We start from the raw sequence: 56,256 nt of genomic DNA, 5'->3' as shown, positions 1-56,256 counted from the left end.
GCGCGCGCGTCGTCCCATAACAAGCAGCCCAACAGCGCTTCCGGCAATGCTCGGAACCACTGCATCGGCCCAAAGATCGATCTCCGGAAAGCACGATGCAGCTGAGTCAAAGTGGTAGACCGTCCTTTGTCCATCCGATTGAACGCAGGGCGCTCTACGGGAGTAGGAATTCATGGCCGATCTGATCGTCGTCTACTGGCGCGACATCCCCGCCCAGGTCATCGTTAGGAAAGGCCGGCAGAACGCCAAGCGCGAACTGCCGCTGCGCTTTACCGAGGCGATCGACATGTCCGCGATGCGCACCGGCGCCGGCGGCACCGACGACTATCTGGCCGAATGGCGCAAGGCCGACCCGGTGCCGGTCAGCGACGATCTTGAAGCCGAGGCGGAAAAAGCCCTTCAGGACATCGACGCGAAATACGACCGCGAGCGGCTGGTCGCTCTGGTCAAGGCCGGCGGAAAAGAAGATGTCTGAAACGACCCCGGCGATTACCCAGGCCACTCTGGTCAAGAAGGCAGCGCCGAAATCCGACTACAAGCCGGCCGACGTGTCGCCGCAGCGGCGCGTGCAGCGTTCCTTCGCGGTCAGGCTGTGGTCTGTCCGCCACTCGCGACTGCTCGAATGGTTCTACGCCAGGTTCTCCGACACGTTTTTGCTCCTCCATCCGCTGTGGAAGCGCATCGGTTACGGCCGCGTCGAAGGTCCGATCAAATTCGTCGAAAAACGCGTCAAGGGCTTTATGTTCGACTGCCGCATGTGCGGCCAGTGCATCCTTTCCTCTACCGGCATGTCGTGCCCGATGAATTGCCCCAAGCAATTGCGCAATGGCCCTTGCGGCGGTGTGCGCGCCAACGGCAATTGCGAGGTCGAGCCTGATATGCCGTGCGTCTGGGTCAAGGCCTGGGAAGGTTCGCGAAACATGGTTCATGGCGACAAGATCCTCGACGTGCAGAAGCCGGTCGACCAGTCGCTGCGCGAAACCTCGGCCTGGCTGCGGGTGACAGCACAGGCCGCCGCCGCGCGCGAGACCGCGCGCAACGCTCCTAACCCCGGGGCACCGGCATGATCGGCCGCCAGCCCGACGAGAACCCGGCCGGCATCCATCTGCCGCTCGACCCGCTGCCCGGCCACACCTCGCGCGGCCGGCTGGAGCGCGTCCTGAGGCGCGGCGAGTTCGCGGTGACCACCGAGCTCAACCCGCCCGACAGCGCCGACCCGGAAGACGTCTACAACCGCGCCAAAATCTTCGACGGCTGGGTCGACGCCATCAACGCCGTCGATGCCTCGGGCGCCAACTGCCACATGTCCTCGGTCGGCATCTGTGCGCTGCTGACCCGCATGGGCTACGCTCCGATCATGCAGATCGCCTGCCGCGACAGGAACCGCATCGCCATCCAGGGCGACGTGCTGGGCGGGGCGGCGATGGGCGTCGCCAACATGCTGTGCCTGACCGGCGACGGCGTGCAGGCCGGCGACCAGCCAGGCGCCAAGCCGGTATTCGATCTCGACTGCATGTCGCTGCTCGAAACCTGCCGCATCATGCGCGACAACGGCAAGTTCCTGTCCGGCCGCAAGCTGACGACGCCGCCTCAGCTTTTCCTCGGTGCGGCGATCAACCCTTTCGCGCCGCCGATCGATTTCCGCCCCTACCGGCTGGGCAAGAAAATCGCCGCCGGCGCGCAGTTCGTGCAGAGCCAGTACTGCTTCGACGTGCCGATGTTCCGCACCTACATGCAGCAGGTCCGCGATCTCGGTTTCACGGAAAAATGCTTCATCCTGTGCGGCGTCGGACCGCTGGCCTCGGCCAAGACCGCTAAATGGATCCGCTCCAACGTGCCAGGCATTCATATCCCCGATTCGATCGTCAAGCGGCTGGAAGGCGCCCAGGACCAGAAGGAGGAAGGCAAGCAGCTCTGCATCGACATCATCAACGAGGTGAAAGAAATTCCCGGCGTCTCCGGCGTCCACGTGATGGCCTATCGCCAGGAGGAATATGTCGCCGAGATCGTGGATGAATCGGGCGTGCTGAAGGGGCGCCAGCCCTGGAAGCGCGAAATCCGCCGCGACGACCAGCTCGTCGCCGACCGGCTCGACCACATATTGCATGACGAGATCACCGAAACGCAGGTCGACATGGTCAAGACCGCGCATTGACGGCGCGGCCGGTCACCATTCACTTGATCGAAATCAGAAACGATATAAGGAAGTCTTTATATCACGAGGGAGAGATTTCATGACCCGGACGATCGTCGCCTCGGCGACACGAGAAATCATCATCGGCTTCGACCAGCCCTTCTGCGTCATCGGTGAACGCATCAATCCGACCGGGCGCAAGAAGCTCGCGGCCGAGATGATCGCGGGCAATTTCGACACCGTCATAAAAGACGCGCTGGAACAGGCCGCCTGCGGCGCGACCATGCTCGACGTCAATGCCGGCGTCACCGCCGTCGATCCCAACGCCACCGAGCCGGCGCTGCTGGTGCAGACGCTGGAGATCGTGCAGGGCCTGGTCGACCTGCCGCTGTCGATTGACAGTTCGGTGACCGCGGCGATCGAGGCGGCGCTCAGGGTGGCCAAGGGCCGTCCACTGGTCAATTCCGTCACCGGTGAGGAAGAAAAGCTCGAAGCCATCCTGCCGCTGGTCAAGAAATACAATGTTCCGGTTGTCGCCATCTCCAACGACGAGACCGGCATTTCGATGGATCCGGACGTGCGTTTTGCCGTCGCCAAGAAGATCGTCGAGCGCTGCGCCGATTTCGGCATTCCGGCGCATGACGTGGTCGTCGACCCGCTGGTCATGCCGATCGGCGCGCTGGGCGATGCTGGCCGCCAGGTCTTTGCGCTGCTGCGCCGGCTGCGCGAAGAACTCAAGGTCAACACCACCTGCGGCCTGTCAAACATCTCGTTCGGCCTGCCGCACCGCCACGGCATCAATGCCGCCTTCATCCCGATGGTGATCGGCGCCGGCATGACCTCGGCGATCATGAACCCGGTACGGCCGCAAGAGATGGAAGCTGTGCGCGGCGCCAACGTGCTGAACGGCACCGACGAGAACTGCACCAACTGGATCAGGACCTACAAGGACTACAAGCCGGCCGAAGGCGGCCAGGCGGTCGCGGCGCCCACGCAAGTCAATGCGCCGGGCGAAGGCAACGGCAATGGCGGCCGCCGGCGCGGCGGTCGTGAAGCCCGTATGGCTCGAGGATAAGCGCGCAATCGTGAACTCTCCTGCCAACATCACCGATCCGCTCGTGCTGTTCATGCCGTCCGGCAAGCGCGGGCGGTTTCCGGTCGGCACGCCGGTGCTCGATGCCGCGCGCCAGCTCGGCGTCTATGTCGAGAGCGTGTGCGGCGGACGCGCCACTTGCGGGCGCTGCCAGGTCGAGGTGCAGGAAGGCAATTTCGCCAAACACAAGATCGTCTCTTCCAACGACCACATCTCGCCCAAGGGCGCCAAGGAGGAGCGCTACGAACGCGTTCGCGGCCTTCCCGAACGGCGCCGCCTGTCCTGCTCGGCGCAGATCCTCGGCGATCTCGTCGTCGACGTGCCGCAGGATACGGTCATCAACGCACAGACCATTCGCAAGGACGCCGACACCAGGGTCATTGCCCGCGATTCGGCAATCCACATGTGCTATGTCGAGATCGAAGAGCCCGACATGCACAATCCATCAGGCGATCTCGATCGCCTGAAGATCGCGCTGATGAAGGACTGGGGGCTCAAGAGCCTCGATTTCGATTTCCATCTGCTGCCGCAGGTGCAAGGCATCTTGCGCAATGGCAACTGGACCGCGACCGCCGCCATCCACAAGGATGCCGAAAGCGAGACCGCGCGGGTCATCTCGTTGTGGCCCGGCCTCAAGAACGAGGCCTACGGGCTTGCCTGCGATATCGGCTCGACCACCATCGCCATGCATCTGGTGTCGCTGCTGTCGGGCCGCGTCGCCGCCTCGTCGGGCACGTCGAACCCGCAGATCCGCTTCGGCGAGGATCTGATGAGCCGCGTTTCCTATGTGATGATGAACCCGGACGGTCGCGAAGGCATGACGGTCGCGGTGCGCGAGGCGATCTCGGGTCTTGTCGACAAGGTTTGCGCGGAAGGCAGCGTCCAGCGCAACGACATCCTGGATTCCGTCTTCGTCGGCAATCCGATCATGCACCATCTGTTCCTCGGCATCGACCCGACCGAACTCGGCGGCGCACCTTTCGCGCTGGCCGTCTCGGGCGCCGTGCACATCAAGGCGTCGGACATCGGCCTCAAGCTCAACCAGGGTGCCAGGCTCTACATGCTGCCCTGCATCGCCGGCCACGTCGGCGCCGACGCGGCGGCGGTGACGCTGTCGGAAGGCCCACACCGCCAGGACGAGATGATGCTGATCGTCGACGTCGGCACCAACGCCGAGATCGTGCTCGGCAATCGCCAGCGGGTCGTGGCGGCCTCCTCGCCCACCGGTCCGGCCTTTGAGGGCGCGGAAATCTCCGGCGGCCAGCGCGCCGCGCCCGGCGCCATCGAGCGCGTCCGCATCGATCCCGACACGCTGGAGCCGAAATACCGCGTCATCGGCTCGGAACTGTGGTCCGACGAGCCCGGCTTCCTCGACAGCGTGCAGGCGACCGGGGTCACCGGTATCTGCGGCTCCGGCATCATCGAAGTGGTCGCCGAGATGTACTTGGCCGGCATTATCTCCGAGGACGGCGTCGTCGATGGTGGGCTCTCCGCCCGCTCGCCGCGCGTCACAGCCATTGGCCGCACCTTCTCCTACGTGCTGAAGGAAGGCGAGCCGAGGATCACCATCACCCAGACCGACGTGCGCGCCATCCAGCTCGCCAAAGCCGCACTCTATGCCGGCACCAAGCTGTTGATGGAAAAGCAGCACACCGATCATGTCGATCGCATCCACTTCGCCGGCGCCTTCGGCTCGTTTATCGATCCGAAATACGCCATGGTGCTGGGACTGATCCCCGACTGCGATCTCGACAAGGTCTCGGCCGTCGGCAACGCCGCCGGCGCCGGTGCACGCATGGCGCTGCTCAATCGCGGTTATCGCCGCGAGATCGAGGAAACGGTGAGCCGGATTGAGAAGATCGAGACGGCGCTGGAGCCAAAATTCCAGGAGCACTTCGTCTACGCCATGGCGCTGCCGAACAAGGTCGACCCGTTCCCGAAACTATCGGCGGCGGTGAAACTGCCACCGCGCAAGACCGTCACCGAGGACGGCATTGCCGGCGATGCCGCCCCGCGGCGTCGTTCGCGCGAGGGCCACGCCGCCCGGCGCGGCCGGGGGTAGCCCCCACTGCTAAAAAGCTGCACTTCGCCCTCATTCTCGTTTGCATGCAAATGTTTCCGGATCAGCCCAAACTGAAACAAGGCGCTGTTTTTCGTGAAATCCACCAGATACACGCGCGGCGCATTTAACCGGCATCGAACGGCAGGCAGGAAATAACTTTCAGCCGCCGCACCACTCCAAGGGAGATGAAGATGTCGATGTTCGAAAGCCTCGGCCGCTATCGTATGGCCATCAAGCATGCACACAAAAGGAACAAGTCCGTCCGGGCCCTGAACAGCCTGCCGCCCGAAATTCAAAGGGACATCGGCTGGCCCGTGTCGCCGCGCAACGACCCGCAGGTCACCTTCTCGGCCCTGCTTCTGGGTTCGGCGCGTTGATGACCTTCGCCGACAAATGCAAGCTGCTGGCCAAGCGCCGGAGCCGTGATGCGGCTCCGGCAGTAAGCGACCGTCGGCTGCGCGCCGCACTGCTGCTCCGGCGCTGAGCATTGCGGCGTGCCACGACCAGATGCTCGCCTTGATTGCCAGCCAGATCACACCGCCGTGTTGAGACCGCGCAAATCTTGACATTCTGGGCGAAGTCACGATCTTCGATAGCGAGGGTTCTCTTAGTCGGCTCAGCCGAAGTCCGTGTGTCCGCATGCCCAGTATCAAAAGCCACGTCGTGTCCTTCGTGCTCAGGTATAGCCGCAAGCAAGCCTTCTCCAGCCCGGAGAACCTGCAGCGCTGGATTGCCTACGCGCGCAAGACGGAGAACCATCGGCCGCCCGCATCGCTGCATCAGCGTTTCGAGATCGCGACGCACAGCGTCGACGGCTTTCCCGTGTACGAGATCGCACCAAAGACCGGCGAGCGAAAGCGGATCCTCTACCTGCATGGCGGCGCCTATGTCTTTCAAATCACGTCCTATCACTGGGGATTGATCGCCGACATGGCGGCCCGCCTGGGCTTCGGCATCACCGTGCCGATCTATCCCATTGCTCCCGAATACGATTTCCACGCCATGTTCGGCATGGTCGGCAAGGTCTACCGTCAGATGCTCGACGAAACGGAAGCGCAGGACATCGTCTTCATGGGCGATTCCGCCGGCGGCAACATGGCCGTGGTGCTGACCATGATGGCCGCGGAAGCCGCCCTGTCCTTGCCGTGGCGTCATGTGCTGATTTCGCCCGGGCTCGATGTGTCGCTCGCCAACCCCGAAGTGTTAGAGGCGGAACGCTACGATCCGTGGCTGGGAATTCCTGGCGGGCTGGAGGCAGTCCGGCTCTACAGTGCCGGCATAGATCCCAGCGACTGGCGCATCAGTCCGCTTTACGGTGACCTCTCGGTGTTGCCGAAAACGCTGCTTCTGACCGGTTCGCGCGACATGCTGACCCCCGACAATCTGATCTTCGCGCAAAAGGCCCGTGCCGCCGGTGTCGAGATCGAGGTCGTGCACGAGCAAGGCATGTTCCACGTCTGGCCGCTGATCGACATGCCGGAAGCGCGGCGCGCGCGGGATAGCATCGTGACGTTTTTAGCCAGCGACACCGAAAGCTATCATGCCAAAGCCGGCGAATTGGCGCTGCAAAGGACGAATCGCGGCGTCACCGCTCACAACTTGGCTAAGCCGTTGAGGTCCTAAGTCAGAATTTGCCGGTTTCCCTGAACACTTCGAAGGTCGCACGGATGTGGTCGGCGACCGCCTTCACTGGCGCGCTGGCGTCCGGCGCCACAACCATGGCCAGATTGTAGGTGCCGATGTCGGGCATGCCGTCCTTCGGGCAAAGCTCGACCATGTCGCTGCCGAGGAACGATTTCGGCAGCGGCGCCACCGCGAGGTCGGACATGATTGCGGCGCGCTGGCCGGCCGTGTGCGCACTCATATAGGCGACGCGGTAGTTGCGGCCCTCACGCCCAAGCGCCTCGAGCGCACCGGCCCGCCAGGCGCAGCCCTCTTCCCACAATGACACCGGCAGCGGCTCGCGCAGATGCGCGCAGCCGCCCTTGGCGCCGGCCCAGACGATCGGTTCGGTGAGCAGCACTTCGGCGCCGAGCGCGCTGGTCTTGTAGGAATTGGTGAGAAGCGTGATGTCGAGCGCCCGGTCGTCCATGCGCCGGCGCAGATTGATGCTCTGATCGATGGTGACGTCGACCGCGATTGAAGGATGCGACTGCGCAAAACGCTTCAGTACATGCGGCAGCACGCGCTCGCCATAGTCGTCGGGCGAGCCGAGCCGCACCACCCCGACAATGTCGGGGATGATGAACTTCGACACCACCTCGCGGTTGATCGACAACAGCCGGCGGGCATAGCCGAGCAGCATCTCGCCATCCGTGGTCAGCGTCACCGAGCGCGCGTCGCGCGCAAACACGGAGCGGCCGAGAATGTCCTCCAGCTTCTTGATCTGCATGGAAACTGCCGACGGTGTGCGGAAGACGGCATTGGCCGCGGTGGTGAAACTGCCGGTCTCGGCGATCGCCACGAAGGTGCGCAAGACGTCGAGATCGAGCAGCGGCAACGGATGATTGAGTGGGGCGTTCATTGGGATCGACCTTCAATTTTTCTGATGCAAACTATCATTCCATTTCGTTTGATTGAACATCATTTTGGGAGGATAGTCAACTCCATCGAAGGCAGACGCATCGAAGGCGGCGTTGAAACGGCGGTGACACTGATCTGCAATCGACACGAAATGAAGCTGAAACAAACCGGATGTAGCGCTTGGTCCGCCGAACGCCCGGCACCCGACCCAACCTGAAGGAGAATTAAAAATGTCTATCCTGTCATCCATCGGCCGCATCGCGACCGAATTCAGCGCGGCCCGCGCCCGCTACCAGACCGAACGCGCCATCCGCTCTCTGCCGATCGAACTGCAAAAGGATATCGGCTGGCCCGAAGCCGCCGACACCAAGACCGGCACTCGCTATGGCGTTGGATCCTGGGCTGGTGGAGTAAAATAGATCGTGTGTATCAAAAGCTGAAGGCCTGCCGCACAGACCATGTTCGGCAGGCCGTTTATTTTGTTAAATGTTCTTTTAGACTCATATCACCGCTGCATGACGCATATGAATGCGCTGCATAGCAGCGGGATTTCTGCCTAAAGCATTGTACATATTCACAAATCTTGGGCAGTTGCCCAAATTTGTCGCATTCCGTGTCGCTTTTCCTATCAAGTGGTTCGCTTTTGCGATTTAGTTTCCCCGCACGTAAGCCTATATCAGCTCCAGCCAACGAGCTGCCCCACTCCATCAAGCGAAGGCGACCCGTCTGAGCAACCTGAATGGAGATGATGATGAAGCTTTTTGCCCGCCTTTTTGCTCGCCGTGAAATGAACCTGACGACCGCGCTCGAGCGCCAGCGCCTTGCCAACACCATGCCGGGCCAGACCGGCGCCGTGGCCGCCGCGCGCCTCGGCTTCGTCGCCTGATCTGCCAAGTTCGCAAGCGGCGCTCGCTGCTGCTGCTTCGAAGTTGATCACAACGCCGCTTCGGTCTGCCGAGGCGGCGTGCTTGGTCACGCCCCGACCACATGCGGCCTAAGCTCAATCCGGCAGCATGTTGGGTCCATCATCCCATAGCGATTGCCCATTTGCGACCCATGTCGCAAATAAAGTCTTCCGTTGCCGCCTAGCCAATTGACAGGAAAGCTTTTTCCTGATGTCGCTATGCTGATCGCGACATCCTGTTCGCGCCATTGTAGCGTGAGGGTTACCCTGTGAACGTCGTAAATCATCAGATCAGGCGATCGTTTGTATTCTTCCTGGTCCCCGATTTCACCATGATCGCCTTTGCAACGGCGCTCGATCCGTTGCGCTCGGCCAACCGGATGCTCGGCTACGAGGCCTACCGCTGGCGGCTCGCCAGCATCGACGGCAAGCCGGTGCGCGCCTCGAACGGCGTCGAATGCGCCGTCAACACCTCGCTGGAGGACGAACGCAAGAAGATGTCCGGCCCCGAACGGCCGAATATGGCGGTCGTTTGCAGCGGCATCAATGTCGAGCGCTACCAGAACAGATCGGCCTTCGCCTGGCTGCGCGAGGAATACAATCGCGGCGTCGCCCTCGGCGGCCTGTGCACCGGCGCACATATACTGGCCGCCGCCGGCCTGTTGTCCAACAAGCGCTGCGCCATTCATTGGGAGAACCTGCCAGGCTTTTCCGAAGCGTTCCCCAAGGCCAATGTCTTTGCCGACCTCTTCGAGATCGACCAGAACATCTACACCTGCGCCGGCGGCACCGCGGCGCTCGACATGATGCTGAAGCTGATCGGCGACGATTTCGACGACAATCTCGTTAACCGGGTCTGCGAGCAGGTCTTGACTGACCGCGTGCGCAGCCCGACCGATCGCCAGCGCCTGCCGCTGCGCGCACGCCTTGGCGTACAGAACTCCAAGGTGCTGACCATCATCGAATTGATGGAAGCAAACCTGTCCGAGCCGCTGTCGCTGATCGAGATCGCTGACCATGTCGATCTGTCACGCCGGCAGATCGAGCGCCTGTTCCGCACCGAGATGGGACGATCCCCTGCCCGCTACTATCTGGAGATCCGCCTCGACCGAGCCCGGCACTTGCTGATCCAGTCATCGCTGCCGGTGGTCGAAGTGGCGGTCGCTTGCGGCTTCGTCTCCGCCTCTCATTTCTCCAAATGCTATCGCGAGCTCTATGCGCGCTCGCCGCAGCAGGAGCGCGTCGATCGCAAGCAGTTGCTGGCCGCGTAGACAAGGCAACATCTTGCACGCGTACCTCTGGCGGGGAGCACTTGAAGTCAAGCTAGCCCCGGGCTAGCGGCTGTCGAACATCCAGCTTCGGTCGCGCCACATTTTCTCGCCGACCTGGCAGTCGGTGGCCGGCTTGTCTTGCGCCAGCACCACCGGCGGATGCGCCGCTTCTTCCACCGCCCATTGCGGTGAGGCAGGCCCGGCAAGCTCAAGCACCAGCTTGCGGCGGATCGCTTCGGGAAACTGCGTCCACTCATTGACCGGAATCATGAACGCGCCGGGCCCGCCGATGACGCAGTCGGTGTAATAACGGTCGAGATAGTTGACGTCGTAGACGCTGGTGAAGCCGCCCCGGGTCATCAGCGGCAGGCCGTTGATGGTGATGCCTTGCTTGACCAGTTCGTCACGGATGATGTTGACGGGAGCACCTTGATTGTTGGGGCCATCGCCTGAAATGTCGACGACCCGCTTGACGCCCTGAAAGCCGCTTTCGGCGAAGAGATCGCTGCTGAATTGCAAGGCTCCGGAAATCGAGGTGCGCCGGGCGCTGTTGGGCGCATGGGCGGAGAGCTGTTCGACCACCCGCTCGGCGTCGGCACGATTGGCGATCACCGTCCAAGGCACGATGACGTGCTGCCAGGTCGTGCCGGCCCATTCGACATAGGTGACGGCAATCTTGCCATAGGCGCCCTCAGCGATGGCCTGCAGCACAGTGTCGTGCGTCAGCGCCGCGACATAGCCGCGACGCTGGATTTCGAGTTCGGCCGGCGACATCGACAGCGAAACGTCGACCGCCAGCACCAGTTCAATATCGACAGGTTCGGCGGCGCGGGATTCCCGCGCCTGAGCGAGCATCAGCGCCAGCACGGCGGCGCCTGAGAGGAGATGTCCTGCGTGAGGAAAAGCAGACATGCCGCAAGGTAAGCGAAAATCGTCGCGCCACAAAGCGAAAAGCCCAGCGCCGATCTAACTAATGCATGTCACCCAAAGGCATGCCCTCGGCCTTGAACCGAGGGTGAGCAGCGGTTTTGGGTAACGACATGCATAAAAACGAGAACTTAAAGCGCGTCGCATGACTCCGCTCAGACCCGACGCGCCTTAAGTCTTTGCGTTCACGTTTTGCGAGTCCGCCCCCTCACCCTCTATTGAAGGAAGGCTCAGCTGCGTGGCTTGAGGTTCTCCGGGTCGTAGAGCGGCCTGTAGCCGACTGCGGCCACTTCGACCGGGTATGTCTCGCCGAAATACTCAACATCCAGCTTGCGGCCCTCCTGGCAATACGCCCACGGCAGATAGGCGAGTGCGATGTTCTTGCCGATGGTCGGGCCGTAGGCGACCGAGGTCGTGAAGGATCGGCGGCCGAGTTCGTCGACCAGCGTCTCGCCCGTTTGCGGATCCATCACCGGCATCGTGCCGACGGGATAGCGGGCAACGCCCTTGGAATCGACATTATTCGTCATGACAAGCGTGCAAAGCATGGCCGGCTGATGTGCGCGGGCGCGATAGTCCAGATGATTCGCCTTGCCGCTGAAATCAGCCTCCTTGACCTTCGGACGGGCAAGATCGGCCTCCAGCAGATTGTACTCGGTCAGAAGATCCGCGTTCTGCAGGCGCAGGCTCTTCTCCATGCGGCGGCTGTTGGCATAGGTTTCGACGCCAAAAGCCATCACCCCGGTCGAACGCAACGCGTCCCAGACGGCCAGGCCGTCTTCGTATCGCATGTGCAGTTCCCAGCCCTGCTCGCCGACATAGGAGATGCGGAAAGCGGTCACATCCTTGCCGGCGATCCTGACAGGCTTGATCGCCGAAAAGGGGAAATTCTCCGGCGTCAGGCCGTCCGGGTCTTCCACGACCTTGCTCAATCTTGCCCGGGCGTTTGGGCCCCAGATGCCGACGGTCACATACTTTTCGGTCACGTCGGTGATGGTGACGTCGAAACCTTTGTCTTCTGCCGTCCGCCGCATGTAGTGGAAGTCGCGCGGGCCGGCATCTGCGCCGTCGATGACGCGGCAGCGGTCGGCCATGCGGATGACCGTCAGGTCGGCGCGCACCATGCCCTCATCGTCGAGGAAATGGGTGTAGATGCCTTTGCCGATATTGCCGTCGCCGCCGATCTTTGCCGCGCATAGCCATTCCATCAGCGCGACGTGATCCGGGCCTTCCACGTCGTACATCGCGAAATGCGACAGGTTGACGATGCCGCAATCCTCGCTCATGGCGAGATGCTCGGCATTGGAGACGCGCCAGAAATGGCGGTTGTCCCACTCGTTTTCGCGCACCGGCACCCGGTTGCCGTATTTCTCGAGCAGGTGCTCGTTGGCGGCATAGCCATGGGCGCGCTCCCAGCCGCCGAGTTCCATGAAATAGCCACCGAGTTCCTTCTCGCGCTCCCAGAACGGCGAGCGGCGCACATTACGGCCTTTTGAGAAGGGCTCGCGCGAATGGACGGCCGGATTGTAGACCTTCATCGCCGTTTCGGTGCAGCGGTCCCAGATGAACTGCTCTTGCGTCTGGTGCGGATAGAAGCGTGAATAGTCGATGGCGTGGTGGTCGATCGACGTGCGGCCGTCCGTCATCCAGTCGGCGATGAGCTTGCCCATGCCGGGGCCGTCCTTGACCCAGATCGCGACGGCATACCAGAGGCCCCGCACCTTCTGGCTCTCGCCCATGGAGGGGCCGCCGTCTGCCGTCACCTGCAGAAGCCCGTTGAAGGAATGGCTCTCATTGTAGCCCAGTTCGCCCAGGATCGGCGTCAGTTCCATGGCGCGCTCGAGCGGTGCGAGGATCTGTTCCATGTCGAGGTCGCGCTGCGAGGGCGAAAGACGGGCCTGGTCCTTCTCCAGAAGGTCGCGCGGATGGCAAAGGCGCGGATTGGTCTCTTCGTAATAGCCCCACTCGATCTGCCCGCCTTCGGCGGTCCTGGGATCGCCGGTGTCGCGCATGTAAGCCGAGTTGCCCTGGTCACGCAGCAGCGGCCAGCCGATCTCCTTGCCGGTGCCGGCGAACTCGGTATAGGGCCCGAAGAAGGTGAGCGGATGGTCGATCGGCATGACCGGCAAGTCCTCGCCCACCATTTCCGCGATCAACCGGCCCCAGATACCTGCGCAAACAATCACGTAGTCGGCTTCGATGGTGCCGCGATCGGTCACCACGCCCTTGATACGACCGTTCTCGACGATAAGCGACCTGGCCGGCGTGTTGGCGAAGGATATAAGCTTTCCGGAGGCTTCCGCCTGGTCGACCAGCTTGCCGGCGACTGTTTGCGAGCGCGGGATGACGAGACCGGCATCGGGATCCCACAGGCCGCCCTGCACCATCTCTTCTTCGATCAGCGGGAATTTTTCCTTGATCTCAGCCGGTTCGATTAAGCGCGCGCGCGTGCCAAAAGCCTTTGCCGAGGCGATTTTGCGCTTGATCTCCGCCATGCGATCGTCGTCGCCGACGCGAGCAACCTCGAGGCCGCCGATGCGGGCGTAATGGCCCATCTTTTCGTAGAAGTCGATGGAGTAGAGCGTCGTCCAGCAGGACAGGAAATCATGGCTGGTGGTGTAGCAGAAGTCGGAAGCGTGCGCTGTCGAGCCGATATCGGTCGGGATGCCTGACTTGTCGATGCCGACGATGTCGTCCCAGCCGCGCTCGATCATGTGATGGGCGACCGATGCGCCGACAATACCGCCCAGCCCGACGATGACGACCTTCGCTTTTTCCGGAAACCCTGCCATTGCCCGCGACTCCAAAAGTGCTGCTGCAGGCGCCAGGCGCCCGCTTGATCGGCGCACAATATGCAGGCGACGGCCATCGTGCTACCGCCTGTTTGCGACACGCTGCAGGTGCGGCGCGACCCCGGCGCATGCCCCCAAAAATCGGAGTCCGATTTTTCGTTGGGATCATGCGCAGAAACTGGTTTTAGATCGGCCTCCTCACGGGAAAACGCTGCGCGCCAGGCTGGCGACGGAACTTATGGCTTGTCGACGGGAATGACGTGCAACACTGCGGCGCGATGCGCTTCGATGCTCGCCCAAAGCGCCATGAAGGGGCCGGCGAGCAGCAGGAACGGTGGGATCAGATTGGGAAAGTAGATGCGGGTGTCGTGGATCGGGAAGACGGTGAACTTCGCCAGCACGCCAAGCACCAATGCCGCAAACAGGATGCCGGCGCGGCGGTCGAGCTTGAAGCCGGCGCGGCTTAAGGCATACCAACCCGCCAGCGCCAGCACCGAGATGCCGACCCAGCTGTTCAGGCTGACGGCGCGGACCAGCGAGACGGCAAAAGCCCGGAGATAGGAGACGGCCGAGAACGGCGGATCGAAGCCGTTCATATTGTAGTGCTGGTCGATGCTGGAGAACCACAGATGCGACCACCAGCCGGGGTGCTGCGCCCAATGCGAGATGGCGAAATAGGCGACCAGGGAGCCGGCAAAGCCGGCCAGCGCCCCCCACGCCTTCCGCCGGAAGGCGACCAGCAACACCGCAAAGACGGCGAGAAAGACGATGTTGTCGGGCCGCGCCATGACGGCGAGAAAGAGCAGGATTGCGGTGGCCACCTCGCGGCCTCGCACATAGGCAAAGAGCCCGCCGAGGAATAGGGCCGAGCACAGCAGATCCGGCGTCGCGGCCCGCGCCACGTCGCCGAATTCGGCCATCATCAGCACCGCGCCGGCGACCGGCGCCAGCACCAGCGCGCCTTCGGACCGCAGCCAGAGCAGCGCGATCGCACCGAACAGCAGCACTGACAGCACCGAGACCGCGCGCATGGCCTCGACCGGCGACATCACAGAACTCATCGTCGAAAGAATCTCGGCGTAGAGGAACTTGATCCGGTACATGCCGAGCAGCGAATGGAAATCGGCGGCATTGCCGGCCATATGACTGCGGAAGCCGCCGCCGTCATCGATCAGTGCCTTGTAGTCGCCCGCCGACACGCCGTCCCTGACCGTGCCATAGGCATAATCGTGCAGCGCCTGCACATCGCGATAGCTGCCCTCCTCGGCGATCGCGAGGTAGGGCAGCATGTCCCAATTGGCGTCGGGGATGAACCATGCCGTCACGGCGATCAGCAGGATGTAGAGGGCGAAGGCCGCCGCCCCGATCGGTGCGGCAAGACGTGCATAGGTGCCCTCGCCCCATGACAGACCGGCCTCGGTGAACCGGTCGAGCAGGTTTGGCGGAGCGGGAGATTTGGTCAGCATGGTTTCGCTCGGCGGACTGGGGCTGGCGGACCTGGGGCTAGCGGACCTGGCTTTTGACGAAATCCTTCACGATCGACACAATGCCGCGCGACAACAGGCTGTCGAGCGCCTCGACGAAGCGGTCGACATGCTCGCGCTGGCAGATCAGCGGCGGTTCGAGACGTATGACGTTGCGGTTGTATTCGGTGAAGGCGACGAGCACGTCGTAGTCGCGCAGCAGCAGCGCACCGACGAAGCCGGACAAGGATCCCTTCAGCTTGTCGTCAAGCACGCTGACCACAGGCCGCAGCACCATCGGCAGGGTCTGCGAAAAGTCGTGGAATTCCAGCCCGACCATCAAGCCTTTGCCGCGCACGTCCTTGATGATCTTCGGGTATTTTTCCTTCAACGCCTGCAGGCGTTGCAGCAGGTAGTCGCCGGTGACCGCGGCGTTGTCGATCAGCCCCTCGTCGTAAAGCACGTTGAGCGCCTCGATCGAGGTGACGCAGGCCTCGCCCATGCCGCCGAAGGTGGCCATGGCGTGGATCATCGCCGTCTTCGGCGTGCCATAGGTCTTCATATAGACCTCGCGCCTGGCGATCATCGCGCCGACCGCCGCCTTGCCGCCGCCAAGCGACTTTGCCAGCGCCGTCACATCCGGAACGACGCCGTAGTGCTCGAAGGCATAGAAGCGGCCGGACCGGCCATAACCGCACTGCACCTCGTCGGCGATCCACAGCACACCGTACTGGTCGCACAGCGCACGCAGCTTCTGCCAGTATTCGGCAGGCGCCTGGATGATGCCGCCGCCGCCCTGGATGGTTTCGAGCACGATGACGCCGACCTCGGGATCGGAGCGGAAGGTGCGCTCGACCGCTTCGATATCGGCGAACGGGATGCGCACGACATTGTCGGCCATCTTGAAGTCGGCGCGATAGAGCGAGCCGTCGGTGATCGCCAGCACGCCCTTGGTCTTGCCGTGGAAGGAATTCTCGGCATAGACGATTTTCGGCCGCTTCGGGCCGGCGGCGCGCTCGGCGAGCTTCACCGCCGCCTCCATGGCTTCCGAGCCGGAAGAGCCCAGAAACACCATGTCGAGGTCGCCGGGCGAGCATTTGGCGAGATTGTGCGCCAGCGCCGCCGCATATTGCGACATGAAGGCGATGGCGATCTCCTGCCGCTTCTCCTCCTGGAACTTTTTGCGCGCCTCGAGAAGGCGCGGATGATTGTGGCCGAAGGCCAGCGAGCCGAAGCCGCCGAACAAATCCAGGATCTTGCGGCCGTTCTGATCGATGTAGAACATGCCTTCGGCGCGCTCGACCTTGATCTTGTGGAAGCCGAGCAGCTTCATGAAATGCAGCTGGCCGGGATTGAGATGCACCTTGAACAGGTCGGTCATGCGCGCGACGTCCATCGCCTTGGCCTGCTCGACGCTGATCAGATCGGGCTTGGCTGTGGTGGCGGGCGAAAGCGCCGGCGCGCTGACCGTGTCGCGCGCAGTCGTGTGGTCTGGCTTGGTCATGACGGTCAAGAATCTCCTGCTGGCCGTTCACTCGGCGGGCACATGTCTGGCGGCGACGGCATGGCCGTCTTTCTTGGCGCTATACTCGCTGTAGGCGGCAATCAGCATGTCCTCGTCGCGATGTTGCGGCACCCAGCCGAGCTGGCGTTCGGCCTTGGACACGTCGAGCACGCAATCCTCGTCGGCGATCAGATATTGCTCCGGATCCATGATCGGGATGTTCAAGAGGTCGAGCAGGTCGAGCGTGCGCTTGACCGCCCAGCCCGGTGTCGGGATCAGGATCGATTTCGAGCCGGCATGCCTGATCAGGTCGCCGAGCAGTTTCCGGACCGGCGGCGGGTTGAGCGAGCCGAGATTATAGGCCTCATCAGGCACGCCGGCCTTCCAGGCGGCGCGCGCCGCCTCGGCGCAGTCGAACACCGAGATGAACTGATACGGGTTCTTGCCCGAGCCGATCATCGGCACCGGAAGGTTCCAGTCGATCAGCTTGAATAGCTTTTCGAGGATGCCGAGGCGGCCGGGGCCGATGATCAGGCGCGGTCGAAACAGCGAGATCGACATGCCGCGCTTGCGCCATTCGGTGGCCAGTTCCTCGGTCTTCTGCTTCGACCAGCCATATTCGCCGAGCGGCGCGACCGGGTGCTCCTCGGTCATTGGTTGTGTGACCGTGTGGCCGTAGATCATGTCAGTCGTATAATGGACGAGCCTGGGCGCGCCGGCTCTGTCCATCGCCTGCATGATATGCTCGGTGCCGTGGAAATTCACCGGGAAGAAGAATTCGTGGCGCTTGGCGCGCACCTGGATCGGCGACAGCATTTTCGCCGACAGATTATAGACAATGTCGTCGGCCTTCAGCCCAACCGAAGCGACCGATGCCGGATCGGTGACATCGCACCTGACATATCGGACCGAGCGGTAATGCGGCAGGTCGCTTCTGACGATGTCGGCGACGACCACCTCCTCGCCATCGGCCAGAAGTTTCGGGGCAAGGTGGCGGCCGACGAAACCGTCGCCGCCGAAGATCACATGTCTCATCGAACGATCCTACTGTGCATCTTGTCGGGCGAAAAGGAGGCCGTTTCCTCATCATGCCCGCGACCGCTCAAATCCCGGCCACCCAAATCCCGGCCACCCAGATCCCGGCCACTTTGGGCGATCAGCACCGTGCCGACGCAGATGAAAGCGATGCCGGCGATACGCCAGCCATTGAGGTCTTCGCGGAAGATGAAATAGGCGAAGATCGCAACGGCGACATAGGCGAGACTGAGGAACGGATAGGCGAAGCTGAGCTCTACCTTGGACAGCACATAGATGTGCGCCGCCATCGAGATGACGAAGGTGCACAGGCCGAGGAAAACCCATGGGCTGAAGACGATCTGCAACAGCTTCAGCAACGGATTGCTGCCCTCGAAGGAAATCGGACCGAGTGACATCATGCCCTGCTTCAGCATGAGTTGCGCGGCAGCGTTGGTCATGACCGTGAACAGAATGGAGACGATGTATTTCATGTTTTTTCCATCAACCTTTTCCGTTCTACTGAAAACTTCCAAACATTTCGTGAAGCACAAAAAAATTCGAGGAAAGCTTGAATTATCGATCTGTTTACCACGAACTATTCGAATTTTATCTATTCCGCGGCTTCGGCGGTTCCGTCTCGCGCCTCGATCTTTTTCGCCGTTCGCGCCCAGAAACTCGACATGAAGGCGGGATCGCGGATCGCTTCGAGGCGTTGCCATTCCGGATAGGAGGCGGCGAATACGTCGGCGCCCATGCGGGCGTCCTTGTAAGGATTGACCGCGCCACCGGCCTCGACTGTGATTTGGTCGAGCTCCTTCAGCAGCGCCAGCGTCGTCCGGCCACGGTTGGGGAAATCCAGCGTCAACGTGAAACCCGGCCGCGGGAACGACAGCAGTGCCGGCGAGCGGATCGAACCGAAGCGCTTCAGGACTGTGAGGAACGAGCCCTGCCCGGCCCGTTTTGCCGCCGCAAGCAACGCCGGCACCACTCGGCGCGCGACGTCTTCCGGCATCACGCTCTGGTGCTGGAAAAGCCCATTCGGTCCATAGAGCCGGTTCCAGTTGCCGACGCCGTCGAGAGGAAAGAAGAAACCCTGGTAGCCGACCTGCTGCGGCGCCGTGGATCGGCCTTTCTTCCACCGGTAGGCGGCATTGAAGGCAGTCAGGAACGGCCGGTTGAGCACGTTGAACGGCGGCTGGAACGGCACCGAAAGATTTCCACCAGCACGCAAGGCGACATGGGAGCCATGCTCGGCGTGATTGCCGGTGAACAGCAGCCCGCGCCCGCGACTGTGGCCGCCGGCAAGCTGGTCGATCCAGGCGACGACGTATTCGTTGGCCTGATCGGCCGCTTCTGCAAGTTCGAAGAACTCGCCGAGATCACGGAACGGCGTCGTCTTCTCGACGATGTCGAGCGATGGCACCCGCATCAGCCGGATCGATGCGGACAGTATCAGGCCAGTCAGCCCCACGCCGCCGATCGTCGCCGCAAACAGCCGTTCATTCTCGGTGGCCGAGCAGTAATGGGCCTGTCCGTCCGATCTGAGCAGCATGAAGGATTCGACATGGCAGCCGAAGGTGCCGCGCCGGTGATGGTTCTTGCCGTGAACGTCGTTGGCGATGGCGCCGCCGAGCGTGACGAACTGCGTGCCCGGAACGACGGCCGGGAAGAAGCCGTATGGCGCTGCATGGGCGATGACGTCGGACAGAAGCACGCCGGAATCGGCCTCGATCACGCCGGTCTCGGCATTGAAGGCGCGGATCCTGTTCAGCGGCCGCATATCGACGATCATACCGGCCCCATTCTGGCAGGAATCGCCATAGGAGCGGCCATTGCCGTAGGCGAGCAAAGCGTTTCTTGTCGCCTTGCCGCTCTTCAGCAGCGCAACAGCGTCATCCGCCGGGATCACATTGTGTGCCGGTGGCGTGGCAAGACCGAAGCTCTGGAGCCGCTCCTTCCCCACGCCTACCAGCCTCCGGCGACCAGAAACACGGCGCCGATGAGCACGACGATCTGGCTGCGCCAGTCGCGGATGATAAAGACGACCGGATCGTCATGCATCTCGTCGCGGCGGGCGAGAATCCAGACGCGCATGGTCAGGTACAGCACGATCGGCGCCAGCGGCCAGACCAGCCAGGGATGCGAATAAAGTTCGCGCACCGCAACGCTGTCCATATAGAGCGCCAGCACCAGCGCCGAGGAAAAGGCCGAAGCCATGCCCGCCTGGGCGACGATCTCCTGGTCTTCGGTGCGGTAGCCGCGGCCGGCGATGCGCTCGCCGGCCGGAATGGCGGTCGTGCGCAGCTCGACAAACCGCTTTACCAGCGCCAGCGACAGGAAAAAGAAGATCGAGAAGGCCAGCAGCCAGAACGAGACGTCGACGCCGGTCGCCGCGGCGCCCGCCAGGACGCGGATCGTGTAGAGACCGGCCAATGTCAGCACGTCGATCAGAAGCATGCGCTTGAACGAAAGCGAATAGCCGGTGGTGATGACCATGTAGCCGCCGAGCACGCCGAGGAATTCGATCGGCAGCAGCAGCCCGGCACCAACGCCTATTGCGAGCAGCACCATCATTGAACCGAGGCCGAACGGGATCGACAGCGCGCCGCTGGCGAATGGCCGGTTGCGCTTGGTCAGGTGTTTGCGGTCGAGCGCGAGATCGAAGAAATCATTGAGGATGTAGATGGCGGAAGCGACTGCGCTGAACGAGACGAATGCCAGCAGGCATTCCCAGATCATGTCGGCGTTGAAGTATTCGTGCGACAGCACCATCGGCACCGCGATCAGCGAGTTTTTCAGCCACTGATGAACGCGCAGCATCTTGACGATGGTTCTGAATGTCGGCTTCGGCGCCGGCATCATTTCGGCACTGTGCGCGGCCTGCCAGCGCGCGGCATGGCGGTCGGGCGCGACGACGATTGCCGTGCGCGCGGCGTCGAATACCCTAAGGTCGTGCCGGCTGTTGCCGGCATAGTCGAAGCCGCCATCGCCATAGGCGGCGACAAGCGAGGCGCGCTTTCTGCCTGACGTCATGTTGTGGGGGCCGTCGGTCGCCAGGACGCGATCGAATATCCCGAGATGTGCGGCGATCGCCTCGGCGAATTTGCGCGGCGTCCCGGTCGCCAGCACGATCTTGCGGCCTTCGCCATGTTCGGTGCGAAGGCGCTGAAGCAGCGCCTCGCGGTAGGGCAGTGACGCAGGATCGATGTCGATGCGTTGAGCGATGGCCTGCTTTAACCGCGCCGGCCCGCCGGCGAGCCAGAACGGCGCCAGGAAAATATAGAGCGGATTCTTCTTGAGAAGGATGAACAGGCCTTCCCACAACAGGTCCGTCGCGATCAGCGTGCCGTCGAGATCGACCGCAAGCGGGATTGCGTTCCTGTCCGACCGCGCGTCCATTCTTCGTCGCCCCTGCCTAAAAGCGCATGATCCCGAAACCCGATCTTTCGGAAAGGATCAGGCGCCGATCCAAAACCCGCCCGTGCTTCGGCGTCTTCGGCCCGATATAGCGGGCAACAGCGCAGCGATCGTTAAAGCCCCCAGCCCGGCCTGGTTTGCGGGACGGTATTTTCCCTTTCATCGTTAAGTTTCGATAACCCGAAACGATCAAAGGCCGGGCATTTGCCCGGCCTTCGAAAAACAGGTTTTTTGACGCGGTTACTTGATGCGGGCGACGCCGCCCGAAATTTCGATTGTTTCAGAACCGGTCAGCGCTTCGAGGTCGCCGTTCGGCATGGTAACGAAACAGCCGGTTGGGCAGAATTCCGCGGTTTCGCCGGCGGCCAGCGCCAGTTCCGTCTTGCCACCGCCTTCGGTCACGACGAGTGTGCGGGTCTCGGCGTCCTTGTTGGTCGCGCTGGCGGCAAGGGCTGAACCGCCCACGGCAAGAAAAGCGATGGCGGCGACGAGAGACTTCCACATTTGCAGTATCGGTGTTGCCACCGCCTCTGTTGCATTTCGCAAGGCATTCCCGCCCTTTGCATGTGAGCTTATATGAGATGCAAGCTGAACGGCAACTGAATGCCGCATTCATGCCGCAATTGCTTTCGCTGCGCCGAAAGCCGGATTTGAGGGTATGTTGAGATTCAGGTCAGGCCGAGCCGGAGTCGAAGACGGGCGCGAAGCGACCAGACTGGTGGGTTCCGGGAACCGGAACGGAGCGGATATTTCCGCATGTCCCGGAAAAGTGGCTCCGGTTTTCCGACAAGGACAGGCGGCAAAAGAAAGTGCCGTGAGAACCGGAAGCGCAGGTATCAGCCGTTCGCAGGTCGGCATCACCTGAATATCATACACCTAATCGGGATCCGGCTTGCGGGTCCTGCGCCCGGATCTGGCCAGGCGTTTCGTCTCGGCCACGGCTTCCGCCTTCGCTTGCTCCTGTTCGGCAAAATCGACTTCGATCTTGTCGTCGTCGATCGGCCACGCCTCATCCTTCTTGGTCTCAACGACGGCGCGTGGCGCCGATGGAATTTCGATATGCTGATCGGCGAACTCATCGAGGACGGCAAACCGGATGTCGTTCTGCACGATGTTGCCGTTCATCACGTCGGCCAGGAACACGCGGATTTCGAATTCGAGAGCGGCCGGCCCGAAATTGGTGAACAGCACGAAGGGTTCCGGATTTTTCAGTACCAGCGGATGGCCGCGCGCAATCTCCAACAGCACAGCATGGGCCTGCTTGACGTCGCTGCCATAGGCGACGCCGACCTTGATGTCGATGCGACCGAGCTTGTTGCGGTGCGTCCAGTTGCCGACGGCATTATTGATCAGGTTTGAATTGGGCAGGATCACCGACTGGCGCTGGAACGTCTCGATCTCGGTGGCGCGCACGCTGATCTTCTTGACCGTGCCGCTGATGTCACCGGCGACGATCCAGTCGCCAACCTTGAACGGCCGCTCGGCCAAAAGGATCAGGCCGGAGACGAAGTTGGAGACGACATTCTGCAGGCCAAAGCCGATACCGAGCGACAGGGCGCCGGCGACAAGCGCCAGGTTGGAGAGATCGATGCCCGCCGCCGAGACGCCGACGAGTGCTGCGAGCGCGACGCCGGCATAGCCGACCGCCAGCCGGATCGAGTTGCGCACGCCGGTATCGACCTTGCCGCGAGCCATCACCGAGCCGTCAAGCCAGCCCTGGAACCAGCGCGTCAGGAAATAGCCGATGATGAAGACTATGATGCCGGTGAGGATGCCGGTCACCGAGATCGTCACCGAGCCGATGGTGAGGCCCGTTGCCAGCTTGTAGCCCCAGGCCTGGATGTCGCCGGGCTGGAAGCCCCACATCAACAGGATCAGCGGCAGGAACACCAGCACGATCATCAGGTTGATGGCGACGCTGACGACCAGGCCGAGCTGGTCGAGTGCGGACTCCTCATAACTGGAATTGGTCGATAGCCAGCGCCCGATCGACGTGTTGGCAAAACCGCCTTCCTCGCTGATCGCCCGCGCCGACAGGAAGCCGATATAGGCGGTCACCAGAATGGTGCCGGTGACCACGACTTGCAGCGAGACGAAGATGGCAAGTCCGATATAGCCGAGCAGCGCAGTGGCAATGGTGAAAAGGCCGATCGCGACTGCCGTGTAGCGCAGCCACGCCGGCCAGGGACGCCAGCTTCCGTCGGCAGCCTTGTACGGTTTCAGCAGCCCCATCAGGATCAGGATGATGCCGACGATGATGGTGGCGACAAAACTTCTGGCGATGGTCAGCGACAGCGGTGAGCCCATCTTGTCGTTGACGACCGACAGGAAATTGTTGACGCCGATCACCACCGCCATGGCCGTCGTCAGCCGCACCAGCCAGCGTGCCGGGCCGGTTTCAACCGGGATGAGCCGCCAGTTCGGCAGCCGCGGCTCCAGCGCCGCATTGGCCAGCCGGTTGACGCAAAACACCACCGCGATGACCCCAACCAGCGCATTCAGGAAAACGCCAATGTCACCGCGCAACACGTTGTAGTAGTTGAAAAAGAAAACCGTCGAGACCAGGAAGGCGCCGACCGCCAGCGTCGGCAGCAATGTCGACCAGAACGCCACCGACAGCCGGCTGAGATAGGACGGATCTTCGATGGAAGGGTCTGCTTCGAAGACACGCCCGAACAGACGCCGTCCACCGACAAAAAGCACCGCCGCCAGGCAAAGCGCCATCAAGGTCGCGGCCAGCACGGCCTGAAACTTGAACTTGAAGGCGAAGGCCAGCCACGACGACACCGCCTTGTAAAAGCCGGTAAATTCATCGTTGGCATCGGAAATGACCTCAGGGCTCAGAGCGTCGGACAGCACGTAGCGTTTGGTGAGCAGATTGCGAAACAGCTCGCTGCGCATATTGGCGATCTTGTCGATGAGACCGTTGATGCGGATCGACAGGTTTTGCGCCTCGGCGATGACAGCATTGATCTCGGCCTTTTCGGACGCCAGCGCCTGGCGTTCGCTGGTCACGATGTCGGGTTCGGGCGGCTGGCCCGCGGCCGGAGGCGCCCCGAGCTGATCGAGTCTTGCGTTGATCTCCGAAAGGCGCGGGCGGAAGGCAAGCGCGCTGTTCAGCGCACCTCGCGACATTTCCTCGAGCTGCAGGCGGATATCGACAAGACTGGCGTCGTCGTCACCGTCCTCCTGGATTTTCTTTTCGAGATTGTCGGTCCTCGTCGTCAGGTCCTGCAGGATTTTCTGCTGGTCGGCGACCACTCCGGAGACAACCTGGTCAAGCCCCTGCGCCGCCGCATCAAGCGACAGCGGCGCCGAGGCGACGATCGCCAGGACCAGGACGAAGCGGAGCAGTCGGAAAAGCATGATCGTTTGGCGACTCACAGACGGTAAGGCGTTCTAAAGCTCGCCCTTGATAAAGACGCTCATACCAGGGAGCAAGCCGTCCCGCTCTGCCCGCCGATTTCGGAGTCGGCCAGTCGAAAAGCGATGGCGCAATATTGGCTTTGTGGCAGCGGCCTGCTCTATAATGTGCCGCATCGCCCAGAACGGATGATGAAAAGCCGGAACGGACAACAAAAAGCCAGAACGGATAACAAAAAGAATGGCGGAATATTCGGCCTTTTCACTTCTCAAAAATGCGCTGACCGGCAACAAGGACTGGAAACCAGCCTGGCGCAAGCCGGACCCGAAGGCGTCCTATGACGTGATAATCATCGGCGGCGGCGGCCACGGCCTGTCGACCGCCTATTATCTCGCCAAGGAGCACGGCATCACCAACGTCGCGGTGCTGGAAAAGGGCTGGCTCGGCTCCGGCAATGTCGGCCGTAACACGACAGCCGTCCGCTCCAACTACCTGCTGCCTGCCAACACGCGCTTCTACGAACATTCGATGAAGCTTTGGGAGAACCTGTCGCACGATCTTAACTACAACGTCATGTTCTCGCAGCGCGGCTGCCTCAACCTCGCGCACACGCCGGCCCAGCTCGACGATTTTGCTCGTCGCGGCAACGCCATGCGCCATCTCGGCGTCGACGCCGAACTGATGACCACGGCCGAGATCGCGCGCCTGGTGCCGGCCCTGGACGTCTCCGCCACGGCGCGCTTCCCAATCGTCGGCGGCCTGATGCAACGGCGCGCCGGCACCGCCCGCCACGATGCCGTCGCCTGGGGCTATGCGCGCGGCGCCGACCGCCGTGGCGTCGACATCATCGAGAATTGCGAGGTCACCGGCTTCCTGCGCGACGGTGACCGCATCACCGGCGTCACGACCTCGCGCGGCGAGGTCCGCGCCAGGAAGGTGGCGGTCGCGGTGGCCGGCAGCACTGGGCAAGTCGTGCGGCTCGCCGGCATCGATACGATGCCGATCGAGAGCCACGTGCTGCAGGCCTTCGTGACGGAATCGCTGAAGCCGTTCATCAACACGGTCCTGACTTTCGGCATGGGCCATTTCTATATGTCGCAGTCGGACAAGGGCGGCCTTGTCTATGGCGGCGATCTCGACGGCTACAACAGCTACGCCCAGCGCGGCAGTTTGCCTGTTGTCGATGAGGTGATGAGCGAGATGCTGGCGCTGTTTCCGGGTCTCGCCCGCGTTCGTATGCTGCGCAACTGGGGCGGGGTCTGCGACATGTCGATGGACGGCTCGCCGATCATCGCCACCGGCCCGCTGCCGGGCATGTATCTCAACTGCGGCTGGTGCTACGGCGGCTTCAAGGCGACGCCGGCCTCCGGCTGGTGCTTTGCCTGGACCATCGCCAAGGATGAACCGCACGACATCAACGCGCCCTTCACGCTGGATCGCTTCCATCGCGGCCTGGTGATCGACGACAAGGGCCAGGGCGCGACGCCGCGGCTGCATTAGGTAGGAACTCGATGCTGATTACCTGCCCCTATTGCGGCCCGCGCGACGTCATCGAGTTCACCTATCAGGGTGATGGCAACCGTGAGCGCCCCCAACCTGCCTCGCAGGACCTCGATGCCTGGAACGCCTATGTCTATGACCGATTGAACCCGGCGGGTGACCACAACGAGATCTGGCAGCATTCCGGCGGCTGCCGCGCCCATCTCAGGGTCGTTCGCAACACGCTGACACACGAGATCTCCAGCGTCGCGTTCACGCGCGGCGACCACAAAGTCGCGGCTCGGCACAAGGCGGAGGGCAAGCTATGAGCCCGCGCCGCACCGATGCCGGTGGCCGGATCGACCGACTGCGAACCATCCGGTTCACCTTCGACGGCACGCCTTACACCGGCCATGCCGGCGACACGCTTGCCTCGGCGCTGCTGGCCAATGGCGTCACCCTGTTCGGGCGCTCGTTCAAATATCACCGTCCGCGCGGCGTGCTGACATCAGGCGTCGAGGAACCGAACGCCCTGGTGACGGTGTTGCGCGGCGAGGTTCGCGAGCCGAACATCGCCGCGACCATGGTCGAGATCTATGATGGGCTGACCGCTGTCAGCCAGAACCGCTTTCCATCGCTGGCCTGGGATATCAGCGCCGCCAACCAGCTCGGCGGTAAGCTTCTGTCCGCCGGCTTCTATTACAAGACCTTCATGGGACCCGCGATCGGCCCGCTGAAAAACACGCGTTTCTGGATGTTCTGCGAGCATTTCATCCGTCGCGCCGCCGGTCTCGGCCGCGCCGGGACCGCTGCCGACACGGCACGTTACGAGCGGATGAACGCCTTCTGCGATGTGCTGGTGGTCGGTTCCGGTCCGGCCGGGCTGATGGCCGCCAGGGCAGCCGCCGATCAGGGCGCGCGTGTCATCCTCAGCGAGCTCGAACCGCATTTCGGCGGCTCGGCCAACTGGTCGGGCGAGACGATCGACGGCATGCCCGCGGCCGACTGGGCAGCGCGAGCCGCCGGCCAGCTCGAAGGCTATGACAATGTCCGCCTGCTGCCGCGCACCACGGTCTGGGGCTATTACGACGGCAACACGCTCGCCGCACTCGAACGGGTAACCGACCATAAGGAGAGGCCCGGCAAGGGCGAACCGCGCCATCGCTACTGGATAATCCGCGCCAAATCGGTGGTGCTGGCCACCGGCTCCTTGGAGCGGCCGCTGGTGTTTCCGGGCAACGATCGGCCGGGTGTGATGCTGGCGCATGCCGCCGAGCGCTACGCCAATGAGTATGGCGTTCTGGCGGGCAATAGGATCGCGCTCTTCACCAACAATGACAGCGCCTATCGCTCCGCCCTGGCGCTGAAGAAGGCCGGTGCGGCGATTGTCGCCATCGTCGACGTGCGGCCGGAGCTTTCGAGCGAGATGCGCGAATTCGCCGATGAAGCGGAAGCCAAGATCCTTTCCGGTCACGCCGTGGTCGCCACCGAAGGCGGCAAGGCGCTGTCCGGCGTCAAGGTGCAGCGCTTCGACATGGCCAACGGCGCGCTTGCCGGCGACACGCGCAGCATTCAAGCCGACTGCCTGCTGATGTCGGCAGGCTGGTCGCCGACCATCCATCTGGCCAGCCAGGCCGGCGCCAAGGCGGAATGGAACGAGGCGTTGCAGGCCTTCCTGCCACCGAAGGCGACGCAGCGATGGATTGGCGCCGGCGCCTTCACCGGCAGCTTTTCCACCGCCGAGGCAATCGCCGAAGGCCGCGCCGCCGGCCTTTCCGCGGCGGGTGGAACGGGTACGCCAGCCGCCCTACCGGTCGTTGAAGCCGTCCCAGGCGATCCCGATCCGGCACCGGTGTTCGAGATCAGGGCCGATGGAGAAAGCTTCGTCGATTTCCAGCACGACGTGACCGCGGAGGATGTGCGGCTTGCGCATCGCGAAGGCTTCATCTCGGTCGAGCATCTGAAGCGCTACACAACGCTCGGCATGGCGACCGACCAGGGCAAGAGCTCTAACATAGCCGGCCTAGCCATCATGGCCGAAGCGTTGGGCAAGCCGATCCCCGAAGTCGGTACGACCCGTTTTCGTCCGCCTTTTTCGGCCGTGTCGATCGGCTCGCTGGCCGCCGAGCGTTTCGGCGACCTGAGGCCCGAACGGCTGACGCCGATGCATGACTGGCACGTCGCTAACGGCGCGACCATGTATTCGGCCGGCCTCTGGTATCGCCCGATGATCTACGGGCTTTCAGGCGAGACGATCGAGCAGGCCTATGTGCGCGAAGCCAGGACGACGCGCGAGAGCGCCGGCATCGTCGATGTCTCGACACTGGGCAAGATCGCCGTACAGGGTCCGGACGCGGCGGAATTCCTCGACCGGGTTTACACCAACATGTTCTCGACGCTGGCCGTCGGCAAGGCCCGCTACGGGCTGATGCTGCGCGAGGACGGCCTCGCCTTCGACGACGGCACGACATGGCGGCTCGGCGAACAGGACTTTTTGATGACCACCACCACGGCCAATGCCGGCAAGGTGATGCAGCATCTGGAATATTTCCTCGACGTCATCTGGCCGGAGCTGAAGGTCCACGTCACCTCGGTGACCGACGAATGGGCGGGTGCCGCCATCGGCGGGCCAAAGGCGCGAGCCATTCTTGCCGCTTGCGTCACCGGAACAGCGGTAGACAACGCCACCTTGCCTTTCATGGGCATCGTGCACGGCAAGATATCAGGCGTGCCGGTGATGATCTGCCGGCTTTCCTTCTCAGGCGAAATGGCCTTCGAAGTTTACTCCGGCGCCGGCTACGGCACCCATGTCTGGGAAGCGTTGATCGAAGCCGGCAAGCCGTTCGGACTGGTGACTTACGGGCTTGAGGCGCTGGGCACGATGCGCATCGAGAAAGGCCACGTCACTGGCGCCGAGATCGACGGCCGCACCACGGCGCGCGACCTGCATCTCGACTGGATGCTGTCCAAGAAGAAGCCCTTCATCGGCTCGGCGATGATGGATCGCGAGGGCCTGATTGCGCCCGGCCGTCTGGAACTCGTCGGCCTGATTTCGCTGGACAACCAGCCGCTCAACGGCGGCGGGCACATCGTCGAGGCGCTTGACGAAGCCAACCCGCACGATTCCATCGGCCACATCACCGCTTGCTGTTATTCGCCGGCACTCGGCAAGTACATCGCGCTCGCTTTGGTCAAGGACGGCAAGGTACGGCGCGGCACGCGCGCCCATATCTCCGATCCCCTGCGCAACCGGTTCGGCCCGCTCGAGATCGTCTCCAACCACTTCTTTGATCCGGACGGGAGCCGCATGCATGGTTGAGCGCCAATCACCTCTCGAGCCGGCACCGCTTGAACTGGAGCTGCGCACCGGCTCGCATGGCGATTTCGAACACGGCATCGAGGTCATCCTCTCCGAAACCAGGCCGGGATCGATCCTGCAGCTCGCTGCCTGGCCGGGCCGGGAGAAGGAGTTGATAGCAGGCATCCGCACCGTCACCGGCCTTGCGCTGCCCGACGGCGCCGGCGCCGGCAGCACCGACGGCGCGAGGTCGGCGTTCGGTTTTGCCCCCGGAAAATTCACCGTGGTCGACGAGGCCGAGGGCCTGGCATCGGCCTTTGCCAATGTCGTCACCCCGGCGATCGGCACGGTGACCGACCTGTCGCATGGCCGCACCGCGATCCGCATCGCCGGGCCGAAGGCCGAATGGGTGCTGGCAAAATTCTTCGCCATCGACTTCGCGCTGCCGGCGTTTCCGGTCGGTGCCGGCCGCTCGACCATGCATCACGACGTCTTCGCCCAGATCCAGCGCACCGGCGCCGACCAGTTCGACATCTATGTGTTCCGCTCGTTCGCGCGCTCGTTCTGGAAGGCACTCTGCCACGCCGGTGAGGAAGTCGGCTACGAAGTGCAGTAGACCGAGACGGCACGTCGTCACCTGGCGTCACCTCAACTGGCGAACGTCACCCACTCTTCCAGCGGCGCTCGATCGGTGCGGAACGCGTTTTCGGGCTTGGATGTGTCTTCACGGCCAAGTGCCATGCCGCAGACGACGATCTCCTCGTCGGGAATGCTGAGCACCGGCCTGATCTGCTTGTGATAGGGCGCGAAGGCTGCCTGCGGGCAGGTGTGCAGGCCCCTGCCCCGCGCCGCCACCATGATGTTCTGCAGGAACATGCCGCAATCGATCCAGGAGCCCTTGTTCAGCCGCCGGTCGACGGTGAAGATCATGCCGACCGGCGCGTCGAAGAAGACGAAGTTGCGGTCGTGCTGCGCGCGCATCCTGTCGACCTCGCGCCGGCCGATGCCGAGCACGCTGTAGAGACCGAAGCCGTTGGCCCGCCGCCGGGTCAGATAAGGTTCGAAGAACTGGTCGGGATAATAGCGATATTCGTCCCAATCGGCCTTTTCGGCACGGATGCCGGAGTTGAGGATGGCATCGGTGATCCGCTGCTTGACCTCGCCCTTGGTGACGTAGACCCGCCAGGGCTGCATGTTGGTGCCCGAAGGCGCACGCGCGGCAACGGCGAGAATGGCGCGGATCGTCTCGTCGTCGACCATGTCGGGCAGGAATGCCCGCACCGACCGGCGCGACGTGATCGCCTCGTCGACGATCGCCGCGCCATCCGTAATCTTAGTCCTGTTTTCCAGCATGGGCGTCCCTTTGCGCGTGACCCGAAAACCGGAATCGATTCCGGAAAGGATCATGCGCCATCCAAATTGAGAGAGCACCATTGCGGGTCCAATTGGACGCGTGGCCCTCTGTCGCAAGCACTCGATCGGGCGCCCTCACTCGCCGTCGTGGCCGAGCCTTTGCCTGAACCCCCAAACCGGTGCAAGCAAATCTTGTGGCCCCATGAAAATTGTCTTGATTTTTTCACGAACCTGACCCTTCATGAAATTTACCCCCAATTTTTCACCAAGGGGTTTCACCCCGAGACATTTTCACCACGAGAAAAAAGCTTTGTCTTCAACCGCCGTCAGATCGGAGCAGGAAAACCGCGAACGGCTGCTGGCCGGCGATATCAGGACGCTGCGCAGGGCGCGCGGGCTGACGCTTGCCGAGACCGGCCTGAAGCTCGGTCGCTCGGTCGGCTGGGTCAGTCAGGTCGAGCGCGGCCTGTCGATACCGTCGCTCAGCGATCTCAGAGCCTTCGCGGACTTGTTCGGCGTGCCGGTCAGCCTGTTCTTCAGCCACGACGTGCCCGTCGAAAACGAGCGCGGCGTGGTCGTGCGCGCCGGCAGCCGCCGCACGCTTGGCACAAGCGATTCCGGCCTGGTGGAGGAGCTTCTTTCGCCCGATCTCGGCGGTAGCTTCGAGATGCTGCGTTCGGTCTTCGCGCCGGGTGCTGAACTGAAGGTCGAAGCCCGCCGGCCGACGGAGGAAGCCGGATATGTCGCTTCCGGCAACTTCGACATCGAGATATCAGGCGTCTGGCACCAGCTTGGCGAAGGCGACTCCTTTCGCTTCGACGGCAAGCCGTTCCGCTGGCGCAATCCCGGTGCGGAGCCGGCGGTAGTCATCTGGGTGGTTTCGCCACCTGTCTACTAGAGGTCTGGAGAAGGATATGGCCGGTTTGCCGACCACGGCACGTGTGGTGATCATTGGAGGCGGTGTCGTTGGCGCGTCGGCGCTCTACCATCTCGCCAAAGCGGGCTGGACCGACTGCGTGCTCCTGGAAAAGAACGAGCTCACCTCCGGCTCGACCTGGCATGCGGCCGGCAACGTGCCGACCTTCTCCTCGTCATGGTCGCTGATGAACATGCAGCGCTATTCGACGGAACTCTATCGCGGGCTGGCCGACGCGGTCGGCTATCCCATGAACTACCACGTCACCGGCTCGCTCAGGCTGGCCCATACCGCCGAGCGCATGCAGGAGTTCCGGCGTGCCAAGGGCATGGGGCGCTACCAGGGCATGGACATCGATGTGGTCGGGCTCGACGAGATCAAGCGCCGCTACCCGTTCATCGAAACGCATGATCTGAAGGGCGCGCTCTACGATCCGAGCGACGGCGACATCGACCCGGCGCAGCTGACCCAGGCGCTGGCCAAGGGCGCCCGCGATCTGGATGCGAAGATCATTCGCTTCTGTCCGGCCACCGGCGTGCGCCGCGACAAGGACGAATGGGTGGTCGAGACCGCGCAGGGCGAGATCCGCTGCGAGATCGTCGTCAACGCCGCCGGTTACCGTGCGGCCGAAGTCGGCAGGATGTTCGGCCGCGACGTGCCGATGATGGTGATGAGCCATCAATATATCTTGTTCGAGGAAATCCCAGAACTGGCCGCATGGTCGATGGAGCAAGGCAAGAAACTGCCGCTGCTGCGCGACGTCGACACCTCCTATTATCTGCGGCAGGAAAAGAACGGCATGAACCTCGGCCCCTATGAGCGCAATTGCCGTGCGCATTGGGTCGGCCACAACGACTCGATGCCAGACGATTTTTCGTTCCAGCTGTTCCCCGACGATCTCGACCGGCTCGAGGACTATCTGGCCGATGCCGTCGCCCGCGTGCCGATACTCGGCACCGCCGGCCTGTCCAAGGTCATCAACGGCCCGATCCCCTATGCCCCTGACGGCAACCCGCTGATCGGCCCGATGCCCGGCGTGCCGAACGCCTTCGAGGCCTGCGTCTTCACCTTCGGCATCGCCCAGGGCGGCGGGGCCGGCAAGGTGCTGGCCGAGTGGATGACTGAAGGCCAGACCGAATGGGACATGTGGTCCTGCGATCCGCGCCGCTTCACCAGCTTTGCCTCGGCCCCGGATTACTGCGTCGCCAAGGGCATGGAGATCTACGGCAACGAATATGCCATCCAGTTCCCGCGTCATGCCTGGCCGGCCGGCCGCGACCGCAAACTGTCGCCGATCCATGATCGCATCAAGGCGTTCGGCGCTTGCTTCGACGCCTACAATGGCTGGGAGCGCGCCACCTGGTACGCGCAAGCCGGCGACGACGTCTCGGAAGCCGCGACGCTGACCTTCCGCCGCGACGGGCCCTGGCAGCATCGCGTCCGCGAAGAATGCCTCGCCGTGCGCGATGCCGCCGGCATTTTGGACCTGCCTGGTTTTTCCCGCTTCGATCTCGATGGCCCTGGCGCTGCCGAATGGCTGAGCCAGCAGATCACCGGGCTGGTGCCGAAACCCGGCCGCATCGGCCTCGTCTATTTTGCCGACGACAAGGGCCGCATCGTCACCGAAATGTCTGTCGTGCGCCACGACGAGAATTTGATGACGCTGATCACCGCCGCAGTGGCGCAGTGGCATGATTTCGAGTGGCTGAAATGGTGCATGCCGAAGGACGCCTCGTTCAAGCTGGTCGACAGGACCGAGGAATACGCGACACAAATCCTCGCCGGGCCCAATTCGCGAAAAATCCTCGCCGATGTCTGCGCCGCCGACCTTGCCCTGCCCTGGCTGACGCACCAGGAGACGACAATCGCCGGCCGTTGGGCAAGGCTGCTGCGTGTGTCCTTCGCCGGCGAACTCGGCTGGGAAATCCACACCAGGATCGACGACACCGCCACCGTGTTCGACGCCGTCTGGGCGGCCGGCCAGAAGCATGGCCTGAAGCCGTTCGGCATGTACGCGCTGGATTCATTGCGGCTTGAAAAATCCTATCGCGCCTGGAAAGGCGACCTGTCGACCGACTATTCGATCCTGCAGGGTGGGCTGGAGCGTTTCGTCAAATGGGACAAGCCCGATTTCCGCGGCAAGGCAGCGCTGCAAAACGAGAAGCAGCAGGGGGTGAAGAAGCGCTTTGTCACGCTGGTCGTCGAAAACCCCGGCGACTGCGACGCGCCAACCATGTCGACGCTATGGCATGACGGCCGAATCGTCGGCGAGACGACGTCCGGCGGCTGGGGTCATCGCATCGACAAGTCGATCGCGCTCGGCATGCTGCGCGCCGACCTAACTGAGCCCGGGACCTCGGTCGAGGTCGAGATCTTCGGCGAGCGCTTCAAGGCGGTCGTGCAGAAGGACGAACCGCTGTGGGATCCAAAGAACGAGAGGTTGCGCGCGTGAAGACTGTCATTCTCACCGATGGCGGCATGGGCCAGGAGCTGGTCCGCCGCAGCAGCTCCGAACCGACGCCGCTATGGTCGGCCAGGGTGCTGATCGACGAACCGGATCTGGTGCGCGACCTGCATGCGGAGTTCATCCGGGCCGGCGCTCGCGTCATCACCATCAACACCTATTCCGCAACGCCCGAGCGTCTTGCGCGCGAGGGCGCGGAAGAGCTGTTCAAGCCGCTGCAGAAGCGCGGCATAGAACTGGCAAGGCAAGCTCGCGACCAGGCCGGAGACGCGGCAATCGCCGGCTGCCTGTCGCCGCTGTTCGGCAGCTACGCGCCGGCACTGACGATATCCTTCCCGGATACGCTCGACATCTACCGCACCATCGTTGCCGAGCAGGCTGACGGCGTCGATCTGTTCCTGTGCGAGACCATGGCGTCGGCCGAAGAGGCGCGCGCGGCTGTCACCGCCGCGTCGGAAAGCGGCAAGCCGGTGTGGGTGTCGTGGACGCTCGCCGATCACGGCGAACCACGGCTGCGCAGCGGCGAAGCCATTGCTGCCGCGTCGAGCGCTCTCGACGGGCTGCCGGTCGCAGCTAGACTGATCAATTGCTGCCGGCCCGAAGCGATTGCTGCAGCGCTGCCCGAAATGATCGGCCTCGGCGGGCCGGTTGGCGCCTATGCCAACGGCTTCACCTCGGTCGAGGCGCTCAAGCATGGCGGCACAGTGGAAGTGCTGCACGCCCGCCACGACCTTGATCCGGACGCCTATGCCCACCAGGCGGTCGGCTGGGTCGAGGCCGGCGCTGACATCGTCGGCGGCTGCTGCGAAGTCGGGCCGCCCCATATCGCCGCCCTGCGCGACCGGCTCGAACAAGCCGGCTACGAAATTTCGGGAGTAGCATAATGCCCAGACCGTCATCGCGCATTTCCGGCATCGTGCCTTCCGGCAAGGATGGCTGGGAGGTTCATTTCGCCGCCTGGACACGCAAGGAGGCCGGCGAGGACATCATCATGCTGTCGGTCGGCGATCATGATTTCGATACGCCAACGGAAACCATCGAAGCCTGCGTGACCGCGGTTCGCGCCAGCAATCACCACTACACACCGCTTCCCGGCATTCCGCGCCTGCGCAAGGCCATGGCGGCGGCCTCGACTGCGTGCACCGGCGTTACGACCAACCCGGATCAGGTTATCGCCACACCGGGCGGTCAGGCTGCACTTTACGCGGCGGTGCAAGCCGTTCTCGACCAGGGCGACCACGCCATCGTGGTCGCGCCCTATTACGCGACCTATCCCAACACGTTCAGTGCAGCCGGCGCCGATTTCACCGTGGTCGAAACGCCCGCCGAGGATGGTTTTCAGCCGCGCGCCGCCGACATTCGCGCCGCACTTCGGCCGAACACCCGCGCCATCCTGATCAACACGCCGAACAACCCGACGGGTGCCGTCTATTCGCGCCAGCGGCTGGAGGAGCTGGCGCAGATCTGCCGGGAGCATGACCTCTGGCTGCTGTCGGACGAGGTCTATTGGACGCTGGGCGGCGGCGAGCACGTCTCGCCGCGATCGCTGCCCGGCATGGCGGAACGCACGCTAGTCATCAATTCCATGTCGAAGAGCCACGGCATGACCGGCTGGCGGATGGGCTGGCTGACCGGGCCCGAACAGATGATCTCGCTGCTGACCAGCCTCAATCTGGTGACCACCTACGGCCTGCCGGCCTTCATCAGCCTCGCTTGCGCCGAGGCGCTCGAAAACGGCTACGGCGTCAAGGAGATCGCCGAACGCTATGCCGCAAGGCGCAGCGTCGTCCTCGACGCCATGCGCGGCATGAACAACATCACCGTGCGCGGCTCCGAAGGCGGCATGTATGTCATGCTCGACATATCTGCTCTCGAGCCGGACGACGAGAAATTCGCCTGGGCTTTCCTGGACAAGGAAAAAGTCAGCGTCATGCCAGGCTCGAGCTTCGGCGAAGCCGCCGCCGGCCATATTCGCGTCAGCCTCTGCCAGCCCGAGGTGGTGCTTCTGGAAGCAACCCTTCGCTTGCGCCGCTTTGCGACCAGCTACCGCCGTGAGGCCGCATGACCGCCCCGTCCCCCAAAACCGTTCTGGCTAAAACCGTTCCGGCCAAAACCATTCCTCCCAAAGCAAGGGCCGTCATCATCGGCGGCGGTGTTTCAGGCTGCTCCGTCGCCTATCATCTGGCCAAGCTCGGCTGGACCGACATCGTGCTGCTCGAGCGCAAGCAGCTGACATCGGGCACGACATGGCATGCCGCCGGCCTGATCGGCCAGTTGCGCGGCTCGCAGAACATGACGCGGCTGGCGAAATATTCGGCCGACCTCTACGTCAAGCTGGAGGCCGAGACCGATGTCGGCACCGGCATGCGCCAAGTCGGTTCGATCACTGTGGCGCTGACCGAGGAACGCAAGCACGAGATTTATAGGCAGGCGTCGCTCGCCCGCGCCTTCGATATCGACGTGCGTGAGATTTCGCCAAACGAAGTCAAGGAGATGTACCCGCATCTCAACGTTTCGGATGTGGTCGGCGCCGTGCATCTGCCGCTCGACGGCCAATGCGACCCGGCCAATATCGCCATGGCGCTGGCCAAGGGTGCGCGCCAGCGCGGTGCGACGATCATCGAGAATGTGAAGGTCACCAAGGTTCACACCAGGGATGGCCGCGTCACCGGGGTTTCCTGGATGCAGGGCGACGAGCAAGGCATGATCGAGGCCGACATCGTCGTCAATTGCGCCGGCATGTGGGCACGCGAGCTTGGCGCCCAGAACGGCGTCACCATCCCGCTGCATGCCTGCGAACATTTTTATCTCGTCACCGAGCCGATCCCCGGCCTGACCCGGCTGCCTGTGCTGCGTGTGCCGGACGAATGCGCCTACTACAAGGAAGACGCCGGCAAGATGATGCTCGGTGCCTTCGAGCCGGTGGCCAAGCCGTGGGGCATGGACGGCATAAGCGAAGATTTCTGTTTCGATCAGTTGCCCGAGGATTTTGAGCATTTCGAGCCGATCCTCGAAATGGGCGTCAACCGCATGCCGATGCTGGCCAGCGCCGGCATCCACACATTCTTCAACGGACCCGAGAGTTTTACGCCTGACGATCGCTATTATCTCGGCGAGGCGCCCGAGCTATCCGGCTACTGGATGGCGACCGGCTATAACTCCATCGGCATCGTCTCCTCAGGCGGCGCCGGCATGGCGCTGGCGCAATGGATCAATGATGGCGAACCACCCTTCGACCTGTGGGAGGTCGACATCCGCCGCGCCCAGCCGTTCCAGAAGAACCGCCGCTATCTCAGAGAGCGAGTCTCCGAGACGCTCGGCCTGCTCTATGCCGACCATTTTCCCTACCGGCAGATGGCGACCTCTCGGAACGTCAGGCGCTCCCCGCTCCATGAACATCTGAAGGCACGCGGCGCGGTGTTCGGCGAGGTTGCCGGCTGGGAGCGGGCCAACTGGTTCGCGCGTGAGGACCAGGAGCGCGAGTACCGCTATTCCTGGAAACGGCAGAACTGGTTCGACAACCAGCGCGACGAACATCTGGCGGTCCGCAACGGCGTCGGCCTGTTCGACATGACCTCGTTCGGCAAGATCCGTGTCGAGGGCCGCGATGCCTGCGCTTTCATGCAGAAACTCTGCGCCAACGACATGGACGTGGCGCCGGGCAAGATCGTCTACACCCAGATGCTCAACCAGCGCGGTGGCATCGAGAGCGACCTCACCGTCTCACGGCTGTCTGAAACGGCTTACTTCCTGGTCGTGCCCGGGGCGACGCTGCAGCGTGATCTCGCGTGGCTGCGCAAGCATCTCGCCGATGAATTCGTCGTCATCACCGATGTCACCGCTGCCGAGGCCGTGCTCTGCCTGATGGGCCCGGATTCGAGGAAGCTGATTCAAAAGCTGAGCCCGAACGATTTCTCCAACGAAAGCAATCCGTTCGGGACGTTCCAGGAGATCGAAATCGGCATGGGGCTGGCCCGCGCCCATCGGGTGACCTATGTCGGCGAACTGGGCTGGGAGCTTTATGTCTCGACCGACCAGGCAGCACACGTGTTCGAGGCGATTGCGGAGGCCGGCGCCGATGTCGGCCTAAAACTTTGCGGCCTGCACACGCTGGATTCCTGCCGCATCGAGAAGGCCTTCCGGCATTTCGGCCACGACATCACCGACGAGGACAATGTGCTGGAGGCAGGCCTTGGATTCGCAGTGAAGACTGCCAAGGGCGATTTTCTTGGGCGCGATGCCGTGCTGAGAAAAAAGCAAACAGGATTGAACCGGCGGCTGGTGCAATTCCGCCTGAAAGACACGCAACCGCTGCTCTTCCACAACGAGGCGATCCTGCGCGACGGCAAGATTGTCGGCCCGATCACCTCGGGCAATTACGGCCATCATCTCGGCGGCGCCATTGGGCTCGGATACGTGCCTTGCCAGGGCGAGAGCGAGGCGGATGTGCTGTCGTCTTCCTACGAGATCGAGATCGCCGGCGAGCGCTTCGCCGCGGAAGTGTCGCTGAAGCCGATGTATGATCCGAAGGCGGAACGGGTGCGGATGTAGCTCTTTTCCCTTCGCCCCGTTTACGGGGAGAAGGTGGCCCGAAGGGCCGGATGAGGGGCGGCACAAGTTTTGCAAGCTTGACGCTGCCCCTCATCTGCCTGCCGGCATCTTCTCCCCGTGAACGGGGAGAGGACGCTCATCTATCAAAACCGTGCCAACTTCATTCGCACTTTCTCCAGAAACGCCGCCCTCGTCTTTGGTGTCGACGCATCCATCAGGTAGTGCGCCAGAAAGAACGTCCTGCAGCGGGTGGCGCAGAGCGCCCGCATGCCGCGCAGGATTGTCTTGCGTCCCGGCTGGCCGACGACGACGCTCCACCAGGTCGGTGCGCCGCAGGTCGTGATCACCCCGATCTTCGTCACATGCCTCATCAGCGACTGGATCCGTCCCTTGCCGGCCGGCAGTCGGAAGGCGACGTCGGTCGCCCAGACCCGGTCGAGCCAGCCCTTCAGCATTGCCGGCAACCCGTACCACCATGTCGGATAGATGAAGAGGATTGCCTGGGCCCAGTTGAGATTTTCGATATGCGACTTGAGCGCCAGATCCTGCGGGGCGTGCTCATTATAGGAGCGTCGCTCGTCGCAGCCCATGACCGGATCGAAATTTTCCGCATAGAGGTCGAGCAGCCGCACCTCCCAGCCTCTCGCCTTCAGCACCTCGATGGCACTATCCCGGATCGCGGCGCAAAAGCTTTCCGGAACCGGATGGCAATAAACCACCAGGACCCGCATCAGAAGGCATCCATGCTGGCGGCGACTTTCGCCATGAATCTCTTGCGCGTTTCATCGGTCGACAGGTTCATCGAATAATGCGCGAGATAGGACACGGAGGCACCTGGCTTGACCGTGGCGCGCAACACGCGCTTGACCAGCTTGCGCGGCGGGTCGCCCATCAGCATGGCCTGGAGCCGGCTGCCGCCATAGGTGGTTACCGCCGCCAGCTTGCGGATGTTGTGCAGCGAAGGCTGCACCTTGCCATTGACCAGCTTGAACGACACGCCGGGCAGGAAGACGCGGTCGAAAAAGCCTTTCAGGATGGCCGGATAGCCGTAGTTCCACACCGGAAACGACAGCACCAGCGCCTCTGCCCTCAGCAGGCGCTCGACATAGGGCGCTGCCGGATCACCGGCGCCGCGCTCGTCGTGATAACCGAGCCGCTCGGCCAGCGTCAGCCGCGGATCGAAATTCTCGGCATAGAGATCGCAGTCGTCGACGCCGTGGCCGGCGGCCGTCAGCCGCTCGAGGATCGTCCGGTGCAAACCGGCATTGAAACTGGTTTCGACCGGATGGGCATAGAGCACGAGCACGTTCATCACCCCGCCTTCTGCAACCCCTTGAACAGGAACGACTTGCCCGAGCGATAGTCGTAGTCCGGGTTTTCCCAGGCGATCATCTTGCCGGGATTGAGCAGCCCTTGCGGATCGGTCTCGCGCTTGAAGGCGAGTTGCACCTCGTCCGTCTGCTTCATACCGCCCTCTTCCAGCGTGTAGCGGTGCGGATTGAAGACCCAGCAGCCATTGTCTTCATGGATGCGGATGATCTCGTCGAGGCGCTCGGCCGTAGTGAAGCGGACCAGCGGCAGCCCGGCGACGCCGATCGCCCCGTCGAAGCGGATGAATTCGAGATGAACCGGCACCTCGTCGCCGAAGCGGTCGATCATCGCCTTGACGTAAGCGAGGTGATCCGGCGAGGGATAGCGGGTCTGCAGATAGGTAATATCAGGGTCGACCCTGATGGCACGTAGCGTCGTATGGTTCCAGGTCAGCTCATAGGCCGGCGGCAAACCCCTAAGATCGGCCTCCTTGTCGGCGCGAAAGACGATCTCGCCCTTGCTGCGCGCCGTGAGGGCGACAAAGGCGTCCATCGCATGCGGCGCGATCATGCAAACGACGATGCTTTGCTCGCGCCGGAAGTACTTCTTGTGCCGCTTGAAATAATCGTAAGGGATCGGCGCGGCGATCGGCGTGATCAGCTTCACCAGAATGCCGTCCTGAATGGCGAGATCGTTGCCGAAGCCGGCCGCATCCATGAACTCGTCGAAGCCGACGATGACATCGATCCAGTCGTAGGATGCGGTCAGCGGCATCTCGACCTCGGTGATGATGCCGTTGGTGCCGTAGGCATGCATCACCTTCAGCACCTCCTCGCCGCTAAGATCCATGATGCGAGGCTCTGCCTCCATGGTCACGGTCTTAAGCCGAATGACATTGCCGAGGTCGCGCAGCCCGCCCCAGCGGATCGAGCCGATGCCGCCCGAGCCGCCGGCAACGAAACCGCCGATCGAAGCGGTATTATAGGTCGATGGTGACATCCGAAGCTCCTGGCCGGAATGCGCGCGCGTCGCCCTGTCAATGTCGGCGAGGACGGCACCGGGACCGGTCACGACGCGGCCGGGCGCGATCGTCTTGATTGCGTTCATCTCGGCGAGATTGAGCACGACGCCGCCGGACAAGGGCATCGCCTGCCCGTAATTGCCGGTGCCGCTGCCGCGCGGTGTCACCGGAACGCCATGCCGGTGGCACGCGGCAAGCACGCGGACCACCTCGACTTCCGTCTTCGGCGTCACGATCAGGTCGCCGGTGACATGGTCGAGCTGTTGCTTCAGCACCGGGCTGTACCAGTAGAAATCGCGACTCTTCTGCTGGACGATCGCCGGATGATCGTCGATCTTCAGACCGTCGAGATCGCGTTTGAGCGCAGCCAGATCCATCATCGCACCATCAGATCGTCGAGTTCGGCATAGTCGGGCAATTGGCGCTCGATGGCGCGGCCATGACGCACCACGATGCGATCCGATTCGGGCCGCGACAGCATTTCCGTCCAGCTCCGCCCCCTAAAGACGACGAAGTCGGCACTACCGCCTGCGGCAAGCGTGCCGAAACCGTCGAGCCGCATCACCTTGGCCGGCATCGAAGTCACCGCTTGCGGCCAGTCGCCGACCGGGTGATCGAAATGCAGGATACGCGTCGCCATGCGATAGACCTCCAGCATGTCGAGATCGCCATAGGCGTAGAACGGATCGCGGGTGTTGTCGGAGGCGACGGCGACTGGAATGCCGCGCGCCTTCATCTCGTGCAGCAGCGTCACGCCACGCCAGCGCGGCGTGGTGTTGTCGCCGCGCCGGTCCTGCAGATAGAGATTGCACATCGGCAGCGACACCACGGCGAGCCCCGCCTTCGCCACCTTGTCCAGCGTGTCGAGCACGTCGAGATCGGGCTGGCATGCCAGCGAGCAGCAGTGGCCGACGAGGATGTTTCCCTCAAAACCATTCCACAGGGCCGCCTCGGCGATCTTCTTCAGCGAGATCGCCGAGATGTCGTCGGTCTCGTCGGCATGGAAATCGAGGTCGAGGCCATGCTTGATCGCCTGCGCGAAAACCCGATCGAGAAGCTCTTCCAGGTCCGGCAGCATATAGGTGACGACGCCAAGCACGCCGTTGGCCGCAGCGACGCGTTTGGCCAGGCTTTCGAACCATTTCTTGTCGCGCACGCCTTCGATGCCGAGCAGGCAGGCGGCCTGCAGCTCGATGCGGCCACGCCATTTCTCCCGTACCGCCTCGAACACCGGCCAGGAGATCTCTTCCTGCGGTGCGACGCTGTCGAGATGGGTGCGCAAAGCCCTGGTGCCGTGCGCGTAGGCGCAGCGCAGCGAAAAATCCATGCGGCGAGCGACGTCCTCGGCGCTCCAGCGGGCAGCACGGTCGGCGCCGGTGGCGTTCAGCGCGCTCATGAAGGTGCCGTCGGGATTGGGTTTTCGAGGCCAGATTTGGCCTTTGTCGATATGCGTGTGGCAGTCGACGAAGCACGGCATGACGATGCGGCCGCCGAGGTCGACGGCGCCCGCCGGTGTATTGGACTGGCCGCGCGCGGAAATGCTGGAGATTTTGCCGTCGGCGACAGCGATGTCGGCGAGCGCAAACCCATCGCTGTCATAGGAAGCGGAGAATCCCGGCGTCAGTGATGCGTGAAGCCGGACGTTGGAAAGTACGAATTGGCCGGACTCGGGGATCATTTCTGAGGTCATCGCTGCCCCTCATCCGCCTGCCGGCACCTTCTCCCCGTATAGAGACGGGGAGAAGGGGCCGGCCGCGACCGTGGCATACTTTCAGCAACGCCGGTGATTGGCGAAACCGTCGATGAAGGCGTCCTTCTCCCCGTCTCTATACGGGGAGAAGTGCCCGGCAGGGCGATGAGGGGCAGCGCTAACGCCGGGATGGACGACCGGCAGCTTTTGCCTTGAACACACAGCACCATCACCGCTCCTGCTTCAGCGCACTCTCGTGCCAGCGTCGCAGGATCAGATGCGAGATCAGCGACAGCACCAGGAAGATCACAATGCCGGTGAACGAGATCAGGATCAGCGCCGCGAACAGCCGCGGTGCGTTGAGCCGGTAGCCGGCCTCGATGATGCGCGAGGCCAGCCCCGACGACTGTCCCTGGGCCCCGGCGACGAACTCCGCCACAACCGCGCCGATCAGCGACAGGCCGCCGGCGATCTTCAGCCCGCCGAGGAAATAGGGCATCGCCGCCGGCAGGCGCAGGTAGCGCAATTGCTGCCAGCGGGTCGCGCCGTTAAGTCTGAACATGTCGCGCAGATTGCGGTCGACCGAGTTGAGGCCGAGCGTCGTGTTGGACAGGATCGGGAAGAAGGCGACGATCCAGGCACACAGCAGAAGCTTCGTCGTCTGGTTGTCGACATAGATGTTGATCAGCGGAAAGATCGCGACGATCGGCGTCACCTGCAGGACGATGGCGAAAGGGAAGAACGACATCTCCACCCATTTCGATTGCGCGAACAGCACCGCCAGCCCGACGCCGCCGATGACGGCCAGAAGCAGGCTGAGGAAGGTGATCCTGAGCGTCACCAGCAGCGAGGAGAACAGCAACCCGGCATCGTCGAACAGCGTCTGCAGCACCACAGCGGGGCGCGGCAGGATATATTTCGGGATGTCGTTCCAGATGCAGATGCGGTCCCACAGCCAGATCGCCAGGACCATGATCGCCAGCGGCAGCAGCCATCGGCCGATCCGCTCGAGCCGCTCCTGGCGCACGCGACGCGCCTCCTCTGGATCGAGCGTCAGCGCGTGCTCTTCAATGGCCGTCATAATGCGGTCCGGCGGTTGAGTTGATGGCGCCGATCAGCACATCGGACGCCTGGCGGCAGAGCGCGGCATAGTCGGGCGACGTGCGGAAGGCTTCGTTGCGCGGATAGGAGGCATCGATGGCGAGCTCTTTGAAGACCCGGCCCGGTCGCGCCGCCATGACGACGACGCGGTTGGAGAGAAAAACGCTTTCGAAGACGCTGTGGGTCACGAAGACGACGGTGAAACGCTCGTCCTGCCACAGTTCCAGAAGATCGTTGTTGAGCTTGAAGCGGGTGATCTCGTCCAATGCCGCAAATGGCTCGTCCATCAAAAGCACGCGCGGCTTGGTCACCATGGCGCGGGCGATCGAGACGCGCATCTTCATGCCGCCGGACAATTCGCGCGGCACGGCTTTCTCGAAGCCGGTCAGGTGAACCCGCGCCAGCATCTCCATCACGACAGGCGCAGCCTTGGCCCGCGACACGCCCTTCAGCCGCAGCGGCAGCCAGACATTGTCGAAGACATCGGCCCACGGCAGCAGCGTCGGTTCCTGAAAGACGAAGCCGATGTCAGAGCGATCGGCGGCGCTGCTGCCGCGCCAGTCGAGCAGGCCGGAGGTCGGCGTTGCAAGACCGGCGATGAGGCGCAAGGCCGTCGACTTGCCACAGCCGGACGGGCCAAGAAGGCTGAGGAAGTCGCCTTCCCGGATCGTCAGGTCGACGTCGCTGAGCGCTGTCACGCCGTTGGAAAAGACCTTGCCGACGCCGCGCAGCGCCAGCAGCATCGGACCTTTGCCCGATGCGCTTGCCGGCGCTTGCGCCAATTTCTCCTGCATCATGCCCGGGTACTATTTCTTCAGGTCGATCCCGACGCCCTTGTTGACGAAGGCCAGCGTGTAGGACTTCTTGATGTCGACGTCGGCCGGCACGACCTTGGCCTTCACCATCTTGTCATAGAAGCTCTGGATGCGCGCGTCGGTCATCGCGCCGATGCCGAGTTTTTCCGTGTCGCCGGAATCAACGATGCCGAATTTCTTCATCTGCTCGATCGAAAACGCGATCTGCTCGTCGCTGATGTCGGGGTTATCCTTCTTGATCGCCGCGTTGGCGGCAGCGTTGTCGCCGTAGAGATAGTTGTACCAGCCCTTGGCCGAGCCATCGACGAAGCACTGAACCACCTCCGGCCGCTTGTCGATCGTCGCCTGCATGGTCTCGATCGTCGTCGCATAGGTGTCGAAGCCGTACTCGGCGAGCAGGAACAGATTGGGCTGGAAGCCGCCTTCCTTGGCGACGGCGAAGGGCTCTGAGGTCACGTAACCCTGCTGGATCGACTTCGGATTGGCGATGAAAGGTGCGGGGTTGAACGTATAGGGCACGCGCTTGGCCGGATCGAAGCCGAACTCCGTGATCATCCACTGGAAGTAGCTCAGTGCACCTTCGTCGCCAATAATGTACTGGTCCGCGTTCTTCAGATCCTCCCATCTGTCGAGCCCCTGACCCGGATGGCTCATGATCACCTGCGGCTCTTTCTGGAACGAGGCGGCGACGACGCGCAGCGGAATCTCCTGCTGCACGGCGTCGAAGGCCTGCAGCATGTTGCCGCCCATGTAGAAGTCGATCTTGCCGGCAAGCAGCAGCGGCCGCCCGCTGACCTGCGGGCCACCTTGCATGATCGTCACGTCGAGCCCGCAAGCGGTATAGGTGCCATCAGCGACCGCCTGATAATAGCCGCCGTGCTCGGCCTGGGCGAGCCAGTTGGTGCCGAAGGTGACTTTTTCGGTTGCTGCCGCACTCAGCGTGCTTGCGGCAAGCAGCACCATCGCGCCAGCCGAAATCTTGAGTTTTCCGTCCATCCACACCACCCTCAGTTGGCTCCGGCGCGCCGCGCGCCGGGCTCGACACCATCGATTCAAGCACCATCGATTCAAGAAGCAAGACACATGCCATCACCCGGGACCGCCCGCCTGCGCAACAGAGGCGCGCCAAGGCCGGACGGGTCCTGCTGAACCGACGGCATCGTGCCTATTTTTTGAACGCCTGTCCATAATCGCCCTGATAGTATGCACTGCATCTTGAGGGCTCGCCTAATCCGGCTTTACACCGGCAGTAGACTGGAGATTTTCATGTTCAAATTCCTGACGCCGAAGTCGATCAAGCCGCCCTTTGCCCGCTACAGCCATGGCGTCGAAGTGCCGCCCGGCAAGCGGCTGGTGCTGTGTTCGGGCCAGGTCGCCATCACTCCGGACGATCAGATCCCGGAGGATGCCGGCGCGCAGGCCGAGCTCTGTTTTCAAAACATCGCGGCGATTCTCGGCGACGCCGGGCTTGGACTTTCCGACATCGTCCGCATCAACGCCTATGTCACCGACCGCGCCTTCCTGAAACCCTATATGGACGTTCGCGATCGCCTGTTCACCAGCCCGGCGCCGGCTTCGACGCTGATGATCGTATCCGGTTTCGCGCGGCCGGAATTCAAGGTCGAGATCGAGGTCATCGCGGCAGGGTGATCGACAGGCGATCCTTCCCGCGCTAGGTCTGCATCGAAGAGGCCAGCCTATCGAAAAGGCATGACATGACCGCAGCAAACAAACGCGTGTGGTGGGGCGACTATCGGACCACAGAATACGCCACCATCGACCCGGAGGCGACGATCGCCGTTCTCCCGGTGGCGGCGATCGAACAGCACGGGCCGCATCTGCCGGTTTCGACCGACAGCTCGATCATGAACGGCATGCTTGAAACGGTGATCGAGCGCCTGCCTGGCGATCTCGACATCCGCATCCTGCCGGTCCAGGCGGTGGGCAAGTCAAACGAGCATCTGCATGCACCGGGAACCCTCACTTTGCCGGCGGCGACCTTGATCGACGCCTGGACCGAGCTTGGCCTGTCGATTGCGCGGGCCGGCGTCAGGAAACTGATCGTCGTCAACTCGCATGGCGGTAACGAGGAGATCATGGGCATCATCACCCGAGAATTGCGCGTGCGGGCAAAGATGCTGGCGGTGAAGACGAGCTGGCAGCGCTTCGGCCGGCCGGCCGGCTTGTACACCGAGCTTGAGGATAGCCACGGCATCCATGGCGGCGATGTCGAAACCTCGCTGATGCTGCATTTCCGGCCGGATCTGGTCGACATGGCAAAGGCCGACAATTTCGTGTCCAACGTCGCCCGCGCCGAAAAGGAATTTGCGCTGCTGCGCCACACCGGAACGCACGCCTTCGCCTGGATCGCCACCGATCTCAACCCGAACGGCGTGGTCGGCGACGCCAGCATTGCAACGGCCGAAAAGGGCAGGATTACCGCCAACCATCAAGCCGACGGTTTCATCAGCCTGTTGAAGGATGTGCGCAAAGCGAAGCTGGCCGACTGGTTGGCGTAGGGTCTGTTTCAGGTCAAGTGGGCCTCACACGCCCCGCTTGAGGTTGAACACAGACACCCACTTTGATGGCGCTGGTTTCCGCAACATGCGTAAAGTAAAGTCTCGCGGTTTGTCTCTGGTCTCATATCCATGGGTGCGCGATGGTTGTCGTCAGAAAGGCACTGACGCTTGCTGACTTCCATGAAGCCCGCGCACTCATCGCGGAGATGGGTCAATGGGACGTTGCACAATGCGGCGTGCACGGTCTTCCGTCGGAAGACGTGATTTCCGCCTACTATTCTGACGATGCCGCGAGCTTGTTGGAAAAGTGCACCTTGCCCAGCACAGGCATGTACGTCGCTCGGATTGGCTCTGTCGCCTTGGGCTGCGTCGGCCACGTCAGCCATGGAGATGTGGCCGAGATCGTTAAGCTCTTCGTGCGTCCGGAAGGACGAGGAAAAGGCGTAGGAGCCCGCCTCCTTGCGACGGCGCTCGACGCTATCGAGCAGTCCAAGTTCCGAAAAGTGAACCTGGTGACAATTTCATTCATGACGAGTGCTATTTCATTCATGACGAGTGCTATCACTCTTTACCGCAAGTTCGGCTTTCAAGAGTGCGAACCGTTCGAACCAGCACCGAAGGGCTTGGAGGAGGCTACGCGATACATGGAAAGGGTCACCAAATAGCTTGGACGGCTGCCGTGAAAATAAGCGCGGCCCAGCCCGATCGGGACGGATCAGGCCTCTGACCAGAATCAGCCGTCGATCTTCAACGCAAAAGGCGTGCACTCGAAGGCCTCGGCGCCGCGCCCGATCGCCTCGATTGCGCGGATCATGCGGCCGTTGCGCTCGAGCAGCGCGTCGGCAATTGCAATCAGCCGCGGATTGGGCGTCGCGGTGGGCGACAACGCACGCAGCGTCTCGGCCAATTCAACCTCGCCGCGCTTCGGCGCCAGTGCTGCTGCGATGATATAGGCCGAGGCGGTCGACCGACTGATACCGGCATAGCAATGCACGACCAGCGGCCTTGCACGATCCCATCGGCGCGCGAAATCGAGCAGGTCGCGAACATGCTCCTCACCCGGCATGGTCATGCCCTCCTGCGCCACCGCGATATCGTGCATGACCAGATGCAGATGGTTTTTCCGGGAGATCGAGGCCGGGCGCGTCACGTCGGTACCGGCGGCCAGCAGAGAAAGCAGCCACTCGGCGCCGGTTCTCACGACCGTTTCCTCGACCTTAGACAGCGAACAGACATGGATCATTGGCTGAGCTCCTAATGCATGCCGCGCAAAAGTGCGCAGCGGTTTTGCGACAACGACATGCATAAAAACAAGAACCTAAAGCGCATCGCATGAATCCGTTCAAATGCGACGCGCTTTACGCGTCATCGTCGCGCTGTTGCGCCCAGTCGGCAAGAGCCGATTCGAGCCGCTGCCATTCCTCGTCGCCGCCCGGCAGCCCGGCGCGCAGCACATGCGGCCGGCCGGAAAAATGGCGAAGCAGGATGCCGCGCTCGCCAAGCGCCGAAAACAGTGCGGCGGCGTCCGACTGCCTGATATAGCGGTACAGCGTTGTGCCGTCGGCCACAGCGACGCCGAAGCGACCGAACAGCGTATCGAGCCGTGCCGCATCGCTGGCCAGACGGCGACGCATCTCGGCCTGCCAGCCGCTGTCGGCAAGCGCGCGGATGCCATATTCGAGCGCCGGGCCGGCAACCGCCCACGGCCCGAACTGCGCCTCCAGCCGTTCGACGGTCAGCGCATCGGCCAGCGCAAAGCCGAGCCGTAGGCCGGCAAGGCCAAAAAACTTGCCGAAGGAGCGCAGCACGACGATGCCGCCTTGCTCGACATCGCCGGCCAGGCTTTCGCCAAACGGGCCGACATCCATGAACGCCTCGTCGATGACCAGCAACCCGCCTCTGGCGCGTAATTTTTCGGCAAGCGCAAGCAGCTTCTTGCGTTCGACGATGCGACCGTCCGGATTATTGGGGTTGACGACGATGGCAAGGTCGGCTCCTGCCAGGGCATCGAAATCGTCGACCTCCGTCACCACATGGCCGGCGATTGCCGCTGCCCGCTGATGTTCGGCATAGGTCGGCCCGAGTACTAGCGCCTTGCCGGGGCTGACCAGCGAAGCGACACGCGGCAACAGAATCTGCGTGCCCGGCGCTGCCACCACATTGGCCGCCGATGGCGCGCCATAGGCGCTTGCCGCGCCGCCGGCCAGATCGCGGACGCGCACAGCTTCCGGCAATCTCGACAGGGCGGTGGCGGGCAGCTCGAAAAACGGATAGGAGTGCGGATTGATACCGGTCGAGAGGTCGACGAAGGGCTGAGGCGCATGCGGAAAAAGCGCCCTCGCCCGGCCAAGGCTTCCGCCGTGATCCACCACTGCCGCCGCTCCATCAAGAGACTTCATGTCGATCCTGATCGCTTTCCTGTCACTGCTTGTTGAATTCGGTGTCGGCTATCCCAGCTGGCTGCTTGGCGCCATCGGCCATCCTGTCACCTGGTTCGGCAGGCTGATATCCTTTCTCGACCGCAGGCTCAACCGCGCCACCGATTCCGACGCGATCCGTCGTCGGCGCGGCATCGAAGCGCTGCTGATCATCGTGCTGGTGCCGGCCACCATCGCTTTCGCGGTGGAAACCATGCTTGCGGGCATTCCAGCCGGATTGATCCTCACCGCGCTCCTGGCGACATCGCTGCTGTCGCAGAAGAGCCTGGCCGAGCATGTCGAGGCGGTGGCCGACGGACTCGACAATGGCGGACTCGACATCGGTCGTGTTGCCGTCTCGCAGATCGTCGGCCGCGATCCGGAAAAGCTCGACAGAGCCGGCGTCTGCCGCGCGGCGATCGAGAGCCTTGCCGAGAATTTTTCCGATGGCGTCGTCGCGCCGGTCTTCTGGATCGGCGTCGGCGGGCTGGCCGGCGGCGTTGCCTACAAGGCCGCCAACACCGCCGATTCGATGATCGGCCACCGCACCCCGCGCCACGAGGCTTTCGGCCGGGCGGCGGCGCGCTTCGACGATCTGATCAACCTGCCGGCGTCGCGGCTGACCGCACTGCTTATCGTGCTGGCCGCCTTCCTCGTCAAAGACGCCGATGCCGGCAACGCCTGGCGCACCATGCGGCGCGACGCGAAAAAGCACCGCTCGCCCAATGCCGGCTGGCCGGAGGCAGCGATGGCCGGCGCGCTCGGCCTGGCGCTGGCCGGGCCGCGCTCCTACGACGGCGTCATGGTCGACGACGCGTTCATGGGCGAAGGCGGCCGCCGCGATGTCGAGAGCATGGACATCAGGCGAGCGCTAAGACTCTATCGGGTTGCCGATTTTCTGCTGATAGCACTGTTCGGCTTGCTGTCGGGGATCGTCATCGTAGCGTGACGTCCAGTCCAGACCTGCGCCGGTCGAGATCGGCAAAAATAAAAACCCGCCTCAAGGGCGGGTCGCTGGTGTAACTCAGCACCATGCAGAAATCACCTAGCACAACTGCCGGCACAAAGCAAGAACAAAGTAACTGTGGCAGGCAGAGGGGTGTGCCGGAGCACGGCTTCATTCCAGCTTGGGTTCCTTGCCACGAATGTGGGGAGAGGTGGCTCGGCGAAGCCGAGACGGAGAGGGGAACCGCGCTCTACGAAGGCCCCCTCTCCGGCCGCTTCGCGGCCACCTCTCCCCGCTTCGCGGTGGGCGAGGAACCCAAGTCTTGAGAGTGCCGGGGACAGCAACCCCGCTGGCCTGCCGGCCAGCGGGGCACGCTCCTCGCATATCCAATGGCTCAGAACTCTATGCCCTGCTGCGCCTTCACGCCGGCGGAAAAGTGATGCTTGGTCACGCCCATCTCGGTGACCAGATCGGCGGCATCGACCAGCGCCGGTTTGGCGTTGCGACCGGTGACGACGATATGCAGGTTTTCGCGCCGGCCTTTGAGCGCCGCCACCACCTTGTCCAAATCGAGGTACTCATAGCGCAGCGCGATGTTCAATTCGTCGAGCACCAGAAGGCTGATCGAAGGATCGGCCATCAGTTCGAGCGCCTTGGCCCAGGCAGCCTCGGCGGCGGCGATGTCGCGCTTCAGATCCTGCGTTTCCCAGGTAAACCCCTCGCCCATCGTGTGCCAGACGACCCGATCGCCGAAAGCGGCAAAGGCGTCCTTCTCGCCGGTATGCCATTTGCCCTTGATGAACTGGACTACGCCGACGCGCCTGCCGTAGCCGAGCATCCTCAGCGCCAGTCCGAAAGCGGCAGTGGTCTTGCCCTTGCCGGGGCCGGTGTTGACGATCAGCAGTCCCTTCTCGACCGTCTTGGCCGCGACCTCGGCGTCCTGCACCGCCTTGCGCTTGGCCATCTTGGCGCGGTGGCGTTCTTCGTCCCTGTCGTCGATATCGGTCATATCACTTCACCTTGAGCGGCAGTCCCGCCACCATCAGCAGCACCGCATCGGCCACGGCGGCGACCTGCTGGTTGAGCCGGCCGGCGGCATCGCGAAACCGGCGGGCAAGCGCATTGTCCGGCACGATGCCCTGGCCGACCTCGTTGGAAACCACGAACCACGGCCCGCGCGGCCGCGACAGCACATCCGCCAGCCCTCGGCATTCGGCCTCAATGTCGCGTTCGGCCAGCATCTGGTTGGTCAGCCACAGCGTCAGGCAGTCGATCAGGACGGGCCGGCCGTCAGGCAGCGCCTCGATCGCGCCGACGAGATCGAGCGGCGCGTCGATGGTCGTCCAGCCGTCGCCGCGCCGCGCCCGGTGCGGCGCGATGCGCTCGCGCATCTCGTCGTCATAGGCTTGCGCCGTGGCGATATAGGCCCACGGCGCCGGGCACGCCGTCGCCAATCTTTCGGCATGCGCGCTCTTGCCCGAGCGTGCACCGCCGATGACCAGGGTCAGCTTGCTGCCTGGAGCAGCGCGATCAGGCAAGGCTGTCGCGCAGGCCGGTGACGCCGGTCAAGCGGCCGCGCACCAAGCCGACGACAGCGCCGAGCACCAGCCAGAACACCAGATTGGTCAGCGTCACCGCCACCACGAACTGGTGGTGCAGGCCTTCCGGGATCGGCGATTCGAACCTGTCGGGCTGCGGCGCGCCGACAATATGCGGCGCCACGATCAACGCCACGGCAAGAAGAGCCAGCGGCAGCGATTTGCGAAAGGCGAGCAGGCCGAGACCGGCCGCGGTCGCCACCACCGTCGCCGTCCACCAGATCTGGCGCTGGGTGAGATCGGCCGCCGGCATCGCCGGCAGTTCGGGCGGCAGGCCAAGGTTCGGCGCCAGCGTGAACACGGCGAAGCCGGCAAAGCCCCAGAACACGCCCTGACGCCAATTGCCGATGCCGCCGGCGAACTCCGAAGCGGCGACCAGGATCAGCGCAAAGCCGATGCCGGTGACAACATTGGCAACGACGTTGAAGGCGAAGCGCTCGAAACCGTCGGCCGGCGCCCAGCCTTCGTCTTCCGGGACGGCAGCTTCGGCCGGTTCGGCGCTGCTCATGGCATTGCTGCCTGGCGCGGCCGGCGCCACAGCATGGTGGTCATGCGTGTGACCACCGCCGGCCTGTTCGTAGACCTCCGCCTTGAGAATGAGCGGCACGGTGGCAAAGGCCTGCATGCAGGCGAGAACGACGCCGGCCACAAGCCCTGCGATCGCCGCGATGAACACGACGTTGCGAAACAGTGTCATGGTGTCAGCCCCTCGTCAGTGGCAGGGAAAGCCCATCGAGTGGCGGTAGTCGTGGGCGGCATTGTGGACCGCATCGATATGCGAGAAGCCGACAAAACCCATGACGAAAACGCCAAGAAATGCAGCAAGCGCCAGCTGCATGAAGCGTGACTGCGAGGAGACGGAAGCGCCGAGCGAGACGGAAGCGGTATTCATGTCTTGTCCTTTCGCCCTCCACCCGAGGGCATAGAAGTCAGTTCTCCTGTCGCCGGCAGGTCTCCTGGCTCGCGGATCAGCGCCCTTCCCCACCTTCCCGAAGAGATCTTCAGTGGCATATGGAGAGGACTACCGCACACAGTTGCGGGGGCAGCCACGGCATTGGGCAAACAATTCGCCCTCACCGCATTCCCTCTTGGTTCCAAAACGGAACCGACGACGGCCGCGACTATAGGCAGAATCGTGCCGCCCGGCAAACCAAATTCCGCCAGCTACCAGCGCGAATGCGCCGTTCGGCAAACCGGCCGCCCGGCGCCGCAATTGACAATTTTCGCGGCCGGGTGTCGGCTGGCGTGTCACAGGAGCCGGTCATGCAGCCCAGCCCGAGCGAGCGCGATCGCTATAACGGTTTGACGCGAGTTGAACCGACGCTGCCGTCGTCAGCCTACTGGGACGTCGAGGCCTATCAGCGCGATCTCGACGCCATCTGGTATCGAAGCTGGCTGCTCGTCTGCCGCGAGACCGACCTCGCCCAGCCGCTGGCGTTCAGGACGTTCCGTATCGGCGCCCAGGAGATCGTCGTGGTGCGCGACGAGACCGACGCGCTTCGCGCCTTCCACAACACCTGCCGACACCGCGGCTCGCAGCTCTGCCGGGAGAGCGAAGGACGGCTGAAGGCGCGGCTCATCACCTGCCCCTATCACGCCTGGTCCTATTCGCTGCGCGGCGATCTCGTACGCGTGCCGTCGAAATCGCTGCCTGAAGGCTTCGACAAGGCCGATCATCCACTCTACCGCGTGACGCTGTCGGTGTGGCGTGGTTTTGTCTTCGTCAATCTGGCGGAAGATGCCGCCGGTACGGCCGAAACATCCTTCGATCCCGCATCCGGCAATCTCGCCAACTGGCCGCTGGAAACGCTGGTGACCGGCCATGTGCTGCGCAAGGTGATGAACTGCAACTGGAAGATCTTCTGGGAGAACTTCAACGAGTGCCTGCATTGCCCGGGTGTCCACAAGGACCTGTCGACGCTGGTGCCGATCTATGGCCGCGGCCTGATGGAGCGGCACGACGACCCCGAATGGGCCCGTCACGCCGACAATGATGCGCCGGAGTTTTCCGGCGGCCTGCGGGCCGGAGTCGAGACCTGGTCGCGCGACGGCCGCGTCCATGGCCCGGTCTTTCCCGACCTGACTTCGCCAGAGCGCACCGCCGGCCAGACCTATTCCACCAACCTGCCGTCGATGTTCATCGTCGGCCACGTCGACTATATCAGGACCGTGCGGCTGGTGCCGCTCGGCCCGGAGCAGACCGAACTGACCGCCGAATGGCTTTTTTCGCCCGAGGCGCTCGCCGATCCAACGGCGGACATCGACAACATCGTCGCCTTCGGCCGGCAGGTGCTGGAGGAAGACGCTGATATCTGCGCGGTCAACCAGAAGGGCCTGCGCTCGATGCGCCATAGGGCGGGCGTGCTGATGCCCGAGGAATACGAATTGCACCGCTTCCACAACTGGGTACGTCAGCGCCACGAAACGCTTCAGCCTTAGCCCTGAGCAACGAAGGGGTTTTGGCCCTGTCTTCTTCTGTCCGGGGCAACCATGATAGTCGTCTTGCAGTGTTGAATCAGATTGCGAGACCATGAACATTCATACGCCGGCCGTTCAGGACCGATCCAGGCGCATCATCACCATCGACGTCGCCCGCGGCATCGCCTTGCTTGCCATGGCGAGCTACCATTTCACCTGGGATCTCGAATTCTTCGGCTACACCGATCCCGGCCTGACAGCCGTCGGTTGGTGGAAGTTCTACGCGCGCTGCATCGCTTCGACCTTCCTGTTCCTCGTCGGCGTCAGCCTATTCCTCGCCCATGGCAAACAAATCCGCTGGAACGGCTTCTGGAAACGCTTCGCCATGGTCGCCGGGGCGGCGCTCGCCATATCGGCCGCCACAAGGTTTTTCACGCCCGACAGCTTCATCTTCTTCGGCATCCTGCACCAGATCGCGCTCGCCAGCCTGCTCGGCCTGGCGTTTCTGCGGCTGCCGGCGCTGCTGACGCTGGTTGTCGCAGCTTTCGTCATCGCCGCGCCGCTTTACCTCAGGTCCGAGATCTTCGACCATCCGGCCCTGTGGTGGGTCGGCCTGTCCGCAACCAACCCGCGCTCCAACGATTATGTCCCGCTGTTTCCATGGTTCGGCGCTGTGCTTGTCGGCATCGCGGCGGCAAAACTCGCCTTCGCCTCCGGCGTGCTGACGCGGCTGGCGGGCCTGACGCCCGGCCGCTGGACCAATCCGCTGGTCTTTATCGGCCGGCACAGCCTCGCCTTCTATCTGATCCACCAGCCGGTGCTGATCGGCTCGGTCTGGCTGCTTTCGCAAGTCATGCCGGCACCGGTCGAAACCAGGCAGGTGACGTTCCTGAAAGAGTGCCAGACGTCGTGCGAGCAATCGCGCGACACGGAGTTCTGCACCAGCTATTGTGTGTGCATGCTCGATACGCTCGAGGGCGAGGCCACGCTTGATCGGCTCTACAGCAACGATCAGGCTGCACAATGGAAGGCGCATCTCGGCGAGCTTGCCGGCATCTGCACGGCCAAAACCGACAGCACTTTGATGGAGGGAGGAGCACAATGACCGACCATCAACAGAAATCTGGGCAACTGAACCCGGGGCAGCCAAGACCCGGGCTCATACCATGGCCGCCGCTGATCTATGTCGCGGCCATCGCCGTCAGCATCGCGCTTGGCTTGCTCTATCCGCTGCCATGGATCGGAGGCCTTTTGGGCGACATCCTGTTCGCGGCCGGCTGGGTGGCATTGTTCGGCGTCGTCGCACTCTGGTACACAGCGATCCGCACCATGATCCGGGCAAAGACGACGCTCCACCCAAACGCCGTGCCGGACCACCTGGTGACGACGGGCCCCTTCGCCGTCAGCCGCAATCCGATCTATCTGGCCAACACGCTGCTGATGATCGGCGTCGCCCTTATCTCGGGGATCGTATGGTTCCTGCCGCTGGCGATCATCGCGGCCTTCGCAACACAGAAAATGGCGATCGAGGGCGAGGAAAAAGTCCTGACGGCGAAATTCGGCAAGAAATACCGGGATTACGCAAAAAAGGTGCGGCGCTGGATTTGAGCTTCAGGTGTTGACGCCGAGCTCCACCAACCGCTCGACGCAGGATTCCTCGGCTTGGTCGAGTTCGGCCAGGGTCTCTTCGAGGTCGCGGCGCTTCTGGCGCAGATCCTCGCGCTTTTCCTCGATGCGCTTGATCATCAGGTTGAGTTGACCGATCTCCCCCGGCGGCTCCTTGTACATCTGGATGATTTCGCGGATTTCGTTGATCGAAAAGCCGAGCCTCTTGCCGCGCATGATCTGGCGGATGAGGTGCCGGTCCGACGGGCGAAACAGCCGCGTG

At 63.0% G+C, this 56,256-nt stretch carries 52 protein-coding genes and 1 riboswitch (1 of these 53 only partly in view); of the genes, 26 read left to right on the top strand and 26 right to left on the bottom strand.

Translation table 11 applies throughout. The features are described 5' to 3' along the window. The first annotated feature begins 172 nt into the window (after positions 1-172). The 7 genes from NMG80_RS32685 to NMG80_RS32655 all read left to right on the top strand — a co-directional run bounded on the left by NMG80_RS32685 (position 173) and on the right by NMG80_RS32655 (position 6,912). A complete protein-coding gene (locus NMG80_RS32685; RefSeq protein ID WP_254021933.1) occupies positions 173-475 on the top strand; it encodes a virulence factor in 303 nt (100 codons plus the stop codon). Then, positions 468-1,067: a methylenetetrahydrofolate reductase C-terminal domain-containing protein gene (locus NMG80_RS32680; RefSeq protein ID WP_254021932.1), complete on the top strand. Its 600-nt coding sequence runs from the start codon at positions 468-470 to the stop codon at positions 1,065-1,067. Before NMG80_RS32685 ends, NMG80_RS32680 begins: the two co-directional genes overlap by 8 nt. Further along, a complete protein-coding gene (locus NMG80_RS32675; protein WP_254021931.1) occupies positions 1,064-2,155 on the top strand; it encodes a methylenetetrahydrofolate reductase in 1,092 nt (363 codons plus the stop codon). The genes NMG80_RS32680 and NMG80_RS32675 overlap by 4 nt, the downstream gene beginning before the upstream one ends. A 79-nt stretch (positions 2,156-2,234) precedes the next feature. After that, positions 2,235-3,209: a methyltetrahydrofolate cobalamin methyltransferase gene (locus tag NMG80_RS32670; RefSeq protein WP_254021930.1), complete on the top strand. Its 975-nt coding sequence runs from the start codon at positions 2,235-2,237 to the stop codon at positions 3,207-3,209. Then, positions 3,160-5,289: an ASKHA domain-containing protein gene (locus NMG80_RS32665; protein ID WP_254021929.1), complete on the top strand. Its 2,130-nt coding sequence runs from the start codon at positions 3,160-3,162 to the stop codon at positions 5,287-5,289. The genes NMG80_RS32670 and NMG80_RS32665 overlap by 50 nt, the downstream gene beginning before the upstream one ends. A gap of 191 nt (positions 5,290-5,480) precedes the next feature. Then, positions 5,481-5,666 (top strand): hypothetical protein, encoded by a 186-nt coding sequence (locus tag NMG80_RS32660; RefSeq protein ID WP_254021928.1) that lies wholly within the window; start codon positions 5,481-5,483, stop codon positions 5,664-5,666. Between the two features lie 262 nt (positions 5,667-5,928). Continuing rightward, positions 5,929-6,912, top strand: a complete 984-nt coding sequence (locus tag NMG80_RS32655; protein ID WP_254021927.1) for an alpha/beta hydrolase — start codon at positions 5,929-5,931, stop codon at positions 6,910-6,912. Between the two features lies 1 nt (position 6,913). Here the strand turns inward: NMG80_RS32655 and NMG80_RS32650 are convergent, their stop codons facing one another. Beyond that, positions 6,914-7,813, bottom strand: a complete 900-nt coding sequence (locus tag NMG80_RS32650; RefSeq protein ID WP_254021926.1) for a LysR substrate-binding domain-containing protein — start codon at positions 7,811-7,813, stop codon at positions 6,914-6,916. A gap of 229 nt (positions 7,814-8,042) precedes the next feature. On the opposite strand from NMG80_RS32650, the gene NMG80_RS32645 reads away from it, so the two are divergent. The 3 genes from NMG80_RS32645 (at position 8,043) to NMG80_RS32635 (ending at position 9,987) form a co-directional block, all read left to right on the top strand. Next, the gene (locus NMG80_RS32645; RefSeq protein ID WP_254021925.1) at positions 8,043-8,231 is read left to right on the top strand and encodes a hypothetical protein; all 189 of its coding nucleotides are present in this window, start codon (positions 8,043-8,045) and stop codon (positions 8,229-8,231) included. Between the two features lie 320 nt (positions 8,232-8,551). Further along, on the top strand, positions 8,552-8,698 hold the full coding sequence (locus tag NMG80_RS32640) for a hypothetical protein (RefSeq protein WP_254021988.1): 147 nt from the start codon (positions 8,552-8,554) through the stop codon (positions 8,696-8,698). Positions 8,699-9,048: 350 nt separating this feature from the next. Further along, the gene (locus NMG80_RS32635) at positions 9,049-9,987 is read left to right on the top strand and encodes a GlxA family transcriptional regulator (RefSeq protein ID WP_367185576.1); all 939 of its coding nucleotides are present in this window, start codon (positions 9,049-9,051) and stop codon (positions 9,985-9,987) included. A gap of 63 nt (positions 9,988-10,050) precedes the next feature. On the opposite strand, the gene NMG80_RS32630 is transcribed toward NMG80_RS32635, so the two are convergent. The 10 genes from NMG80_RS32630 to NMG80_RS32585 all read right to left on the bottom strand — a co-directional run bounded on the left by NMG80_RS32630 (position 10,051) and on the right by NMG80_RS32585 (position 24,473). Next, positions 10,051-10,899: a DUF1194 domain-containing protein gene (locus NMG80_RS32630; RefSeq protein WP_254021923.1), complete on the bottom strand. Its 849-nt coding sequence runs from the start codon at positions 10,897-10,899 to the stop codon at positions 10,051-10,053. A 245-nt stretch (positions 10,900-11,144) separates the two neighbouring features. Beyond that, the gene (locus tag NMG80_RS32625) at positions 11,145-13,706 is read right to left on the bottom strand and encodes a GcvT family protein (protein WP_254021922.1); all 2,562 of its coding nucleotides are present in this window, start codon (positions 13,704-13,706) and stop codon (positions 11,145-11,147) included. Between the two features lie 236 nt (positions 13,707-13,942). Further along, entirely contained in the window at positions 13,943-15,172 is a 1,230-nt protein-coding gene (locus NMG80_RS32620; RefSeq protein ID WP_254021921.1) for a hypothetical protein, read from the bottom strand. Between the two features lie 37 nt (positions 15,173-15,209). After that, positions 15,210-16,682, bottom strand: coding sequence for an aspartate aminotransferase family protein (locus tag NMG80_RS32615; protein WP_254021920.1), 1,473 nt, complete (start codon positions 16,680-16,682; stop codon positions 15,210-15,212). 18 nt (positions 16,683-16,700) lie between these two features. Beyond that, on the bottom strand, positions 16,701-17,708 hold the full coding sequence (locus NMG80_RS32610; RefSeq protein WP_254021919.1) for an NAD-dependent epimerase/dehydratase family protein: 1,008 nt from the start codon (positions 17,706-17,708) through the stop codon (positions 16,701-16,703). After that, positions 17,705-18,181: an EamA family transporter gene (locus tag NMG80_RS32605; RefSeq protein WP_254021918.1), complete on the bottom strand. Its 477-nt coding sequence runs from the start codon at positions 18,179-18,181 to the stop codon at positions 17,705-17,707. The genes NMG80_RS32610 and NMG80_RS32605 overlap by 4 nt, the downstream gene beginning before the upstream one ends. Before the next feature lie 119 nt (positions 18,182-18,300). Next, positions 18,301-19,653, bottom strand: a complete 1,353-nt coding sequence (locus tag NMG80_RS32600; RefSeq protein ID WP_254021917.1) for an FAD-binding oxidoreductase — start codon at positions 19,651-19,653, stop codon at positions 18,301-18,303. Positions 19,654-19,655: 2 nt separating this feature from the next. Next, positions 19,656-21,089 carry a UbiA family prenyltransferase gene (locus tag NMG80_RS32595; protein WP_254021916.1) on the bottom strand — a complete coding sequence of 478 codons (1,434 nt, stop codon included), beginning with the start codon at positions 21,087-21,089 and terminating at the stop codon, positions 19,656-19,658. Positions 21,090-21,347: 258 nt separating this feature from the next. Next, on the bottom strand, positions 21,348-21,611 hold the full coding sequence (locus NMG80_RS32590; RefSeq protein WP_091594431.1) for a hypothetical protein: 264 nt from the start codon (positions 21,609-21,611) through the stop codon (positions 21,348-21,350). 372 nt (positions 21,612-21,983) lie between these two features. Then, positions 21,984-24,473, bottom strand: a complete 2,490-nt coding sequence (locus tag NMG80_RS32585) for a mechanosensitive ion channel family protein (protein WP_254021915.1) — start codon at positions 24,471-24,473, stop codon at positions 21,984-21,986. A gap of 238 nt (positions 24,474-24,711) precedes the next feature. Between NMG80_RS32585 and NMG80_RS32580 the strand changes: the two genes are divergently transcribed. From NMG80_RS32580 to NMG80_RS32565, 4 genes are read left to right on the top strand one after another with little or no spacing between them, the layout of a single operon-like run. After that, a complete protein-coding gene (locus NMG80_RS32580) occupies positions 24,712-25,971 on the top strand; it encodes a sarcosine oxidase subunit beta (protein WP_254021914.1) in 1,260 nt (419 codons plus the stop codon). Positions 25,972-25,982: 11 nt separating this feature from the next. Next, on the top strand, positions 25,983-26,279 hold the full coding sequence (locus NMG80_RS32575; protein WP_254021913.1) for a sarcosine oxidase subunit delta: 297 nt from the start codon (positions 25,983-25,985) through the stop codon (positions 26,277-26,279). Beyond that, positions 26,276-29,269, top strand: coding sequence for a sarcosine oxidase subunit alpha (locus NMG80_RS32570; protein WP_254021912.1), 2,994 nt, complete (start codon positions 26,276-26,278; stop codon positions 29,267-29,269). The genes NMG80_RS32575 and NMG80_RS32570 overlap by 4 nt, the downstream gene beginning before the upstream one ends. Further along, entirely contained in the window at positions 29,262-29,864 is a 603-nt protein-coding gene (locus NMG80_RS32565) for a sarcosine oxidase subunit gamma (protein WP_254021911.1), read from the top strand. The genes NMG80_RS32570 and NMG80_RS32565 overlap by 8 nt, the downstream gene beginning before the upstream one ends. A gap of 32 nt (positions 29,865-29,896) precedes the next feature. Here NMG80_RS32565 and NMG80_RS32560 read toward each other — a convergent pair whose 3' ends face one another. Then, positions 29,897-30,601: a nitroreductase gene (locus tag NMG80_RS32560; RefSeq protein WP_254021985.1), complete on the bottom strand. Its 705-nt coding sequence runs from the start codon at positions 30,599-30,601 to the stop codon at positions 29,897-29,899. Positions 30,602-30,911: 310 nt separating this feature from the next. On the opposite strand from NMG80_RS32560, the gene NMG80_RS32555 reads away from it, so the two are divergent. Genes NMG80_RS32555 through NMG80_RS32535 form a run of 5 tightly spaced genes read left to right on the top strand, consistent with a single transcriptional unit; the run spans position 30,912 to position 38,532 of the window. After that, a complete protein-coding gene (locus NMG80_RS32555; RefSeq protein WP_254021910.1) occupies positions 30,912-31,499 on the top strand; it encodes a helix-turn-helix domain-containing protein in 588 nt (195 codons plus the stop codon). Positions 31,500-31,515: 16 nt separating this feature from the next. Next, complete coding sequence (locus NMG80_RS32550; RefSeq protein ID WP_254021909.1) at positions 31,516-33,969, top strand: GcvT family protein; 2,454 nt, start codon at positions 31,516-31,518, stop codon at positions 33,967-33,969. Next, on the top strand, positions 33,966-34,865 hold the full coding sequence (locus NMG80_RS32545) for a homocysteine S-methyltransferase family protein (RefSeq protein ID WP_254021908.1): 900 nt from the start codon (positions 33,966-33,968) through the stop codon (positions 34,863-34,865). Before NMG80_RS32550 ends, NMG80_RS32545 begins: the two co-directional genes overlap by 4 nt. Further along, a complete protein-coding gene (locus tag NMG80_RS32540) occupies positions 34,865-36,046 on the top strand; it encodes a pyridoxal phosphate-dependent aminotransferase (RefSeq protein WP_254021907.1) in 1,182 nt (393 codons plus the stop codon). The genes NMG80_RS32545 and NMG80_RS32540 overlap by 1 nt, the downstream gene beginning before the upstream one ends. After that, positions 36,043-38,532, top strand: a complete 2,490-nt coding sequence (locus tag NMG80_RS32535) for a GcvT family protein (protein WP_254021906.1) — start codon at positions 36,043-36,045, stop codon at positions 38,530-38,532. The genes NMG80_RS32540 and NMG80_RS32535 overlap by 4 nt, the downstream gene beginning before the upstream one ends. Before the next feature lie 143 nt (positions 38,533-38,675). Here NMG80_RS32535 and NMG80_RS32530 read toward each other — a convergent pair whose 3' ends face one another. The 7 genes from NMG80_RS32530 to NMG80_RS32500 all read right to left on the bottom strand — a co-directional run bounded on the left by NMG80_RS32530 (position 38,676) and on the right by NMG80_RS32500 (position 45,466). Continuing rightward, positions 38,676-39,263 carry an NAD(P)H-dependent oxidoreductase gene (locus NMG80_RS32530; RefSeq protein ID WP_254021905.1) on the bottom strand — a complete coding sequence of 196 codons (588 nt, stop codon included), beginning with the start codon at positions 39,261-39,263 and terminating at the stop codon, positions 38,676-38,678. Next, on the bottom strand, positions 39,263-39,844 hold the full coding sequence (locus NMG80_RS32525; protein WP_254021904.1) for an NAD(P)H-dependent oxidoreductase: 582 nt from the start codon (positions 39,842-39,844) through the stop codon (positions 39,263-39,265). Before NMG80_RS32525 ends, NMG80_RS32530 begins: the two co-directional genes overlap by 1 nt. After that, on the bottom strand, positions 39,844-41,244 hold the full coding sequence (locus NMG80_RS32520) for an FAD-binding oxidoreductase (RefSeq protein ID WP_436798735.1): 1,401 nt from the start codon (positions 41,242-41,244) through the stop codon (positions 39,844-39,846). Before NMG80_RS32520 ends, NMG80_RS32525 begins: the two co-directional genes overlap by 1 nt. After that, entirely contained in the window at positions 41,241-42,542 is a 1,302-nt protein-coding gene (locus tag NMG80_RS32515) for a cytosine deaminase (protein ID WP_254021983.1), read from the bottom strand. The genes NMG80_RS32520 and NMG80_RS32515 overlap by 4 nt, the downstream gene beginning before the upstream one ends. 241 nt (positions 42,543-42,783) lie before the next feature. After that, positions 42,784-43,635 carry an ABC transporter permease gene (locus NMG80_RS32510; RefSeq protein ID WP_254021903.1) on the bottom strand — a complete coding sequence of 284 codons (852 nt, stop codon included), beginning with the start codon at positions 43,633-43,635 and terminating at the stop codon, positions 42,784-42,786. After that, a complete protein-coding gene (locus NMG80_RS32505) occupies positions 43,622-44,452 on the bottom strand; it encodes an ABC transporter ATP-binding protein (protein WP_254021902.1) in 831 nt (276 codons plus the stop codon). Before NMG80_RS32505 ends, NMG80_RS32510 begins: the two co-directional genes overlap by 14 nt. Positions 44,453-44,461: 9 nt before the next feature. Beyond that, positions 44,462-45,466, bottom strand: a complete 1,005-nt coding sequence (locus NMG80_RS32500) for an ABC transporter substrate-binding protein (protein WP_254021901.1) — start codon at positions 45,464-45,466, stop codon at positions 44,462-44,464. A 270-nt stretch (positions 45,467-45,736) separates the two neighbouring features. Between NMG80_RS32500 and NMG80_RS32495 the strand changes: the two genes are divergently transcribed. The 3 genes from NMG80_RS32495 to NMG80_RS32485 all read left to right on the top strand — a co-directional run bounded on the left by NMG80_RS32495 (position 45,737) and on the right by NMG80_RS32485 (position 47,654). After that, the gene (locus NMG80_RS32495) at positions 45,737-46,120 is read left to right on the top strand and encodes a RidA family protein (protein ID WP_254021900.1); all 384 of its coding nucleotides are present in this window, start codon (positions 45,737-45,739) and stop codon (positions 46,118-46,120) included. A 65-nt stretch (positions 46,121-46,185) separates the two neighbouring features. Next, positions 46,186-46,989 (top strand): creatininase family protein, encoded by an 804-nt coding sequence (locus NMG80_RS32490; RefSeq protein WP_254021899.1) that lies wholly within the window; start codon positions 46,186-46,188, stop codon positions 46,987-46,989. Between the two features lie 140 nt (positions 46,990-47,129). Continuing rightward, positions 47,130-47,654, top strand: a complete 525-nt coding sequence (locus NMG80_RS32485) for a GNAT family N-acetyltransferase (RefSeq protein ID WP_254021898.1) — start codon at positions 47,130-47,132, stop codon at positions 47,652-47,654. Positions 47,655-47,722: 68 nt separating this feature from the next. On the opposite strand, the gene NMG80_RS32480 is transcribed toward NMG80_RS32485, so the two are convergent. Together NMG80_RS32480 and cobD are read right to left on the bottom strand one after the other, a co-directional pair. Continuing rightward, positions 47,723-48,232 (bottom strand): tyrosine phosphatase family protein, encoded by a 510-nt coding sequence (locus NMG80_RS32480; RefSeq protein ID WP_254021897.1) that lies wholly within the window; start codon positions 48,230-48,232, stop codon positions 47,723-47,725. Between the two features lie 115 nt (positions 48,233-48,347). Then, positions 48,348-49,388 (bottom strand): threonine-phosphate decarboxylase CobD, encoded by a 1,041-nt coding sequence (cobD, locus tag NMG80_RS32475; protein ID WP_254021896.1) that lies wholly within the window; start codon positions 49,386-49,388, stop codon positions 48,348-48,350. Here cobD and cbiB point away from each other — a divergent pair. Next, positions 49,387-50,355 carry an adenosylcobinamide-phosphate synthase CbiB gene (gene cbiB / locus NMG80_RS32470; protein ID WP_254021895.1) on the top strand — a complete coding sequence of 323 codons (969 nt, stop codon included), beginning with the start codon at positions 49,387-49,389 and terminating at the stop codon, positions 50,353-50,355. The two genes, cobD and cbiB, sit on opposite strands and share 2 nt — an antisense overlap. Before the next feature lie 391 nt (positions 50,356-50,746). On the opposite strand, the gene cobO is transcribed toward cbiB, so the two are convergent. From cobO to NMG80_RS32450, 4 genes are read right to left on the bottom strand one after another with little or no spacing between them, the layout of a single operon-like run. Then, positions 50,747-51,361: a cob(I)yrinic acid a,c-diamide adenosyltransferase gene (gene cobO / locus NMG80_RS32465; protein ID WP_254021894.1), complete on the bottom strand. Its 615-nt coding sequence runs from the start codon at positions 51,359-51,361 to the stop codon at positions 50,747-50,749. Between the two features lies 1 nt (position 51,362). Then, positions 51,363-51,860: a bifunctional adenosylcobinamide kinase/adenosylcobinamide-phosphate guanylyltransferase gene (gene cobU, locus NMG80_RS32460; protein ID WP_436798737.1), complete on the bottom strand. Its 498-nt coding sequence runs from the start codon at positions 51,858-51,860 to the stop codon at positions 51,363-51,365. A 22-nt stretch (positions 51,861-51,882) separates the two neighbouring features. Then, the gene (locus NMG80_RS32455; RefSeq protein WP_254021892.1) at positions 51,883-52,647 is read right to left on the bottom strand and encodes a CbtA family protein; all 765 of its coding nucleotides are present in this window, start codon (positions 52,645-52,647) and stop codon (positions 51,883-51,885) included. Between the two features lie 15 nt (positions 52,648-52,662). Next, positions 52,663-52,842: a CbtB domain-containing protein gene (locus NMG80_RS32450; protein WP_254021891.1), complete on the bottom strand. Its 180-nt coding sequence runs from the start codon at positions 52,840-52,842 to the stop codon at positions 52,663-52,665. 37 nt (positions 52,843-52,879) lie between these two features. Then, positions 52,880-53,075: riboswitch (cobalamin riboswitch) on the bottom strand. Positions 53,076-53,213: 138 nt separating this feature from the next. Between NMG80_RS32450 and NMG80_RS32445 the strand changes: the two genes are divergently transcribed. The 3 genes from NMG80_RS32445 (at position 53,214) to NMG80_RS32435 (ending at position 55,976) form a co-directional block, all read left to right on the top strand. Next, positions 53,214-54,389, top strand: coding sequence for an aromatic ring-hydroxylating oxygenase subunit alpha (locus tag NMG80_RS32445; RefSeq protein WP_254021890.1), 1,176 nt, complete (start codon positions 53,214-53,216; stop codon positions 54,387-54,389). 91 nt (positions 54,390-54,480) lie between these two features. Next, on the top strand, positions 54,481-55,473 hold the full coding sequence (locus tag NMG80_RS32440) for an acetyltransferase domain-containing protein (RefSeq protein WP_254021889.1): 993 nt from the start codon (positions 54,481-54,483) through the stop codon (positions 55,471-55,473). After that, on the top strand, positions 55,470-55,976 hold the full coding sequence (locus NMG80_RS32435) for a methyltransferase family protein (protein ID WP_254021888.1): 507 nt from the start codon (positions 55,470-55,472) through the stop codon (positions 55,974-55,976). Before NMG80_RS32440 ends, NMG80_RS32435 begins: the two co-directional genes overlap by 4 nt. Positions 55,977-55,979: 3 nt before the next feature. On the opposite strand, the gene NMG80_RS32430 is transcribed toward NMG80_RS32435, so the two are convergent. Further along, on the bottom strand, positions 55,980-56,256 hold the 3' portion of the coding sequence (locus NMG80_RS32430; RefSeq protein WP_254021982.1) for a MerR family transcriptional regulator. 110 nt of this gene lie beyond the right edge of the window; 277 of the gene's 387 nt are visible here — the last part of the coding sequence; its start codon lies off the right edge, out of view; the stop codon is at positions 55,980-55,982.

The organism is Mesorhizobium escarrei (genome assembly GCF_935825525.1).
Taxonomy (GTDB): Bacteria; Pseudomonadota; Alphaproteobacteria; order Rhizobiales; family Rhizobiaceae; genus Mesorhizobium; species Mesorhizobium escarrei.
This window is presented reverse-complemented; position numbering and strand designations above follow the sequence as displayed.

Bases quoted from the DNA above. Each gene is read 5' to 3' on its own strand.
- NMG80_RS32685 (WP_254021933.1), top strand. From the start codon at position 173: ATGGCCGATCTGATCGTCGTCTACTGGCGCGACATCCCCGCCCAGGTC.
- cobO (WP_254021894.1), bottom strand. From the start codon at position 51,361: ATGACCGATATCGACGACAGGGACGAAGAACGCCACCGCGCCAAGATG.
- NMG80_RS32550 (WP_254021909.1), top strand. From the start codon at position 31,516: ATGGCCGGTTTGCCGACCACGGCACGTGTGGTGATCATTGGAGGCGGT.
- NMG80_RS32650 (WP_254021926.1), bottom strand. From the start codon at position 7,813: ATGAACGCCCCACTCAATCATCCGTTGCCGCTGCTCGATCTCGACGTC.
- NMG80_RS32645 (WP_254021925.1), top strand. From the start codon at position 8,043: ATGTCTATCCTGTCATCCATCGGCCGCATCGCGACCGAATTCAGCGCG.
- NMG80_RS32565 (WP_254021911.1), top strand. From the start codon at position 29,262: ATGGTTGAGCGCCAATCACCTCTCGAGCCGGCACCGCTTGAACTGGAG.
- NMG80_RS32445 (WP_254021890.1), top strand. From the start codon at position 53,214: ATGCAGCCCAGCCCGAGCGAGCGCGATCGCTATAACGGTTTGACGCGA.
- NMG80_RS32575 (WP_254021913.1), top strand. From the start codon at position 25,983: ATGCTGATTACCTGCCCCTATTGCGGCCCGCGCGACGTCATCGAGTTC.
- NMG80_RS32500 (WP_254021901.1), bottom strand. From the start codon at position 45,466: ATGGACGGAAAACTCAAGATTTCGGCTGGCGCGATGGTGCTGCTTGCC.
- NMG80_RS32605 (WP_254021918.1), bottom strand. From the start codon at position 18,181: ATGAAATACATCGTCTCCATTCTGTTCACGGTCATGACCAACGCTGCC.
- NMG80_RS32525 (WP_254021904.1), bottom strand. From the start codon at position 39,844: ATGAACGTGCTCGTGCTCTATGCCCATCCGGTCGAAACCAGTTTCAAT.
- NMG80_RS32665 (WP_254021929.1), top strand. From the start codon at position 3,160: ATGGCGGCCGCCGGCGCGGCGGTCGTGAAGCCCGTATGGCTCGAGGAT.
- NMG80_RS32595 (WP_254021916.1), bottom strand. From the start codon at position 21,089: ATGGACGCGCGGTCGGACAGGAACGCAATCCCGCTTGCGGTCGATCTC.
- NMG80_RS32495 (WP_254021900.1), top strand. From the start codon at position 45,737: ATGTTCAAATTCCTGACGCCGAAGTCGATCAAGCCGCCCTTTGCCCGC.
- cobD (WP_254021896.1), bottom strand. From the start codon at position 49,388: ATGAAGTCTCTTGATGGAGCGGCGGCAGTGGTGGATCACGGCGGAAGC.
- NMG80_RS32630 (WP_254021923.1), bottom strand. From the start codon at position 10,899: ATGTCTGCTTTTCCTCACGCAGGACATCTCCTCTCAGGCGCCGCCGTG.
- NMG80_RS32540 (WP_254021907.1), top strand. From the start codon at position 34,865: ATGCCCAGACCGTCATCGCGCATTTCCGGCATCGTGCCTTCCGGCAAG.
- NMG80_RS32505 (WP_254021902.1), bottom strand. From the start codon at position 44,452: ATGATGCAGGAGAAATTGGCGCAAGCGCCGGCAAGCGCATCGGGCAAA.
- NMG80_RS32515 (WP_254021983.1), bottom strand. From the start codon at position 42,542: ATGATCCCCGAGTCCGGCCAATTCGTACTTTCCAACGTCCGGCTTCAC.
- NMG80_RS32660 (WP_254021928.1), top strand. From the start codon at position 5,481: ATGTCGATGTTCGAAAGCCTCGGCCGCTATCGTATGGCCATCAAGCAT.
- NMG80_RS32590 (WP_091594431.1), bottom strand. From the start codon at position 21,611: ATGTGGAAGTCTCTCGTCGCCGCCATCGCTTTTCTTGCCGTGGGCGGT.
- NMG80_RS32680 (WP_254021932.1), top strand. From the start codon at position 468: ATGTCTGAAACGACCCCGGCGATTACCCAGGCCACTCTGGTCAAGAAG.
- NMG80_RS32655 (WP_254021927.1), top strand. From the start codon at position 5,929: ATGCCCAGTATCAAAAGCCACGTCGTGTCCTTCGTGCTCAGGTATAGC.
- NMG80_RS32485 (WP_254021898.1), top strand. From the start codon at position 47,130: ATGGTTGTCGTCAGAAAGGCACTGACGCTTGCTGACTTCCATGAAGCC.
- NMG80_RS32585 (WP_254021915.1), bottom strand. From the start codon at position 24,473: ATGCTTTTCCGACTGCTCCGCTTCGTCCTGGTCCTGGCGATCGTCGCC.
- NMG80_RS32480 (WP_254021897.1), bottom strand. From the start codon at position 48,232: ATGATCCATGTCTGTTCGCTGTCTAAGGTCGAGGAAACGGTCGTGAGA.
- NMG80_RS32510 (WP_254021903.1), bottom strand. From the start codon at position 43,635: ATGACGGCCATTGAAGAGCACGCGCTGACGCTCGATCCAGAGGAGGCG.
- NMG80_RS32580 (WP_254021914.1), top strand. From the start codon at position 24,712: ATGGCGGAATATTCGGCCTTTTCACTTCTCAAAAATGCGCTGACCGGC.
- NMG80_RS32490 (WP_254021899.1), top strand. From the start codon at position 46,186: ATGACCGCAGCAAACAAACGCGTGTGGTGGGGCGACTATCGGACCACA.
- NMG80_RS32635 (WP_367185576.1), top strand. From the start codon at position 9,049: ATGATCGCCTTTGCAACGGCGCTCGATCCGTTGCGCTCGGCCAACCGG.
- NMG80_RS32570 (WP_254021912.1), top strand. From the start codon at position 26,276: ATGAGCCCGCGCCGCACCGATGCCGGTGGCCGGATCGACCGACTGCGA.
- NMG80_RS32610 (WP_254021919.1), bottom strand. From the start codon at position 17,708: ATGAGACATGTGATCTTCGGCGGCGACGGTTTCGTCGGCCGCCACCTT.
- NMG80_RS32530 (WP_254021905.1), bottom strand. From the start codon at position 39,263: ATGCGGGTCCTGGTGGTTTATTGCCATCCGGTTCCGGAAAGCTTTTGC.
- NMG80_RS32625 (WP_254021922.1), bottom strand. From the start codon at position 13,706: ATGGCAGGGTTTCCGGAAAAAGCGAAGGTCGTCATCGTCGGGCTGGGC.
- NMG80_RS32455 (WP_254021892.1), bottom strand. From the start codon at position 52,647: ATGACACTGTTTCGCAACGTCGTGTTCATCGCGGCGATCGCAGGGCTT.
- NMG80_RS32520 (WP_436798735.1), bottom strand. From the start codon at position 41,244: ATGATGGATCTGGCTGCGCTCAAACGCGATCTCGACGGTCTGAAGATC.
- NMG80_RS32440 (WP_254021889.1), top strand. From the start codon at position 54,481: ATGAACATTCATACGCCGGCCGTTCAGGACCGATCCAGGCGCATCATC.
- NMG80_RS32675 (WP_254021931.1), top strand. From the start codon at position 1,064: ATGATCGGCCGCCAGCCCGACGAGAACCCGGCCGGCATCCATCTGCCG.
- NMG80_RS32450 (WP_254021891.1), bottom strand. From the start codon at position 52,842: ATGAATACCGCTTCCGTCTCGCTCGGCGCTTCCGTCTCCTCGCAGTCA.
- NMG80_RS32640 (WP_254021988.1), top strand. From the start codon at position 8,552: ATGGAGATGATGATGAAGCTTTTTGCCCGCCTTTTTGCTCGCCGTGAA.
- NMG80_RS32670 (WP_254021930.1), top strand. From the start codon at position 2,235: ATGACCCGGACGATCGTCGCCTCGGCGACACGAGAAATCATCATCGGC.
- NMG80_RS32535 (WP_254021906.1), top strand. From the start codon at position 36,043: ATGACCGCCCCGTCCCCCAAAACCGTTCTGGCTAAAACCGTTCCGGCC.
- NMG80_RS32560 (WP_254021985.1), bottom strand. From the start codon at position 30,601: ATGCTGGAAAACAGGACTAAGATTACGGATGGCGCGGCGATCGTCGAC.
- NMG80_RS32620 (WP_254021921.1), bottom strand. From the start codon at position 15,172: ATGCTGACCAAATCTCCCGCTCCGCCAAACCTGCTCGACCGGTTCACC.
- NMG80_RS32435 (WP_254021888.1), top strand. From the start codon at position 55,470: ATGACCGACCATCAACAGAAATCTGGGCAACTGAACCCGGGGCAGCCA.
- cbiB (WP_254021895.1), top strand. From the start codon at position 49,387: ATGTCGATCCTGATCGCTTTCCTGTCACTGCTTGTTGAATTCGGTGTC.